This is a genomic window from Erythrobacter sp. QSSC1-22B, assembly GCF_001678665.1.
GTDB lineage: Bacteria > Pseudomonadota > Alphaproteobacteria > Sphingomonadales > Sphingomonadaceae > Qipengyuania.
Genome location: NZ_LZRP01000001.1, coordinates 1 through 57,671, shown reverse-complemented (window position 1 = coordinate 57,671; position 57,671 = coordinate 1). Strand labels below are relative to the sequence as shown.

Annotated in this window: 47 protein-coding genes and 1 tRNA gene (1 of these 48 running past the window's edge); 30 read left to right on the top strand and 18 right to left on the bottom strand. The window is 61.7% G+C overall.

The window, feature by feature from the left end; genetic code table 11:
* The 3 genes from ppdK to A9995_RS00210 form a co-directional block, all read right to left on the bottom strand.
* Positions 1 to 2,602, bottom strand: partial view of a pyruvate, phosphate dikinase gene (gene ppdK / locus A9995_RS00220; RefSeq protein WP_067607516.1) — the 5' portion only. Its footprint begins 62 nt before the window's first position; the window shows 2,602 of its 2,664 coding nt (coding positions 1–2,602); its start codon is at positions 2,600 to 2,602; its stop codon lies beyond the left edge, outside the window.
* A 142-nt stretch (positions 2,603 to 2,744) separates the two neighbouring features.
* Complete coding sequence (glyS, locus tag A9995_RS00215; protein ID WP_067607513.1) at positions 2,745 to 4,934, bottom strand: glycine--tRNA ligase subunit beta; 2,190 nt, start codon at positions 4,932 to 4,934, stop codon at positions 2,745 to 2,747.
* Positions 4,935 to 5,060: 126 nt separating this feature from the next.
* Positions 5,061 to 5,960 (bottom strand): glycine--tRNA ligase subunit alpha, encoded by a 900-nt coding sequence (locus A9995_RS00210; protein ID WP_067607510.1) that lies wholly within the window; start codon positions 5,958 to 5,960, stop codon positions 5,061 to 5,063.
* Between the two features lie 198 nt (positions 5,961 to 6,158).
* Between A9995_RS00210 and A9995_RS00205 the strand changes: the two genes are divergently transcribed.
* The 9 genes from A9995_RS00205 to A9995_RS00165 all read left to right on the top strand — a co-directional run bounded on the left by A9995_RS00205 (position 6,159) and on the right by A9995_RS00165 (position 13,486).
* The gene (locus A9995_RS00205; protein ID WP_067607507.1) at positions 6,159 to 6,356 is read left to right on the top strand and encodes a helix-turn-helix transcriptional regulator; all 198 of its coding nucleotides are present in this window, start codon (positions 6,159 to 6,161) and stop codon (positions 6,354 to 6,356) included.
* A gap of 68 nt (positions 6,357 to 6,424) precedes the next feature.
* Complete coding sequence (locus A9995_RS00200; protein WP_067607504.1) at positions 6,425 to 7,372, top strand: TraB/GumN family protein; 948 nt, start codon at positions 6,425 to 6,427, stop codon at positions 7,370 to 7,372.
* Positions 7,369 to 8,280: a TraB/GumN family protein gene (locus tag A9995_RS00195; protein ID WP_233998025.1), complete on the top strand. Its 912-nt coding sequence runs from the start codon at positions 7,369 to 7,371 to the stop codon at positions 8,278 to 8,280. The genes A9995_RS00200 and A9995_RS00195 overlap by 4 nt, the downstream gene beginning before the upstream one ends.
* A gap of 129 nt (positions 8,281 to 8,409) precedes the next feature.
* On the top strand, positions 8,410 to 9,111 hold the full coding sequence (locus A9995_RS00190) for a 50S ribosomal protein L25/general stress protein Ctc (RefSeq protein ID WP_067607501.1): 702 nt from the start codon (positions 8,410 to 8,412) through the stop codon (positions 9,109 to 9,111).
* A 130-nt stretch (positions 9,112 to 9,241) separates the two neighbouring features.
* On the top strand, positions 9,242 to 9,814 hold the full coding sequence (gene pth / locus A9995_RS00185) for an aminoacyl-tRNA hydrolase (protein WP_067607498.1): 573 nt from the start codon (positions 9,242 to 9,244) through the stop codon (positions 9,812 to 9,814).
* 49 nt (positions 9,815 to 9,863) lie between these two features.
* Positions 9,864 to 10,862: an SDR family oxidoreductase gene (locus A9995_RS00180; protein ID WP_067607496.1), complete on the top strand. Its 999-nt coding sequence runs from the start codon at positions 9,864 to 9,866 to the stop codon at positions 10,860 to 10,862.
* 99 nt (positions 10,863 to 10,961) lie between these two features.
* On the top strand, positions 10,962 to 12,062 hold the full coding sequence (ychF, locus tag A9995_RS00175) for a redox-regulated ATPase YchF (RefSeq protein WP_067607493.1): 1,101 nt from the start codon (positions 10,962 to 10,964) through the stop codon (positions 12,060 to 12,062).
* A 55-nt stretch (positions 12,063 to 12,117) separates the two neighbouring features.
* Positions 12,118 to 12,915: a DUF1206 domain-containing protein gene (locus tag A9995_RS00170; RefSeq protein ID WP_067607490.1), complete on the top strand. Its 798-nt coding sequence runs from the start codon at positions 12,118 to 12,120 to the stop codon at positions 12,913 to 12,915.
* Positions 12,916 to 13,021: 106 nt separating this feature from the next.
* A complete protein-coding gene (locus A9995_RS00165) occupies positions 13,022 to 13,486 on the top strand; it encodes a MaoC family dehydratase (RefSeq protein ID WP_067609368.1) in 465 nt (154 codons plus the stop codon).
* Positions 13,487 to 13,489: 3 nt separating this feature from the next.
* On the opposite strand, the gene A9995_RS00160 is transcribed toward A9995_RS00165, so the two are convergent.
* Positions 13,490 to 14,053 carry a hypothetical protein gene (locus A9995_RS00160; RefSeq protein WP_145916751.1) on the bottom strand — a complete coding sequence of 188 codons (564 nt, stop codon included), beginning with the start codon at positions 14,051 to 14,053 and terminating at the stop codon, positions 13,490 to 13,492.
* A 291-nt stretch (positions 14,054 to 14,344) separates the two neighbouring features.
* On the opposite strand from A9995_RS00160, the gene A9995_RS00155 reads away from it, so the two are divergent.
* Both A9995_RS00155 and A9995_RS00150 read left to right on the top strand, forming a co-directional pair.
* Entirely contained in the window at positions 14,345 to 15,478 is a 1,134-nt protein-coding gene (locus A9995_RS00155; RefSeq protein WP_067607484.1) for a sensor histidine kinase, read from the top strand.
* On the top strand, positions 15,456 to 15,869 hold the full coding sequence (locus tag A9995_RS00150) for a response regulator (protein ID WP_168157299.1): 414 nt from the start codon (positions 15,456 to 15,458) through the stop codon (positions 15,867 to 15,869). Before A9995_RS00155 ends, A9995_RS00150 begins: the two co-directional genes overlap by 23 nt.
* 109 nt (positions 15,870 to 15,978) lie before the next feature.
* Here the strand turns inward: A9995_RS00150 and mutL are convergent, their stop codons facing one another.
* Positions 15,979 to 17,811, bottom strand: a complete 1,833-nt coding sequence (mutL, locus tag A9995_RS00145; protein WP_145916750.1) for a DNA mismatch repair endonuclease MutL — start codon at positions 17,809 to 17,811, stop codon at positions 15,979 to 15,981.
* Between the two features lie 208 nt (positions 17,812 to 18,019).
* Here mutL and A9995_RS00140 point away from each other — a divergent pair, with 208 nt between their 5' ends.
* The 5 genes from A9995_RS00140 to rodA are packed head-to-tail and all read left to right on the top strand — an operon-like array spanning position 18,020 to position 23,808.
* Positions 18,020 to 19,063, top strand: coding sequence for a rod shape-determining protein (locus A9995_RS00140; RefSeq protein WP_067607478.1), 1,044 nt, complete (start codon positions 18,020 to 18,022; stop codon positions 19,061 to 19,063).
* A gap of 46 nt (positions 19,064 to 19,109) precedes the next feature.
* Positions 19,110 to 20,000 carry a rod shape-determining protein MreC gene (gene mreC, locus A9995_RS00135; protein ID WP_067607475.1) on the top strand — a complete coding sequence of 297 codons (891 nt, stop codon included), beginning with the start codon at positions 19,110 to 19,112 and terminating at the stop codon, positions 19,998 to 20,000.
* Between the two features lie 10 nt (positions 20,001 to 20,010).
* Positions 20,011 to 20,547 (top strand): rod shape-determining protein MreD, encoded by a 537-nt coding sequence (gene mreD / locus A9995_RS00130; protein WP_067607472.1) that lies wholly within the window; start codon positions 20,011 to 20,013, stop codon positions 20,545 to 20,547.
* The gene (mrdA, locus tag A9995_RS00125; RefSeq protein ID WP_067607466.1) at positions 20,544 to 22,667 is read left to right on the top strand and encodes a penicillin-binding protein 2; all 2,124 of its coding nucleotides are present in this window, start codon (positions 20,544 to 20,546) and stop codon (positions 22,665 to 22,667) included. The genes mreD and mrdA overlap by 4 nt, the downstream gene beginning before the upstream one ends.
* A gap of 25 nt (positions 22,668 to 22,692) precedes the next feature.
* Positions 22,693 to 23,808 carry a rod shape-determining protein RodA gene (gene rodA, locus A9995_RS00120; RefSeq protein ID WP_067607463.1) on the top strand — a complete coding sequence of 372 codons (1,116 nt, stop codon included), beginning with the start codon at positions 22,693 to 22,695 and terminating at the stop codon, positions 23,806 to 23,808.
* 27 nt (positions 23,809 to 23,835) lie between these two features.
* Here the strand turns inward: rodA and A9995_RS00115 are convergent, their stop codons facing one another.
* Positions 23,836 to 24,570, bottom strand: coding sequence for a LuxR family transcriptional regulator (locus A9995_RS00115; protein WP_067607460.1), 735 nt, complete (start codon positions 24,568 to 24,570; stop codon positions 23,836 to 23,838).
* Between the two features lie 186 nt (positions 24,571 to 24,756).
* Here A9995_RS00115 and A9995_RS00110 point away from each other — a divergent pair, with 186 nt between their 5' ends.
* The 4 genes from A9995_RS00110 to A9995_RS17585 all read left to right on the top strand — a co-directional run bounded on the left by A9995_RS00110 (position 24,757) and on the right by A9995_RS17585 (position 26,834).
* On the top strand, positions 24,757 to 25,089 hold the full coding sequence (locus A9995_RS00110) for a hypothetical protein (protein ID WP_145916749.1): 333 nt from the start codon (positions 24,757 to 24,759) through the stop codon (positions 25,087 to 25,089).
* Between the two features lie 815 nt (positions 25,090 to 25,904).
* A complete protein-coding gene (locus A9995_RS15835; protein ID WP_082992382.1) occupies positions 25,905 to 26,276 on the top strand; it encodes a winged helix-turn-helix domain-containing protein in 372 nt (123 codons plus the stop codon).
* A 118-nt stretch (positions 26,277 to 26,394) separates the two neighbouring features.
* A complete protein-coding gene (locus A9995_RS17590; protein WP_145916748.1) occupies positions 26,395 to 26,589 on the top strand; it encodes a restriction endonuclease in 195 nt (64 codons plus the stop codon).
* Entirely contained in the window at positions 26,568 to 26,834 is a 267-nt protein-coding gene (locus tag A9995_RS17585; RefSeq protein ID WP_145916776.1) for a restriction endonuclease, read from the top strand. Before A9995_RS17590 ends, A9995_RS17585 begins: the two co-directional genes overlap by 22 nt.
* Before the next feature lie 100 nt (positions 26,835 to 26,934).
* Here the strand turns inward: A9995_RS17585 and A9995_RS00100 are convergent.
* The 4 genes from A9995_RS00100 to A9995_RS00085 form a co-directional block, all read right to left on the bottom strand.
* A tRNA-Lys gene (locus tag A9995_RS00100) sits at positions 26,935 to 27,010 on the bottom strand.
* Between the two features lie 293 nt (positions 27,011 to 27,303).
* Positions 27,304 to 27,765 carry a hypothetical protein gene (locus A9995_RS00095; RefSeq protein ID WP_067607446.1) on the bottom strand — a complete coding sequence of 154 codons (462 nt, stop codon included), beginning with the start codon at positions 27,763 to 27,765 and terminating at the stop codon, positions 27,304 to 27,306.
* Positions 27,766 to 27,874: 109 nt separating this feature from the next.
* On the bottom strand, positions 27,875 to 30,472 hold the full coding sequence (locus A9995_RS00090) for a TonB-dependent receptor (RefSeq protein ID WP_233998067.1): 2,598 nt from the start codon (positions 30,470 to 30,472) through the stop codon (positions 27,875 to 27,877).
* Between the two features lie 55 nt (positions 30,473 to 30,527).
* Positions 30,528 to 32,831, bottom strand: a complete 2,304-nt coding sequence (locus A9995_RS00085) for an exo 1,3/1,4-beta-D-glucan glucohydrolase (RefSeq protein ID WP_369815800.1) — start codon at positions 32,829 to 32,831, stop codon at positions 30,528 to 30,530.
* A gap of 366 nt (positions 32,832 to 33,197) precedes the next feature.
* On the opposite strand from A9995_RS00085, the gene A9995_RS00080 reads away from it, so the two are divergent.
* Positions 33,198 to 34,226: a LacI family DNA-binding transcriptional regulator gene (locus tag A9995_RS00080; protein WP_082992381.1), complete on the top strand. Its 1,029-nt coding sequence runs from the start codon at positions 33,198 to 33,200 to the stop codon at positions 34,224 to 34,226.
* A gap of 26 nt (positions 34,227 to 34,252) precedes the next feature.
* On the opposite strand, the gene A9995_RS00075 is transcribed toward A9995_RS00080, so the two are convergent.
* The 5 genes from A9995_RS00075 to A9995_RS00060 form a co-directional block, all read right to left on the bottom strand.
* The gene (locus tag A9995_RS00075) at positions 34,253 to 34,468 is read right to left on the bottom strand and encodes a glycoside hydrolase family 6 protein (protein ID WP_067607440.1); all 216 of its coding nucleotides are present in this window, start codon (positions 34,466 to 34,468) and stop codon (positions 34,253 to 34,255) included.
* A gap of 632 nt (positions 34,469 to 35,100) precedes the next feature.
* Positions 35,101 to 35,439 (bottom strand): glycoside hydrolase family 6 protein, encoded by a 339-nt coding sequence (locus A9995_RS17490; RefSeq protein WP_067607437.1) that lies wholly within the window; start codon positions 35,437 to 35,439, stop codon positions 35,101 to 35,103.
* Between the two features lie 635 nt (positions 35,440 to 36,074).
* Positions 36,075 to 36,500, bottom strand: coding sequence for a serine hydrolase (locus A9995_RS17485; protein WP_199797185.1), 426 nt, complete (start codon positions 36,498 to 36,500; stop codon positions 36,075 to 36,077).
* Positions 36,501 to 36,502: 2 nt separating this feature from the next.
* Complete coding sequence (locus A9995_RS00065) at positions 36,503 to 37,312, bottom strand: serine hydrolase (protein ID WP_199797184.1); 810 nt, start codon at positions 37,310 to 37,312, stop codon at positions 36,503 to 36,505.
* A 149-nt stretch (positions 37,313 to 37,461) separates the two neighbouring features.
* A complete protein-coding gene (locus A9995_RS00060; protein WP_067607434.1) occupies positions 37,462 to 38,970 on the bottom strand; it encodes a tryptophan halogenase family protein in 1,509 nt (502 codons plus the stop codon).
* 154 nt (positions 38,971 to 39,124) lie between these two features.
* On the opposite strand from A9995_RS00060, the gene A9995_RS00055 reads away from it, so the two are divergent.
* The 7 genes from A9995_RS00055 (at position 39,125) to A9995_RS00025 (ending at position 51,339) form a co-directional block, all read left to right on the top strand.
* Positions 39,125 to 42,325, top strand: coding sequence for a TonB-dependent receptor (locus tag A9995_RS00055; RefSeq protein WP_067607431.1), 3,201 nt, complete (start codon positions 39,125 to 39,127; stop codon positions 42,323 to 42,325).
* A 155-nt stretch (positions 42,326 to 42,480) separates the two neighbouring features.
* Positions 42,481 to 43,542 (top strand): LacI family DNA-binding transcriptional regulator, encoded by a 1,062-nt coding sequence (locus A9995_RS00050; RefSeq protein ID WP_067607428.1) that lies wholly within the window; start codon positions 42,481 to 42,483, stop codon positions 43,540 to 43,542.
* Positions 43,529 to 44,734 (top strand): MFS transporter, encoded by a 1,206-nt coding sequence (locus tag A9995_RS00045; protein ID WP_067607425.1) that lies wholly within the window; start codon positions 43,529 to 43,531, stop codon positions 44,732 to 44,734. Before A9995_RS00050 ends, A9995_RS00045 begins: the two co-directional genes overlap by 14 nt.
* A gap of 194 nt (positions 44,735 to 44,928) precedes the next feature.
* Positions 44,929 to 47,184 (top strand): glycoside hydrolase family 3 protein, encoded by a 2,256-nt coding sequence (locus tag A9995_RS00040; RefSeq protein WP_233998021.1) that lies wholly within the window; start codon positions 44,929 to 44,931, stop codon positions 47,182 to 47,184.
* Between the two features lie 84 nt (positions 47,185 to 47,268).
* Positions 47,269 to 48,561, top strand: a complete 1,293-nt coding sequence (locus tag A9995_RS00035; protein ID WP_067607419.1) for a sugar MFS transporter — start codon at positions 47,269 to 47,271, stop codon at positions 48,559 to 48,561.
* A gap of 29 nt (positions 48,562 to 48,590) precedes the next feature.
* The gene (locus A9995_RS00030; RefSeq protein WP_067607416.1) at positions 48,591 to 49,499 is read left to right on the top strand and encodes a family 16 glycosylhydrolase; all 909 of its coding nucleotides are present in this window, start codon (positions 48,591 to 48,593) and stop codon (positions 49,497 to 49,499) included.
* A gap of 859 nt (positions 49,500 to 50,358) precedes the next feature.
* On the top strand, positions 50,359 to 51,339 hold the full coding sequence (locus A9995_RS00025; protein WP_067607413.1) for a GSU2403 family nucleotidyltransferase fold protein: 981 nt from the start codon (positions 50,359 to 50,361) through the stop codon (positions 51,337 to 51,339).
* A 209-nt stretch (positions 51,340 to 51,548) separates the two neighbouring features.
* On the opposite strand, the gene A9995_RS00020 is transcribed toward A9995_RS00025, so the two are convergent.
* Together A9995_RS00020 and A9995_RS00015 are read right to left on the bottom strand one after the other, a co-directional pair.
* Complete coding sequence (locus tag A9995_RS00020) at positions 51,549 to 52,613, bottom strand: class I SAM-dependent methyltransferase (protein WP_067607410.1); 1,065 nt, start codon at positions 52,611 to 52,613, stop codon at positions 51,549 to 51,551.
* A 275-nt stretch (positions 52,614 to 52,888) separates the two neighbouring features.
* Positions 52,889 to 53,296, bottom strand: coding sequence for a response regulator (locus tag A9995_RS00015; protein WP_067607407.1), 408 nt, complete (start codon positions 53,294 to 53,296; stop codon positions 52,889 to 52,891).
* 1,321 nt (positions 53,297 to 54,617) lie between these two features.
* On the opposite strand from A9995_RS00015, the gene A9995_RS00010 reads away from it, so the two are divergent.
* On the top strand, positions 54,618 to 55,382 hold the full coding sequence (locus tag A9995_RS00010; protein WP_145916747.1) for a PEPxxWA-CTERM sorting domain-containing protein: 765 nt from the start codon (positions 54,618 to 54,620) through the stop codon (positions 55,380 to 55,382).
* Positions 55,383 to 55,763: 381 nt separating this feature from the next.
* Entirely contained in the window at positions 55,764 to 56,609 is an 846-nt protein-coding gene (locus A9995_RS15815; RefSeq protein ID WP_082992377.1) for an HWE histidine kinase domain-containing protein, read from the top strand.
* Between the two features lie 375 nt (positions 56,610 to 56,984).
* Here the strand turns inward: A9995_RS15815 and A9995_RS16435 are convergent, their stop codons facing one another.
* The gene (locus A9995_RS16435) at positions 56,985 to 57,269 is read right to left on the bottom strand and encodes a hypothetical protein (RefSeq protein WP_145916746.1); all 285 of its coding nucleotides are present in this window, start codon (positions 57,267 to 57,269) and stop codon (positions 56,985 to 56,987) included.
* Positions 57,270 to 57,671 lie beyond the last annotated feature (402 nt).

The window sequence follows — 57,671 nt, the reverse complement described above, 5'->3', positions numbered from 1 at the left end:
AGACGTAATCGAGCCCGACTTGCTCGCAGAAGCCGATCGAGGCCGGATCGCCGCCGTGCTCGCCGCAGATCCCCAGCTTGATGTCGCCGCGGGTCGCGCGGCCGCGTTCGACCGCCATCGACACCAGCTCTCCCACGCCCTCGATGTCGAGGCTGACGAAGGGATCGCGCGGGAAGATGCCCTGATCGACATAGGGGCCGAGGAAGCGCGCGCTGTCGTCGCGGCTGACCCCCAGTGTGGTCTGGGTGAGATCATTGGTCCCGAAGCTGAAGAAATCGGCATGCTCGGCGATCTGCCCCGCCATCAGCGCGGCGCGCGGCAATTCGATCATCGTGCCGACCAGATATTCGACCCGGTGCCCGACCTGCGCGAACACTTCTTCCGCCACCCGATCGACCAGCGTGCGGAGAATCTCGAGCTCGCGTTTGGTCGCCACCAGCGGGATCATGATCTCGGGCAATGGTGCCTCGCCGCTTTCCTTCGCGACCTCGCAGGCCGCCTCGAAGATGGCGCGCGCCTGCATCTCGTAGATTTCGGGATAGGTGATCCCCAGACGGCAGCCGCGATGGCCCAGCATCGGGTTGAACTCGTGCAGTTCGGCAGCCCGGCGGCGCAGGTGATCGACGCCAAGCCCGGTGGCATCGGCGAGCTCGACGAATTCGGCTTCCTCGTTGGGGAGGAATTCGTGCAGCGGCGGATCGAGCAGCCGGATCGTGCAGGGCAGCCCGACCATCACGGTGAAGATCGCGCGGAAATCGGCGCGCTGTTCCGGCAGCAGCTTCTCCAGCGCCGCGCGGCGGCCCTTCTCGTCCTCGGCGAGGATCATCTGGCGCACCGCACTGATCCGGCCGGCGTCGAAGAACATGTGCTCGGTGCGGCACAGCCCGATGCCCTCGGCGCCGAACTGGCGCGCCATCTTGCAGTCCTGCTCGGTCTCGGCGTTGGTGCGCACGCGCATCCGGCGGTGCTCGTCGGCCCATTCCATCATCACGCCGAAATCGCCCGCGAGTTCGGGTTCGATGGTCGCGACCTCTCCCGCCATGACCTGGCCGTTGCTGCCATCGAGGGTGATGACATCGCCCTCCTTGAGCGCGCGGTCGCCGATCCGCAGCGTGCGGCCTTCGCGCGAAATCGAGACCTGCGAGGCGCCCGAGACGCAGGGGCGCCCCATGCCGCGGGCGACCACCGCGGCGTGGCTGGTCATCCCGCCGCGCGCGGTGAGGATGCCGGTGGCGGCGTGCATGCCGTGGATGTCCTCGGGGCTGGTCTCGACCCGGACCAGGATCACCTTCTCGCCGCGCTGCGACCAGCTCTCGGCGGTCTCGGCGTCGAGCACGATCTTGCCCGAGGCCGCGCCCGGCGAGGCGGGCAGGCCGGTGGTCATCACGTCGCGATGCGCCTTGGGGTCGAGCGTGGGGTGGAGCAATTGGTCGAGCGCCATCGGATCGACCCGCAGGATCGCCTGGCGCTGGTCGATCAGCCCCTCGCCGACCATATCGACCGCCATCTTGAGCGCGGCCTTGGCGGTGCGCTTGCCACTGCGGGTCTGGAGCAGCCACAGCTTGCCCTGCTGCACCGTGAATTCGATATCCTGCATATCGGCGTAATGCTTCTCGAGCAGCTCGAACACGCGGGCGAGCTCGGCGAAGGCGTCGGGCATCGCCTCTTCCATGCTCGGCTTGTCGGCGCCCGCCAGTTCGCGCCGCGCGCGGGTGAGATATTGCGGGGTACGGATCCCCGCGACCACATCCTCGCCCTGCGCGTTGACCAGCCATTCGCCGTAATAGGCCTTCTCGCCGGTCGAGGGGTCGCGGGTGAAGGCGACGCCGGTGGCGCTGGTGTCGCCCATATTGCCGAACACCATCGCCTGGACATTGACCGCGGTGCCCATATCGTGGGGGATGTCGTTGAGGCGGCGATAGATCTTTGCGCGGTCGGTGTCCCAGCTGTCGAACACCGCGGCGATCGCGCCCCACAGCTGCGCATGCGCATCCTGCGGGAAAGGCTCGCCCAGCTCGCGCTCGACGATAGCCATGTATTCGCCCACCAGCGCGCGCCAGTGCTCGGCCTCGAGCTCGGTGTCGGAATAGAAGCCGGCGTTTTCCTTGGTGATCTCGAGCGCTTCCTCGAACAGTCCGTGATCGACCCCGAGCACGACATCGGAATACATCTGGACGAAGCGGCGGTAGCTGTCCCAGGCGAAGCGCGCGTCGCCGCTGGTGCGCGCCAGTCCCTCGACGGTCTGGTCGTTGAGCCCGAGATTGAGCACGGTATCCATCATCCCGGGCATCGACACCGCGGCGCCCGAGCGGACCGAGACCAGCAGCGGATCCTCGACATCGCCCAGCACCTTGCCAACGGTGCGCTCGACATGGCGCAGCGCCTCGGCGACCTGGTCGCGCAGCGCTGGCGGGAAATCGGAGCCGCCCGCGAGATAGGTAAGGCATTCCTCGGTCGCGATGGTGAAGCCCGGCGGGACCGGCAGACCGATGCTGGCCATCACCGCAAGGTTCGCGCCCTTCCCGCCGACCACGGTCTTGTCCTGCTGACGCGGATCGGAATGGTTGGCGTCGCCGCCGAAGGGGTAGACCGATTGCGACATGTGAACTCCTGTCGGGGTAACGCTTGATGGGTGACACTGGGTGACGGCGGTGTCACCCTGATGCAATTCTACAAACCCTTTTTGCTTCAGGGCTTTAGCGCGAACTTTAGGTCTCTAGGGTGACAGATCGGGGGTAAGGGGGTCATCCCTCAATCCGCGAGAAATCGGCGACGGTGTGGACCGCGGCGCGGAAGCGCGCCAGCAGGTCGAGCCGCGCGGCGCGCTTGGGCTTGCTGTCGTCATTGACCGTCACCTCCTCGAAAAACCGGTCGATCGGCGCGCGCAGCGATGCGAGCGCGGCCATGGCGGCGGCGAAATCTTCCGCTGCGACCGCCGTCGCCGCCGCGGGCTCGGCTGTGGCGAGCGCCTGGATCAGCGCATCTTCGGCGGGTTCGGGGGTGTAGGAAAGTGTTTTCGCGTGCCGCTCGGACATCTTGGCGTCGATCACCGCTTTCATGTCGGGATCGTCGACCAGCGCCAGCGGGTCCTCCTCGCCGGTCTGCGCGATCTCGCCTTCGACGCCGTGCCAGTCTTCCTTCTTGAGGATGTTGGAAGCGCGCTTGTAGCCGGCGAGCAGGTTTGTGCCGTCGTCGGTTTCCATGAAGGACTGGAGCGCTTTTACGCGGGCGAGCAGGCGGACAATATCCCGCTCTCCGCCGATATCATCGTCCCCGCCCATGAATGCCACTGCATCAATTAGATCATGACGTGTGCCCTCGTCACGTTGCTGAACCTTGAGACGGTCTACAAAGAAATCGTTCAGGTAATCTGCTGCAGCCACCCGACCAATTTCTCGTCCCTCGCGTTCTGGGAGAGCTGCATAGAAAAGGTCGTACATTGAGGCGCGCAACTCATTTGAGCGCACCAATCCGATTACCCCAAGTGCCGCTCGCCGTAACGCGAATGGATCTTTCGATCCCGTCGGGCGCTCGTCGATGGTAAAAAACCCAGCAAGCGTATCCAGCTTATCCGCCAAACTCACCGCCACGGTAACGGGCGCGGTGGGGACGTCGTCGCCCTGCCCGACCGGCTTGTAGTGGTCGCGGATCGCATCGGCGACTGCGTCGGGCAGGCCCTCGGCGCGGGCGTAATAGCCCCCCAGAAGCCCCTGCAATTCGGGGAATTCCCCGACCATCTCGGTGACGAGATCGGCCTTGGCGAGCCGCGCGGCCTGTTCAGCCATGTCGGGATCGGCATCTTTGACGATGCCCTCCTCGACCAACCAGCGCGCCAGCTTCGCCACGCGCTCGACCTTCTCGGCAACACTGCCAAGCTTCTCGTGGAAGGTGATCCGCTCCAGACCCTCGGCGTGCTGGGCGAGCGTCTTCTTGCGATCGACATCCCAGAAGAACCGCGCATCCGAAAGCCGTGCGGCGAGGACCTTGCGGTTGCCATCGACCACGCGCGCACCGCCGTCGTCCGCCGCGATATTGGCGGTGCAGATGAAGGCGTTGGCGAGCTTGCCGTCGGGGCTCTCGCAGACGAAATACTTCTGGTTCACCCGCGCGGTGAGCTGGATCACCTCGGGCGGGACGCTGAGGAAATCTTCCTCGAACCGGCCGAGCAGCGGCACCGGCCATTCGGTGAGGCCCGCGTTCTCCACCACCAGCCCTTCATCCGCGACGAGCTCGAGGCCCGCTTCGTTGGCGACCTGCGCCGCGCCGGTGCGGATCAGCTCGGCGCGTTCCTCGTGATCGACGATGACATGTCCGGCGCGCAGTTTCAGCGCGTAATCATCGGCATCGCCGATGGTGATGTCGCCCGAATGATGGAACCGGTGGCCCAGCGTAACCGCGCCGCTGGTGACGCCATGTACCTCGCATTCGACCACATCGCCGCCGAGCAGCGCGACCACGCCCGAGAGCGGGCGCACCCAGCGCAAGCTGTCGGTGCCGATCGACGCATCGCCCCAGCGCATCGACTTGGGCCAGCTGAAGTCGCGAATGATCGCGGGGATGGCTTGCGCGAGCAGTTCGCCCGTCGCGCGGCCCGGTTTCTCGATCACCGCGAAATAGGTCGCGCGGCCCTTTACATCGCGCACTTCGAGCTGGTCGCGGGTGACGCCGTGTTTGCGGCAGAAGCCCTCGACCGCCTGATCGGGCGCGCCCTCGGGCGGACCCTTGGCTTCCTCGCTGACCGCCTTCGTGCCGTCGGGCAAACCGCGCGCGATCAGCGCGAGGCGGCGCGGTGTGGACCAGACGGTGACCTCGCCCATGGCGACGCCCGCTGCATCCATCTCGCGGCGGAAAAGCTTCTCCAGTTCGGCACGCGCCCCGGCCTGCATCCGCGCAGGAATCTCCTCGGAGCGCAGTTCGAGCAGGAAGTCAGGCATGGGCTTTCACCTCGTCATTGCGAGGAGCCGCAGGCGGAGTCGAAGACGGCCCGCAGGGCCACCCGGCAATCCATTGACCTGCGCCTTGGATTGCTTCGCTTCGCTCGCAATGACGAATGAGGAAGCTCACAAAGACCACTCCGGGTATTTCTCGGCCCATTGCGGTGCCATCGCCGCGGCGTAGTTCTCGCAAGAGCCGCGCGCGAGGTCGCGGACCCGGCCCATATAGCTGGCGCGCTCCTGGACGCTGATCACACCGCGCGCCTGGAGCAGGTTGAAGATGTGGCTGGCCTCGACCGCCTGTTCATAGGCAGCGATAGGCACCTGATTTTCCAGCGCATTGCGGCACTCGGCCTCGGCCTTGTTGAACAGGTCGAACAGCGCGGCGGTGTCGGCGACCTCGAAATTCCATTTCGACATCTGCTTCTCGTTCTCGAGAAACACCTCGCCATAACTCACACCGCGACCGTTGAAATCGAGATCGTAGACGCTGTCTACGCCCTGGATGTACATCGCGAGGCGTTCGAGCCCATAGGTCAGCTCGCCCGCGACCGGCTTGCAGTCGAACCCGCCCATCTGCTGGAAATAGGTGAACTGGGTCACCTCCATCCCGTCGCACCAGACCTCCCAGCCCAGCCCCCAGGCGCCCAGCGTGGGCGATTCCCAATCGTCCTCGACGAAGCGGATATCGTGCTTGAGCGGATCGATCCCGATCACGCGCAGCGACTCCAGATAGAGGTCCTGGATGTCCTGCGGGCTGGGTTTGAGGATCACCTGATACTGGTAGTAATGCTGCAGCCGGTTGGGGTTCTCGCCATAGCGGCCATCGGTCGGGCGGCGGCAGGGCTGGACGAAGGCGGCATTCCACGGCTCGGGGCCGAGCGCGCGCAGCGTGGTGGCGGTGTGGAAGGTCCCCGCCCCCATCCGCATGTCGTAGGGCTGCAGGATCAGGCACCCCTGCGCCGCCCAGAAATCGTGCAGCGCGAGGATCATGTCCTGGAAAGATCGGCTTGGATTGCGGTCCATGGCGGCGGGCTTTGGCTCATGGCCCCCGGAGCGTCAATGCCATGCGGAACACGAGCACGGCGATGACAGGTTATGGCGACACGATGTAAGGTTGTGTTGACTAAGTCAGCGAATCACGACATATGGTCAGGCATACCTGACATGGAGAGCCACCATTCGCAATATCCACCCATCGCTGGCAGCAGGCAGTACGGACGCATGAAAAATCGCCTCCGCGTCCTGCGCGCCGAGCGCGAGTGGAGCCAGGCCGAGTTGGCCGTCCGGCTCGATGTCTCGCGTCAGGCGGTCAACGCCATCGAGACCGGCAAGCACGATCCCTCGCTCGGTCTCGCTTTCAGGATCGCCCGGCTGTTCGCCATGCCGGTCGAGGAAATATTCGACGATGGTGAGCATTGAACAATGCCCGGCCTCATCAACTTTCATACCCCAACTTAATCACCCTGCCCTATAGAAGGACCCCACTCATGACCAAAACCACACACCGTTTGGCCACCGCGCTCACCGCCGGCACGCTGCTTGTCACGCTGCAGGCATGCACCACCGTCGCCGACGATACCGCCTCGGTGGCCACGACTGCCCCCGCCGTGGCCACCGCGCCCGTCGCCGCACCCGCAGGCCCCGCGCTGTGGACGGTCGCCGATGACGACACCACGATCTACATGTTCGGCACCGTCCACGCGCTGCCCGAAGATATCGACTGGTACAGCGGCCCCGTCGCCACTGCGCTCGGTTCCTCGGGCACGCTGGTAACTGAAATTCCGACCGGTTTCGAGCAGGACCCGGCCACCCAACAGGCGGTCATCGCGATGGCACTGCTGCCCGAGGGCGAGAGCCTGCGCGATCAGCTCGATCCCGAGCAGCGCGCCAGTTACGAAGCGGCGATGACCTCGCTCGAGCTGCCGGTGGGTGCGTTCGATCGCTTCGAGCCGTGGTTCGCCGGGGTCAATCTCGCGATGCTGCCGCTGCTCAAGGCGGGCTATACTCCCGAGAGCGGCGTCGAGAAGGTGGTCGAGGAACGCGCGCCCGAAGGTGCGAGCCGCGATGCGCTCGAGACGGTCGAGTTCCAGCTCGGCATGCTCGACGGGTTGCCGCTCCAGTCGCAGGTCGATTTTCTCATCGCCACCACCGACATGATCGACGAGGTGGTGCCGATGATGACCCAGATGCTGAGCGAATGGGTCGAGGGCGACACCGAGGCGCTTGGCGAGCTGATGAACGCCAATCTCGCCGATCCGGTGCTCGCCGAAGCGCTGCTCTACAGCCGCAACCGCAATTGGGCGGACTGGATCCAGCAGCGGCTCGACACGCCGGGCACCGTGTTCATGGCGGTCGGCGCCGGGCACCTCGCTGGCGACAACAGCGTGCAGGATTACCTCGCAGAGCGCGGCATGACCGTGACGCGGGTCCAGTGACCCCGCAGCGGTTCCTCCCGGCGCTGCGCGGGTCTCTGCTGGGGTCTCTGCTGGGGCTCCTGCTGCTGGCGGGCTGTTCCGACGAGGCTTCGGAGCCCGCGGCGCAGCCCGAGGGCTACCCGCTGCTGTGGGAGCTCGCCAACGCCGAAGGGGAGGTCGAGGGATGGCTGTTCGGCACCATCCACGCCCTCCCCGACGGGGTCGAATGGCGCTCGCCGGTGCTCGATGCGGCGGTCGCCGAGGCCGATGTGCTGGCGGTCGAGGTCGCCTCGCTCGACGACGGGGTGGCGCTGGGCGAATTGTTCACCCGGCTGGCTTTCAATGACCCGCCCGGCCCGCTCGCCGCGCGGGTCGATCCCGCTCTGGGCGAGCAATATCAGGCGCTGCTGACCCAGGCCAAGGTCCGGCGCAGCCATTTCGACGCGATGGAGACCTGGGCCGCGGCGCTCACGCTGGCGCAGGTTGCGCAAGCGGCTAAATCCGAGAACGGGGTCGACCGCGCGCTGATCCGCGATTTCGCCGGGCGCGAGATCGTCGAGTTCGAAGGCGCGGAGACGCAATTGCGGATCTTCGACGATCTCCCCGAGACCGAGCAGCGCGACCTGCTCAACGCGGTGATCGCCGAGACCGAGGATTACGAGCAGGATATCGGCCGGATGGCGCGGATGTGGCAGGCTGGCGATGAAGAGCAATTGAGCGAACTGACCGGCAAGGGCATTCTCGCCGATCCCGAACTCTATGAAGCGCTGCTCGCGGGGCGCAACCGCGCCTGGGCGGCGCAGCTGGAGAACCTGCTGTCGGCCAGCGCGAGGCCCTTCGTGGCGGTGGGCGCAGCGCATATGTTCGGCGACGACGGCCTGCCCGCGCTGATGGAAGCGCGCGGCTATACGGTGCGCCGCATCCAGTAGGGGCGCCCGCGCGCGCCACTTGCCTTTTCGTCGCCACCTGCTAATGGCCCGCGGTCCGGCGTCATGGTCATCCCTGGAGGCGTGGCGGACCGGACGACAACCACAAAGCAATTCGAAAGGTACGAACTCATGAGCGATGCTCTGACCCTGCCGGCCGAGACGCGCGAACGGGCTGGCAAGGGAGCCTCCCGTGCACTGCGTCGCGAAGGCCGTGTCCCCGCCGTGATCTATGGCGGCAAGGAAGACCCCGTGATGGTCCACATCGAGGAGAAGGAACTGGTCCGTCAGCTGATGACCGGTCACTTCATGAACTCGATCGTCGAGATCGAACTCGATGGCAAGAAGATGCGCACCCTGCCCAAGGATGTCGCGCTCGACCCCGTCAAGGACCGTCCGATCCACGCCGATTTCCTGCGCATGGTCAAGGGTGGCAAGATCGAAGTCGAAGTCCCCGTGGTCTTCATCAACGAGGAAGCTTCTCCGGGTCTCAAGAAGGGCGGCGTTCTGAACGTGGTCCGTCACGAGCTCGAGCTGATCTGCGACAATGATCGCATTCCCAGCGAGATCGTGATCGACGTCACCGGCAAGGAAGTCGGCGATGCGATCCACATCAGCGAAGTCACGCTTCCCGAGGGCAGCGCAAGCGCCATCACCGATCGCGACTTCACCATCGCCACGCTGGTCGCCCCGTCCGCGCTCAAGCGCTCCGAGGGTGAAGGCAGCGACGACGAGCAGACCGGCGAAGGTATGGAGCCGGGCGAAACCGCCGCGACCGAACAGGGTCCCGACGACGACGCCGCTCAGGAGCAGGAAGACAAGAGCGGCGAATAAGCCCTCTTTTCCGATCCCACACCAAGGCACCGGGCTTCGCGAGAGGTCCGGTGTTTTGCTGTGTGCGCTGCAGCTGGCGCCACGTCCGTACGGGGGTGACGCCGGGGCACGCGTCGATTAAGCGCTCGCCATGCAAATCTGGACAGGCCTCGGAAATCCCGGACCCCAATACACCATGCAGCGGCACAATGTCGGCTTCATGGCCTGCGACGTCATCGCCGACATGCATGATTTCGGCCCGGTCCAGAAGAAGTTCAGCGGCTGGGTCCAGGAGGGCCGGATCGGCGGCGACAAGGTGATGCTGCTGAAGCCCGCCACCTTCATGAACGAGAGCGGCCGCGCGGTGGGCGAGGCGTTGCGCTTCTACAAGCTGGGCACCGAGGCGCTGACCGTGTTCCATGACGAGCTGGATCTGGCGCCCTTCAAGGTCAAGGTGAAGCAGGGCGGCGGACACGCGGGTCACAATGGCTTGCGCAGCATCGACCAGCATTGCGGGCCCGAGTTTCGCCGGGTGCGGATCGGAATCGGCCACCCCGGCCACAAGGACCGCGTCACCGGCTATGTGCTGGGCGATTACGCCAAGGCGGAGCGCGACGATCTCATCGACATGCTCGGCGCGATGGGGGCGGAGGCGGAATGGCTCGCCAAGGGCGACGATGCGCGCTTCATGAACGACATCGCGCTCAGGATGCAGGAAATCTGAGACTCGCGATATCCTGTGCTAGGTTCCTCCCGACACAGAGGAGATTCGCATGCCCGATCTGACCCGCCGCTCGCTGCTCGCTGGCGCCGCCGCCACCACCGTCCTCGCCGCCACCGCTTCCCGCGCGCAGGGCGATATGGTCGCCGCCACGCCCGACCTCGCGGGCCAATCGATCCTCATCACCGGCTGCTCATCCGGTTTCGGCCGGCTCGGTGCGGAGCATTATGCGCGCGCCGGAGCGCGAGTCTTCGCCACCATGCGGGGCCTCCCCCGGCCCGAGGCCGAGGAATTGCGCAGCCTCGCCGCGAGCGAAGGTCTCGACCTCCATGTCATCGAGATCGACGTGCTTTCGGACGAACAGGTCGAGCGCGGCGTCTCCGAGGCGATGCGGATCAACGGTGGCCCGATCGACGTGCTGATCAACAATGCCGGGATCGGGATATCCGGTCCGGTCGAGGTGCAGGACATGGCGGCCACCATGCTGGCCTTCGACACCAATGTCTTCGGCTGCCATCGCATGGCGCGCGCGGTGCTTCCGGGCATGCGCGCCAAGGGCGGTGGCCAGATCTTCCAGATCTCGAGCCAGCTGGGACGCGTCATCATCCCCTATGGCGGGCATTATTCGGCAACCAAATTCGCGCTCGAGGCGATGGGCGAGCAGCTCGCCTACGAACTCGTGCCGCACAATATCGAGGTCACGATCATCGAGCCCGGCGGCTATCCGACCGAGGTCTGGGTCAATCGCAACATCTACACCGGGGCGCTCAAAGAGCGGATCGCGGACGTGCACGCGCAAGGTTATCCCGAGGTGGTCGCGCGGATGGGCACCGAGGACGGCTCGGGCCGTTCGGCCGATCCGATGGATGTGCCGCGCGCCATCGCCCGCACCATCGCCCTGCCCGCCGGAACCCGCCCGCTACGCGTACCCGTCAGCGGCGGATCGATCCCGCAGACCGCGATCAACGAGGTGACGGCGCGCACCCAGCTCGAATGGCTCGGCCGGTCGCCGCAGCTCGGCCCGGTCATGCGCGCGGTTCACAATCGGTGAGCGCGCAACCCGTTTGGCGGATAGCGGCGAGGCGCGCGCTTCCCACCGGGGCGCCAACCGGCTAGAGCGCGCTCCAAATCACAACATCCGGAGTTTTCGATGGGTTTCCGTTGCGGGATCGTCGGCCTGCCCAATGTCGGCAAGTCCACCCTTTTCAATGCACTGACCGAGACGCAGGCCGCGCAGGCTGCGAACTATCCGTTCTGCACGATCGAGCCCAATGTCGGCCAGGTCGCGGTCCCCGATGCGCGTCTCGACGAGATCGCCGCGATCGCAGGGTCGGCCAAGGTGATCCCGACCCAGCTCGGCTTCGTCGATATCGCCGGACTGGTGAAGGGCGCGAGCAAGGGCGAAGGTCTGGGCAACCAGTTCCTCGGCAATATCCGCGAGGTCGATGCGGTCGTCCACGTGCTGCGCTGTTTCGAGGATGACGACATCCAGCATGTCGCCAACAAAGTCGATCCGATCTCGGATGCCGAGGTGGTCGAGACCGAGCTGCTGCTGTCGGATCTCGAAAGCCTCGAGAAGCGCGTACCCAATGCGCAGAAGCGCGCCACCGGGGGCGACAAGGAAGCCAAGATCATGGCCAGCGTGCTCGGCCAGGCGCTCGAGCTGCTGCGCGAAGGCAAGCCCGCGCGGCTGACCCAGCCCAAGGACGAGGAAGAAGAGCGGGTGTTCGCGCAGGCGCAATTGCTGAGCGCCAAACCGGTGCTCTACGTCTGCAATGTCGCCGAGGAAGACGCGGCAACAGGCAACGCGCTGTCCGAGCTGGTCGCTGCCAAGGCCGCGCGCGAGGGCGCACAGTCGGTGGTGGTCTCCGCCGCGATCGAATCCGAACTGGTCGGAATGGAGCAGGACGAGCGCAGCGAATATCTCGCTGAGCTGGGTCTTGAGGAAAGCGGACTGAGCAAGGTCATCCGCGCCGGCTACGAACTGCTCGCGCTCAACACTTTCTTCACCGCCGGCCCCAAGGAAACCCGCGCCTGGACCTTCCCGCGCGGCGCCAAGGCCCCGCAGGCGGCAGGCGAAATCCACACCGATTTCGAGAAGGGCTTTATCCGCGCCGAGACCATCGCCTTCGACGACTACATCGCGCTCAACGGCGAAAGCGGCGCGCGCGAGGCGGGCAAGCTGCGCCAGGAGGGCAAGGAATATCTCGTCCAGGATGGCGACGTCTTGATGTTCAAGTTCAACGTCTAGGCACCATTTGCGGCCAGGATCGTTGGGCGGACACAATTCAACGGGGAGAAAACGCGTGGTCGACAAATCCGAGAAGTTCAACTGGCTGGTGCGGGTGGGCTATTTCAGCCGCGCCATCCTTTATTCCGTACTGGGCCTGATCGCGCTGACCCGCGCCGACCAGATCAGCGAAGGCACCAACGGTGTCTTCCGCGCGGTCGAAGACTATCCGGGCGGGATCGTGATCCTGTGGATCATGGTGATCGGCCTCACCGCCTATGCGCTGTTCCGCTTCTGCTCGCCGCTGTTCGATATCGAGAACAACGGCTCGGATAAGAAAGGCTGGGCCAAGCGGATCGGCCATGCAGGTAGCGGCGTGGGGCACCTTGCCCTCGCCTATTCGGCGTATCAGTTCGCCAACAGCACCGGAGGCAGCGGCGGTGGTGCGCAGGAAGCCGCCTCGGGCGTCCTGTCGATGGATTTCGGCGGAACCGTCCTCGGTCTGCTGGGCGTGATCTTCTTCGTCGTTGCGATCTTCCAGGCCAAGAAGGGCATTTCGGGCGACTTCATGAACCGCATCAGTGCGCAGGCGCCCGATGCAACCCGTTGGCTGGGCGGCGCCGGTTATCTTGCGCGCAGCGTGGTGTATGCGGTGATCGGCTGGTCGCTGTTCAAGGCCGGCTTCCTCGCGGGCGGCGCCGATCAGGTAAAATCGCTCGGCGATGCAGTGGCCAGCCTCGCGGGCGAAGGCTTCATCTTCACCCTGACCGCGATCGGACTGCTGCTGTTCGGGCTCTTCAGTCTGGTGCTGGCGCGCTACCGGATCATTCCGGACCTCGACAGCAGCGCCGGGGTTCCCAAGTTCCGGGTCTGATCTGGTAACGTCTGTGCAGTAGCATCTGTACAGTAGCATCTGGGCAAACGGGCGGGCGGAGCGGTTGGATATTGCTTCGCCCGCCGCTTTGCGCAATGCGGGGATCATGCTCTACTTCGAAGATATCGAGATCGGCACGAAGGATTCCTTCGGCAGCTATGAAGTGACCCGCGAGGAAGTGCTGGAGTTCGCGACCAAATACGATCCCCAGCCGTTCCACCTCAGCGACGAGGCGGCAGCGCAGACCCATTTCGGCAGGATATCGGCCAGCGGCTGGCACACCTGCGCGATGACGATGCGGATGCTGGTCGAGAACATGTCGGTGATCCAGCGCGCCGGACTCGGTTCGCCCGGGGTCGACCAGCTGATGTGGCGCAAGCCCGTCTATCCCGGCGACACGCTGCGCTGCGAGACCGAGGTGCTGGAAAAGCGCCGCAGTCGCTCGCGCCCCGAGATGGGGCTCTTCAAGACCCGCTCGCGGACCTACAACCAGAACGACGAGGTTGTGCTCGAGATGGTCTCGAACGGGCTGATGCAGGTGCGCGATCCGGAAGCACCGATCGAGGACTGAGCCTTACGATCCGCAGCGCAGTGTCCCGTCGGCACGATAGACCACCCGGTCGCGCCCATCGGTCAGTGTCATCCGCCCATCATAGGCCATGGTTTCCATACCGACCTGCACGCCCTCGGCGGGCTCGGCGGCCGCATCGGCTGTCGCCTGTTCTTCCACCGACGGCGCGAGATCGAGCTGCATCGTGAATTCGCGGCCATCGTATTTGGTCTGCGTGCCGAAAGGATTGGCGGCGCTGCCGCGATCGGGCGCCAGCCGCATGACTTCGCCACCGCTCTTGGCATAGGCCGCATCGCCCATCGCGATCGCCAGCGCCTCGTCGCCGTCGTCCCCCGAACGCTCGCCTGCGCCCTCGTCCGGAAGGAAGCTGCACCCGACCCCGATCATCTCATGTGCTTCGACATCGGCCAGGGTCAGCGGGTCGAGCGTGACCGGCATGACCGGCGGTATCTGCGCCGCAGTGACCTCGGCGACCGCCTGCGCATCCTGCCGCGCCTTTTCCTCGGGCGACAGCTCCGCACCGCACCCCGCCAGCGCCACAACCGACAGACCAAGCCAATACCGCATTATGTACTCCCAAAAGCTTAGAGCCCTCCATCGCCCGCCAGCTTTGGCTCAAGCCTGAACGATGCGGGCAAGTGCTGTTCGAGCGTTTGCGGCGCGGGGTCAACGGGCGATGACCGGCAGTGCGGGACGGTGGCTTTTTGTCGGCGGCGATCGAGCTGGATGTCCGGGGGGCTGTCTCAAGCGAACTGCTGAAACAACGTTCGGGAAAGCCAGAACTCTTTAGGCTCCTGGTTTTGAGCGATTGCTAATTTCAGACTGGAAATCAACTGCATCCCCCGCCATAGCAATTGCATGAACCCAGCAGACGATGAAGCCACCACCCGGCTGCGCCGACAGCAAGATGCGTTGGCCAAGTTCGGGTCTGACTGCCTGATTGCGCACGACCTCGATGAAGTCCTGCACCGCGCCGCCGAGCTTGTGGCCGAAGGACTCGACATTCGGCGCGCGAAAGTTCTCGAGCTGCTCCCGGGCGGCGACGCGCTGCTCATGCGGGCCGGCGTGAACTGGCAGCCCGGCGTGGTGGGACATGTTCAGTTCGGCGCGGACAAGGATTCGCCAGCAGGCTTCGCACTGGCGCAGAGCGAACCGGTGGTATCCCCCGATCTGGATGAGGAAAAGCGTTTCAAGATTCCCGATGTCCTGATCGACCACGGCATCAAGAGCATGGTGAACGTGATTATCGAAGGGGAGGACGGGCCCTTCGGCGTGCTCGAGGTCGATGCGACGGACAAGCGCGACTTCGACGAGCACGACACGTCATTCCTGAAAAACTACGCCAATCTGCTTGCCGCTGCCGTGGATCGCCACCGTGCTCACAAGGAACTGGAAGAAGCGCTGAGCGGCCAGACCGTTCTGGTCCAGGAGCTCGAGCATCGGGTCAAGAACATGCTGGCGCTGGTGCAATCTCTCGCCAATCAAACCACTGCCGACGATGCTTCGGCACGCGCCTACCGCGACATTTTTCTTGGCCGACTTCGGGCGCTCACGCAGGCCGAAGATCTGGTGTTCGACGATCATGCGCAGGTCTTGGACCTGAGGGAACTCGCGCGGCGGTCTGTCGTGCCGTTCGAGGCTGCCGATGCCCCGGTTCCGAAAATCGACGGCCCGAAGGTGATGCTTCAGGCTCGTCAGGGACGCATGATGGCTCTGGTCCTGCACGAACTTGGCACCAACGCGACCAAACACGGCGCGCTCTCCGTTCCGGACGGTGAGGTCGAGCTTTCGTGGAATATCGACGAGAAACCCGACGGTCGCCAGGTTCATCTGCGCTGGCGCGAAGAGGGCGGACCGAAGGTGGACTTACCCGAACGCCGCGGTTTTGGAACACGGCTGCTTGCGGATCTGGCCGGCTATGAACTGGACGGCGAGGCACAACTCAAATATCTTCCCGAGGGTTGCCAGTATGAAATCAGCTTCCCGATCTGAGGCCAGCACGGTCACCGAATCCGACCATGAATTTCTTTCGAACCGGCGCATCCTCGTCGTCGAGGACGATCCCTTTATTTCGATGGATCTGGAGGAAATCCTCACGGCTGCCGGAGTGCGAGAGGTAGAGCGCGCACCGAGCGTCGATATTGCGCTTGCAGCACTCGGCAAGACTCGCCCGGATGCCGTCTTGCTGGACCTCAATCTCAGAGGCGTGAGATCTATCCCGGTCGCGAGGGTTCTCAAATCATCCGGGATTCCGTTCCTGCTGACATCCGGCTACAGCCGCAGTCAAATCGACGAACCCCTGCTGAACGACGTACCCCTCGTCCCCAAGCCGGTGCTGCCATCGAAACTCCTGGCTGCCCTTCAGGAGCTTTTGGCAGATTGAGGCTGGATACTTGTCGGCAGCCCTTACGACGAAATCGCCGCAAGCAGCCTGCAACCGGCGAGCATCGTCGAGGTGGGAGCACCCGAAAGCGAAGCGGAAGCATCGTCCCTCAATGGCGCCCGAACAGCTTCTCGACATCGTCCATCGACAGCTTCACCCAGGTCGGGCGGCCGTGGTTGCACTGGCCCGAGCGCGGGGTGACTTCCATTTCGCGTAAGAGCGCGTTCATCTCGGCGACGCTGAGCACCCGGCCGGCGCGGACCGAGCCGTGGCAGGCCATGGTGGCGAGGACGAGTTCGAGCTTCTCGCTCAACAGCAGCGCGCCCTTGTCCGCGTCGAACCCGTGCTTGACGAGATCGTCGTCGATATCGCGGAGCAGCTTTTCCGGGTCGCCGTTGCGCAACGAATGCGGCAGCGCCCGGACCAGCATCGCGGTAGGGCCGAAGCGTTCGATAGCGAGTCCCAGTTGCGCCAGCCGTTCGGCGGCCTCTTCCAGCCGGTCGCAGGCGGGTTCTTCCAATTCGACCACATCGGGCATCAGCAGCGCCTGGCTGCGCGCGGCGGCCTCGCCAGCGCCGGCGGCGCGCAGGCGTTCGAGCACCAGTCGCTCGTGCGCGGCGTGCTGGTCGACCAGCACCAGCCCGTCCGCCGCCTCGGCGACGATATAGGTGTTGGCCACCTGCCCGCGCGCGATGCCCAGAGGATAGGTACGTTCCTCGGCGTGGAGCGGTTCGGCCTGTTCCGCCCTGCCCTGCGGTTCGGCCATCGCGCCCGTCTCCGCTCCACGCCATGGGTTCGCACCGCTCTCGGCGACACCGGCGGACGGCCGCGACCAGTCGCGACCCTCGAAAATCGAGCGCAGCGCGGGCGAAGGCTCGTCGCGCTCGCGCTGCCAGCGCTCCATCGCCGCGGCATCGGGCGATTGCGCGCTGCGGCGGTCGCCGGTCGACAGCGCCTGACGCAGGCCGGAGACGATGAAGCCGCGCACGCCTTGGGCATCGCGGAACCGCACTTCCGTCTTGGCCGGGTGGACGTTGACATCGACATCCTCGGGCGCGAGCTCGAGGAACAAGGCTAGCACCGCGTGGCGGTCGCGCGCGAGCATGTCGGAATAGGCGCCGCGCACCGCGCCCGCGAGCAGGCGATCCTTGACCGGGCGGCCATTGACGAAGAGATATTGGTGATCCGCGATCCCGCGGTTGTAGGTCGGCAGCCCGGCGATCCCGGTCAGCCGCATGCCGTGGCGCTCCAGGTCGATGGCGACGCCATTGTCCTTCAATTCGCGCCCGACGATCTGCGCCACCCGGTCGATCAGCGCCTCGTCCTGCTGCAGCCCGAGCACGCGGCGCTCGCCATGATCGAGCGTGAAGGCGATATCGGGGCGCGCCATCGCGAGGCGGCGGACCACGTCGAGACTGGCGGCGTATTCGCTGCGCGGGGTGCGCAGGAATTTGCGCCGTGCGGGGATGCGCGCGAACACCTGTTCGACCCGCACCCTGGTGCCGGGCGGCAGCGCAGCGGGGCCTTCGGACACCAGCGCACCGTGATCGACCACTCGCTTCCAGCCCTGCTCCGCGCCATGCGGGCGGCTCTCCAGTGTGAAGCGCGCGACGCTGGCGATCGAGGGCAGCGCCTCGCCGCGAAAGCCAAGCGTCGCAACCCGCTCGATCGCGCCCTCGGCGCCGACCAGGCTTTCGGGTAGCTTCGAGGTGGCGTGCCGTTCGAGCGCGAGCGTCATTTCGTCGGGGGTCATCGCGCAACCGTCGTCGGTGACCTCGAGCGAGCCCAGCCCGCCCTCGACCAGCTTGATCGCGATCCGCGTCGCGCCCGCATCCACCGCGTTCTCGACCAACTCTTTGAGCGCGGCCGCCGGACGCTCGACCACCTCGCCCGCGGCGATGCGATTGACGAGCTGTTCGGGGAGGCGGCGGATCACTGGCATGGCTGGTCTCATGGCTGGGCTGAAGGCCTAGCCGCGAAGCGCCCGGAATTCGAGCCGGAACGCATAAGTTTCCCCGCCAATCCCTCGCGATTGTTTTGGCATTTGCACAGGGGCTTCGCTAAGGGGGTTGCTCCGCTGTCACAATCGGGTCGGAACGGTCGCAAGCACGGCGCGTAAGACCCTTATCGAAAATCGGAATCGGGTAGTAATGGGTTTCTGGAACAACCTCTTCAAGTTCGGCTCGCAGAACATGGCGATCGATCTCGGCACGGCCAACACTTTGGTCTATGTCGAAGGTCAGGGCATCGTCCTCAACGAGCCATCGGTGGTCGCGATCGAGACGATCAACGGCACCAAGCGCGTCAAGGCCGTGGGCGAGGACGCCAAGATGATGATGGGCAAGACCCCCGATTCCATCGAAGCGATCCGCCCGTTGCGTGACGGCGTCATCGCCGACATCGAGATCGCCGAGGAAATGATCAAGCATTTCATCCGCAAGGTGCACGGTCGCAAGAGCTTGATGCGCTATCCCGAGATCACGATCTGCGTTCCCTCGGGCTCGACCAGCGTCGAACGCCGCGCGATCCGCGATGCCGCGAGCAACGCCGGCGCCAGCCAAGTGTATCTCATTCTCGAACCCATGGCCGCCGCGATCGGCGCCGATATGCCGGTCACCGAACCGGTCGGTTCGATGGTGGTCGATATCGGCGGCGGTACGACCGAGGTCGCGGTGCTGTCCTTGCGCGGCCTGGCCTACACCACTTCGGTGCGCACCGGTGGCGACAAGATGGACGAGGCGATCGTCTCCTATGTCCGCCGCCATCACAATCTGCTGATCGGCGAAGCCACGGCCGAGCGGATCAAGAAGGATTACGGCATCGCCGTCGCGCCTGCCGATGGCATCGGCGAGTCGATCACGCTCAAGGGCCGCGATCTGGTCAATGGCGTCCCCAAGGAAATCACCATCAATCAGGGCCATATCGCCGAGGCGCTGAGCGAGCCGATCGGTGCGATCGTCGAGGGCGTGCGCATCGCGCTGGAAAACACCGCTCCCGAACTCGCTGCCGATATCGTCGACCAGGGCATCGTCCTGACCGGCGGCGGCGCGCTGATCCAGGGCCTCGACCAGTATCTGCGCGAGGAAACCGGCCTCCCGGTAACCATCGCCGAGGACCCGCTCACCTGCGTCGCGATCGGCACCGGTCGGGCGATGGAAGACGAGCGGTACCGCGGCGTGTTGATGACCGCGTAAGACGACCGGTAACGCACCGGATAACTTTTGGGGAAAGACGGCCGCTATGGCGCCGACAGGACAACGGCGCTCGAGCTATTCGCGAAAGGCGCAATACAGCCTATTCACCGGCTACATCGCCGCCGGAGTGGGTGCGCTCGTCGGTGCGGTGCTGCTCGGCCTGTCGCTGTGGCAACCCGGGTTCCTCTCGGGCCTGACCGGCACCGCGCAAGACGCGGCGACCCCGGTGACGCAGCCGGTCGCCGTCGCTCGGACCGAAAGCAAGGGCTTTGTCGATGCCGTGCGTGGCTATTACCGCGCCGGTTCGCAGAACGCTGCGCTCAAGCGCGAAATGGAGCTGGCGCGCATCCGGCTTGGCGAAGCCGCCGCGGTCGAACAGGAAAACCGGCGTCTCAAGGCCTTGATCGGATTGCAGGACGAAGAGGCAAAGCCGATCACCGTAGCCCGCCTGGTTGGTGCCAGCGCGGCCAGCTCGCGCCGCTTCGCCTATTTGGGCGCGGGGCGCGCCGATGGCGTCGCGGTCGGTATGCCGGTGCGCAGCCCGCGGGGCGTCGTCGGCCGCATTCTAGAAGTCGGTAATTACAGCGCGCGAGTGTTGCTGCTGACCGATCCGGAAAGCGTGTTGCCCGTGCGTCGCGCCAAGGACGAAGTGGTCGCCTTTGCCGAGGGGCGCGGCGACGGGCTCATCCGTATCCGGCTGATCAACCTCGGGATCAACCCGCTCGAGCCGGGCGATCTGTTCGTCACCAGCGGCGCAGGCGGCTATTACCAGCCCGGAGTGGCGGTCGCGATCGCCACCGAGATTACCGACGATGGCGCGCTTGCCCGCATCGTCAGCGATCCCGCTGCTACCGACTACGTCGCCGTGCTACCGATTTTCGAGCCGACGGCAGTGACGGGCGCCGACACTCCGGTCGAAACCGAGCTGGGCGAATAGATTGGAGCGCATGAACCCCAAATCGCGCAGCGACACCTATGGCCGACGGATCAATCGGTCGCATTCGACCGTGGTTGCCACCATTGTCCCATACCTCTCGGTGCTGATCGCTTCGTTGACACCTATGTTTTTCATAGCGACCGCGCTGCCGATCATTCCCCCGCTGGGCTTTATGATGCTGCTGGCATGGCGGCTTGTTCGCCCGGGACTGCTGCCCGTCTGGGCGGGGTTTCCGTTGGGATTGTTCGACGATCTATTCAGCGGGCAGCCTCTGGGCAGCGCGATCCTGCTGTGGTCGGTAGCAATGATCGCCATCGAGCTGATCGAGACCCGGTTTCCCTGGCGCAGTTTCGCGCAGGACTGGTTCACCGCGGGTTTAATCCTGCTGGTCTATGTCCCCGCCGCAATGCTCGTATCGGGCGGTGAGCTGACGCTTGTCGCTCTGGGGCCCCAGCTCATGTTATCGATCCTCGTCTTCCCGCTTTTTGCGCGGCTGGTCGCCCGGCTCGACCAGATGCGGCTGACCCGCTGGCGGACCGTCGGATGAAGCTGGGCAAAAGCAAACGCGACCATGTCAGCAGCACCACGCTCGACCAGGCCTTTTCGCGGCGCAGCTTCGTCATCGGCGGGGCGATGGGCGGTATCGGAGTGCTGCTGGCCGGGCGGATGGCGTTCATCGCCATCGCCGAGAACGAGAAATACGAGCTGGAATCCGAGAGCAACCGCGTCAACCTCTCGCTGATCGCGCCCCGTCGCGGCTGGATCCTCGATCGCAACGGCGCACCGCTTGCCTCGAACAAGGCCGATTTCCGGGTCGATGTCATCCCCGACCAGCTGATCGATACCCGAGCGACACTGGCGGCGCTGGGCAAGATTCTCGACCTCGATGCCACTGCCATGGCCGATATCACCAAGCGGGTGGACGAGGCCGCATCGTTCCAGCCGGTCGAGATCGCGACGGGTCTGGACTACGAGGATTTCGCGGCGGTCAGCGTGCGCCTGCCCGATCTTCCCGGGGTGATTCCCCAGCGCAGCTTCTCGCGCTACTATCCCACCGGGCCGAGCGTGGGGCATCTGCTCGGCTATGTCGGCCCGGCCAATGCCGAGGAGTACGAGGAAGAGGGCAACCCGCTGCTGATCACGCCGGGCTTCAAGATCGGCAAGGACGCGCTCGAGCAACAATTCGAGATGGATCTGCGCGGTGTCCCTGGCGCCCGCCGTGTCGAGGTCACCGCCTCAGGCCGCATCGTCAAGGAGCTCGAGACCCGTGAGGATGTCCAGGGCGAACCGGTTCATCTGACTATCGACGGGCCGCTGCAGGATTACGCCGCGCGCCGGATCGGGCTGGAGTCCGGTTCCGCGGCGGTGATGGATTGCCGCACCGGCGATATCCTGTGCATGTCGTCCATGCCCAGCTTCGATCCCAACAGTTTTTCTGCCGGGATCGGCAGCGTGGAATACGCGATGCTGCGCGAGGACGAGCGCGTTCCCTTGCGCAACAAGGTGCTCAAGGGGCTCTACCCGCCTGCCTCGACGGTCAAGCCGATGGTCTCGATGGCGCTGCTGCGAGCGGGTGTCGACCCCGAAGAGCGGGTGCAATGCTCCGGCGGCCTGCGGGTGGGCAACCGCGTGTTTCGCTGCTGGAAACGGGGCGGACACGGCGCAGTCGATATGGCGATGGGCGTCTATCAATCCTGCGATGTCTATTTCTATGCCATGGCCCAGCGGATCGGGATGGATCCGATCGCCTTGATGGCCCGACGCTGTGGCATGGGTCAGGAATTCGACCTTCCTGTCATCAGCCAGTTCTATGGCACCGTCCCCGATCCGGCGTGGAAGCTGAAAAAATACGAGCGCGAGTGGCAGCCCTACGATACGGTCAACGCGACCATCGGACAGGGCTATATGCTCGCCAACCCGCTCCAGCTGGCGGTGATGTCGGCGCGGCTCGCTACGGGTCGCCATGTCGAACCGCGGCTCAACCGCAAGACCCCGGTCAAGGGTTTCGACATGGTCGATTTTTCCGACGAACACGTGCGCTATGTGCGCCAGTCCATGAGCGATGTGGTCAACGGTCCCGGCACGGCGGGGCGCGCGCGTCTGCCGATCGAAGACGTGTTGATGGCCGGCAAGACCGGCACCGCGCAGGTTGTCGGACTGAGCAATTCCGATGGCCGAACCGGACCATGGAAGTACCGCGACCATGGGTTGTTCATCTTCTTCGCCCCGTTCGACAATCCTCGCTACGCGGGGGCTGTGGTGATCGAGCATGGCGGCGGATCGGGCTCGGCCTATCCGATCGCGCGCGACATCATGACCTTCATGTTCGACCCGGAGAAGGGCATGGAAGCGTTGTCCGCGCTGGAAGCCCAGTGGGGCGGCACCGCCCAGCAGCGCTTGATCGGAAAATACACCGCCTACGCAGCCGCGGCCGGCGAGACCGTGACCCCTGCCCCCACCCGCAGCGAAGAAATCTTCGACCAGGTCGAAGCCGAAGCGCGTATCGCCAGCCGCCAATCCGAACAGATTGCCGAAAGCGTGGTCGTGCCTCGGCCCGAAGCCGATCCGCGCTCCGCACCCCGGGTTCCGCAGGCGAGCCCTGCGACAGCCATACCCACTCCAGAATCCACGCCGGTTGCGGCGCCAACACAGACACCTTCGACGTGAGCCCCCAAGCGCTGAGCCCAACGCGATGAGCATCGTCCCGGCCCCGGTCGCACGCCAGCCATGGGGCATGCTGTTTCCGCTGCTCATCCTGATCGGCTTCGGGGCGCTGGTGCTCTATTCGGCGGCCGGCGGCAGTTGGGAGCCCTACGCGGCGTCGCATCTGGTTCGGTTTGGCGTCTTCCTGGTGATGGCGATCGTCATGACGCTGTTCTCGGCCAATCTGGTCAAGTTCGCGACCTATCCGGTCTATGTCCTGACCCTGCTGTTGCTGGTGCTGGTCGAGGCGATGGGGCAGATCAACGGGGGCAGCCAGCGCTGGCTCAATCTGGGTTTCATGCAATTGCAGCCTTCGGAACTGATGAAGCCCGCCATTGTCCTGGTGCTCGCGCGGTTCTACAGCGACCTGCCGGTTGGCATGATCTCAAGCTGGCGCGCGCTGGTGCCTGCAGGCGTGCTGATCGGCATTCCGGTCGCGCTCGTGCTGGTCCAGCCAGATCTGGGCACTTCGCTCGCCATCCTGTTCGGTGGCGGTGTGGTGATGTTTCTTGCCGGATTGCCGATGCGCTGGTTCGCCATCCTCGGGGCGGCGGGTGCCGTTCTCACCCCGCTGGCCTTCTTCTTCGCGCTGCAGCCCTATCAGCAGCGCCGGGTGACGACGCTGCTCGACCCCGCGAGCGACCCGCTGGGCGCTGGCTATCACATTACCCAGTCGAAGATCGCGATCGGCTCGGGCGGGCTCACCGGCAAGGGGTTCAACGAGGGCTCGCAAAGCCATCTGCAATATCTGCCCGAACCGCATACCGATTTCGTCTTCGCCACCATGGCAGAGGAATGGGGCTTTATCGGCGGGCTGGTGGTGATCGTCTGCTTCGCGCTGATCCTGCGCTGGGGCCTGCTGGTCGCGCGGCGTTCGAAGGACCGCTTTGGCAAGCTGGTCGCCGCGGGCATGGTCGCGACGATCTTCTTCTACGTCGCGGTCAATCTGCTGATGGTGATGGGGTTCGCGCCGGTGGTGGGCATCCCCCTCCCCTTCATGAGCCATGGCGGATCATCGATGCTGACCAATATGATCTGCATCGGCTCGCTGATGATGGTCAATCGCTGGAACAGCCGCCAGGGCAGTTCCGGCCTGACCCACTAGCATCCGGCGCGCTGAAACAATGGCGCGCTAGAGGTAGATCAGCCGCAGCCGCAAACCCTTGACCACCGCCGCGATCCGGTCGCGCGCCTCGAGCTTGTCGTAGATGCGGGTGATGTAGGTCTTCACCGTGTCCGGCGACAGATCGAGAATGGTGGCGATATCGGTGCGCGACTTGCCATGCGCGAGCCATTGCAGCACCTCCGCCTCGCGCTCCGAGAGCCTGGCCTCGCCATTGTCCTGGTCGAGCAGATTGCAGACCCGCATCTGCGCAGCACGCGCCAGCGCCTTGATCATGGACACATGCTCGGGCGGGACCTCCTCGATGGGACGGCCCCAGTCGAAGCTGGCATAGGCATCGCGGTTGTTCGGCCCGAACAGTGGCAGGCCGACCCCATAGATCAGCCCGAATTTGCTCGAGGCCTCGAAATAGTCCTCGTGCTCTTTCGTGTTGGTGCCCATCTGCCGCGCTTCGCCCCAGGTCAGCATGGCTCCATGACGCAGCGTGCGTTCCGGGATCGGGTCGTGCCGGCGGAATTCCTTGCGCTCATACAGCTCGACCCACTCGGGATCGAAACCCTCGGCGTGGATCTGAGTGCGGGCGGACGTGGGCTCTTCGTAGATCGGGGAAAAATGATAGCTGCGCCGGGTCGCGCCGAGATCGCCAGCCACGTCGCAAACATAGCGAATCGTTTCGCCAATGCAGAACAGGTTCTCAACCTTGGTCAGGGGATCGACGACCGTGGCTCCTCTGTATCGTTCCACCGGACCGACGGGGTTTTGTCCCCCAACGGTCCGACAGCAAACTTGCGCTAGATTATATACCTCAGCAGCAGACCGATCAAGGCATACCCCCCGATTCGCACGTTGCCTTTCGATCGTCCCATACCGTCGCGACACTTCGGCACCGCTCCGGCGGTGCTTGTCGCGTTTCACGATCGAGGATCAATGATGCTACAACAGCAAGAGCGCTTCGCGCTTCCGACCTATGCGCTCGAACGCCTGTCGCGTTCGGGAAAGCCCGAAACATTCGGCAGCGTCGACGATAAATGGCGCCTGCTGGTGATCCTGCTCGGGCGACAGGCCCAGGCTCGCAAGACGGCGCTGCGCGATGTTCACACGCTGCTCGACCTGCCGCAGCATGTCGCTTTTCGTCTGGTGCGCGGGCTTGAGCTCGGCCGTCTGATCACCGTCGGCGCCTGCCTCCACGACGCCTTTGCCGCGGAACTCGAGTTGACCGAGGAATGCTCGACGCTGGTGAGGCGCGTGCTGGCCCGAGGCTGAGGGCAAATTTACCCTTCCCATTGCGGCAATGCTCGCTATATGAGCGCCTTCCCGGATCGGGGTGCCGAATAGACACCGGCATATGGACGCATAGCTCAGTTGTTAGAGCAGCTGACTCTTAACACTGACTTCGAGAGCAAAATGCTCTTTGTAAGTCAGGGTCTTAGTGAAAATTTTCAGTTAGCGTAGGGCACAACGTAGGGATTGCGTTAGCCGATCTTCCTCTTTTTTCTCATTGCTTCTGCCATTTCTGAGACGCAGCGACTTGGATGTTTTCCGGTACTTCTCGCTATTCGAGTTGGCCGGCCCTCGATTTCTAGTGAGTCCCTTACCGACGGCGGAAGATCGCTTGTAGAGGACACCGTCCGACGCATCACCCAAGCATCGAAGTCTAAGCGCCGGACCCGCCTATGGCGTTCACCCACATAGATGTGGGGCACTCTACTCATGAGCCTGCCCGCCTGTTTGAGACTTATTCTCAGAATGAGCGCGATATCAGACCGCGTCAGATATTCTGGTTCCGATGACATCTCACTCGCGTTCATCGATCCAGAATACCCTTTTTTGGGGTACCCGCAACAAGCGCCCTAAGTGGCGGTGTGCCAGACCGATCAGCGCACATTCGTCCGGCGAAAATGTCCCCTCGACCAGCCAAAACGGCCCCCTCGGAGAGTATTCCATTGTCCGTATAGATCCCAACCCAGCGCACATCATAGGTCTGGACCAGCTTAAGGCCTGCGCAATTCAATTTGTCGAGGAAAGCTTTTCGATCGCGCATAAGGCAGGTGTTCTAATGGTTTTTAGGGGGGGGGCGAATGCCGATACCGGATTACAAGACGCTGATGCTGCCTGTGTTAAAGCTGTTTGCGGACGGCAAGACGACCGTCAAGGATTTCCTGCCTTTTATCGAAGCCAGTTTCAACATCTCGGAAGAGGAATCGCAGGAACTGATGCCCAGCGGCAGTGTGACTCTGCTCTCCAACCGCGCTCATTGGGCGAGAACCTATCTTTCCAACGCTGGCTTATTGGAATCGCCTAAGCGAAATTATAATAAGATTACACCGCTCGGCGAACAGGTGCTGGCGACGAAGCCGGACAAGATCAATGGTTCGTTTCTGGATCAATTCGATGAGCTTGTAGCTTTGGAAAGCTGCCAGCCAGACAGGGACTTCCACGACAAAGTCTGAGAAAAGCACTGCTCAATCTGCAGAGTCTGACCCGCAAACACCTGAAGATAGGATTGCGGCTTCCCACAAGCTTCTCGTTTCATCGCTCAAGGACGACCTGCTCGCACTGCTGCTTGAGATGTCCCCGACCCGCTTTGATCGAGCAATCATCGATTTGCTCAACGCTATGGGATATGGGAGTGGTCAACTACATCAAAACAGTCTCACAAAGATGACGGGAGACGGCGGGATCGATGGCGTCATCAACGAAGATCCGCCTGGTCTGGATGCCGTTTATATTCAGGCCAAGCGATACGCCCTGCAAACACGGTAGGCCAGCCTCATATTCAACAGTTCATCGGTTCACTGACGGGAGAATCCGCTACGAAGGGTGTTTTCGTCACCACCTCTGACTTTTCGAAGGAAGCCAGAGAGTTCGTACATGAGGTGCAGCATCGTCTGGTGCTGATTAACGGATCAAAATTGTCGGAATTGATGATCCAGCACGGTGTGGGAACAAGGATACGAGCGACGTATCTTATTCAGGATGTTAATGAGGAATATTTTTCGGACAGTTGACGGTCGGGGGATGATTGCAGCGAATGCTGTAAATTCCACCAATCGGTCCCCGCATTGGGGTATGGACGAAGTTGCCCGATCAACCTCTTCTGAGAAGTTGTGGTGGACCCTGTTGGGTTCGAACCAACGACATTCTGATTAAGAGTCAGACGCTCTACCAACTGAGCTAAGGGTCCACGGCGCCCCCATTAGAGGTTCACGCGCGATCGTCAAGTGGGTGTGGACGCGCCGATGGCCACAGTGGGCAGATATGGACGTTTTCCCAGTCCATAGTGGCGACTCCAGTCCATTCAGTCCGATTGAAAATCTCCCGAAAGCCGCAGAAACCTTAGCTTTCCGGGCTTTTCCTACAATGGCACAGGAAACTCTTAATTAGCGGGTCCTTGGTTCGAACCCAAGTGCGTCCACAATTTTTACCCTTTATACCACATACTTCCGGCCGTAAGGGCCAGTGCAGGCACGAGGGCCGCTAGCCAATATAAGCACCGCGGAAACACCGGAAAGCGTCCCGCATCGGACGCAAATAGCTAAGTAAAAAAGCTGTACAGCTGTACGCAAGTGCCAGTTGCCAGGCCACAACCAGCCATAACAGGGCCACGATATTTTCGGATCGCGTCATCGCCAACTGGAGTAGTATCGTTGCCAGCATTCCGACGGCGATCCAAAGACGGCGGCTGTTCGTGCGGTCGCTCACCCATCCGGACACGACACCCGAGACACTGACCGCCGCCGCACCCGCGGATACGATATAGCCCAGCCAGACAATATCGTCGGCGCCCGCAAGTTCGGTAATCCGCGCCGGGAGGACGAGCATGAGAAAGGGGATATAGGCCGTGACACCGCCCGCGTAGGCGAGCGTATAGAGAAGCAGAAAGCCGAGAGGCTGCCGCGCCGCTCTTCCGGCCCCGTTTTCCCTTGCCAATGCCTTCAAGCCTTTTCTCGGGCCCTCCGCCCATCACCGTTCGAAAGCCTGCATAGCGTTACCAGTTGGCATAATACAGCCGCCCGGGACGCGTCGCGAACCGGGCGGCTCCACCTAGCTAGAAGGTTACCCGCGCGCGCAGACCATAGCTGCGCGCGTCGTTCAGGAACCGAATGTTCAGTGAAGAACCGACAAGCGCTTTTTGCGAGACTTCCTCGTCGAGGAAATTGCTTGCCCAGGCTTCGAGCCGGAGATTGTCGACCGTATAACCTATCCCCAGATTCAACGTCACATAGCCCTTCTGCCGGTCCGGGAAGCCTGCTGCCAGTGCAGTCTGGCGCTCGCCACCCAGGAACACGATATCGTCCTCGTTGAACTGGCTCAGGAAATAGGACGAGCGGTAATTGAGCAATGCCTGCCAGTCCAGACGACCGGGTCCGGCATCGAACCACTGCGACAGCCGTGCGCTTACATTCATCTTCGACGCCAGCGGCAGGCGGTTGCCGACCAGGCTGATCAGCGGCGAGTTGCCGCCGGCGCCGAAATCCTGCGCGCGCGCATCAGCCACGATGCCGCGCGTGATCTTCGTGTCCAGATAGGCCGCGTTGATGTCGAGCGCGTAATTCCCCGGTAGACTGAAACGGGCTTCAGCCTCCACGCCATAGATACGCGAAGCGCCGATATTTCGGTTCACCAACGAATAACCGTTGCAGACGGGCGTTGCTTGTGTGCTGTCGAGGTTAATACAGGTGAGATCCTGAAACACCTGGTTTGAATAGTCGTAATAGAAGCCGGTGAGGTTGAAGACTGCTCTTCGTCCGAACGCGTCGAAGCTGTTGCGGCTGCCGATCTCGTAAACGAGGAGCTCTTCGGGGCTGAAGGTTTCGGGGATCGTCGATCCGTCAAAGCTGTCGTTAAAGCCGCCCGATTTGTGACCGGTCGAGATCTTCGCATATAACATGCTGTCGTCGCTGAGGTCGAATTCCATGCCGGCCCGCCAGTCGACGAAATTGAACTCTGAACTGCCGACCTGCTGACCTGGGATGGTCAGGTTTGCATAACTGAATCCGCCGTTCGTGTTGGAAGGATTGAGCACCGGGCAGTCGACGAAGCCATTGTCGATGTCAGGCCGGTCAATACAGGTGCCGTTCGGATTGGTACCGTCGGCGATCGAACCGATCTGGGCGATCAGCGTGTCGCGTAGCCCCGGTGTCTTGATGCCTTCTATCAGGAATTGTGCCAGACCTTGCGGCGTGTTGATGCCGGTGACATCGAAATTGGGCCGGTCGAGCAGATTGGGCTCGAAGCCCTCTGTCCCGAGGCGGGTCGCAAAGCAGCAAGCAAAATCCTCGCCTCCCAGTGTCAACGCCCAATTGCCGCCAATGCCGTAGCGCGATTTTCTCTCGTCGGTGTAACGAATGCCGCCGAGTATCCGTAGCCGGTCGGTGATGTCAAAGGTGCCATCGAAGTACAGGGCATAGCTTTCGCCCTGGACGTCGGGCATCGTAAATTCTGTACCTGAATAACAGCAATAACCTCGATCCGCGAGCGCGAGATAGCCGACAGCTTGATCTTCATTGAAGTAGAAACCCCCGAGATTCCACCTGAAGCGCTGATCCTCATTGGCAAACACCCGCGCCTCATAGACCTGGCTTTTCGATTTGGTCTGCCAGAAATTTCCCGAATAATTGTCGTACAGAACCGTCGAAAGGTCGCGGCCCGGATAGTCGATCCCTTCGCTCGATGCGTTCACCTGATTAAAATTGACCGAGCGATAGCTGCCGGTCAGTTCGGCGCCAAAGCTGCCGAAGTCATAAGCGATCTTGCCTTGAACACCCCAGAGCTCATTCTCCATGTCGCCCTGCAGGCCGCGATAGACGACATCCTTGAGATCGAGAGCGTCGGGCCGAAGACCGGTTGCTACCACGGCGCTGAAAATGTTCGCGCCGGGATAGCCGGTTCCGGTCTCCATTCCATAGTCGCCGACGAGCGAGACGGTGAGCCGGTCGCTCGGTTCCCAAAGGAGCGACAGACGACCGGCGTAGTTCTCTTCGAGTCCTGCGGGCTTCAGACCGCTTGCGGGCTCGCCGGTTGAGACATTGTTAAAACCAAAGTCGCGATTGATGTAATAGGCCGCAGCGCGCAACGCGACCGTGTCGCCGAGCGGAATGTTGATTGCCCCTTCGGCGCCATAGGACGAGCGGTTGCCGAACTCGGCCTGGGCATAGCCGCCGAATTCGCCCAGCCGCGGTTTGGCGGTGATGATGTTGAGAGTTCCAGCGACCGCATTACGGCCATAAAGCGTCCCCTGCGGTCCCTTGTTCACCTCGACCCGTTCGAGATCGTAGAACATCAGGCCGAGCCCGCGCGGGCGCGGAATATATGTACCATTGAGGTGTGGAGCCGCGCCAGGATCGCCCAATTCGGTGCTGTTTGCCGAACCGACACCGCGGATGAAGATTTCGATATTGCCTTCCTGATTGGAGATGCTGAGCCCGGGGATCGCGACCTGCAGCTGGCGCAAATCGCTGATGCCGTCTCGGCGCAACTGGTCGGCGTCGAGCGTCTGGACGACGCCCGAAACATCCTGCAGATTTTCCTCGCGGCGGTTTGCGGTGACAATAATGAGGTCATCGCGTTCCTCAGCGGTAGTTTCAGCAGCCACCGGCTCCTGAGCATACACTGGTACGGCTGCACCCGTGGAAAGCAGCACCATCAACGCGGAACGTCCCAAAATACCCTTTTTCATAACATCCTCCCTAATTTTTTTGTTATTTGCACGTAAGTTGTGGCCCCGACGGCGAGGCTATACGCGCCGACGATAAGGTGATGTCGAGGCTGCCTGAAGTCGCAAAAGTTAACGGTGTCTCCACGCGCGCCATGTCGACACCTGCTTTTTCGAAGCAGCGCAGCGGCACCGCGATGCGCGTCCAATTTTGCGACTTCGCTGCTTCGACGAGCAGGCTCCCCACAGATATGCCGCCGACGCAATTTGCACCGCACCCCATCAAGAGGCTCACCTCCGCAGAAGGTGCGGCATTAACCTTGAGGTCAATCTCGAGTGCGAGGTCACCGTTGGTCTGGCGCGTGAGGTCGGCGGGCGTTTCCTGGGCTATTGTCGCGACGGCATGCCCTAACCCTGTCCACCGGATACGCACCGAATCCTCCTGCGCTATGCGATCCGCCGGACGGGCCTCGATCAGGTGCGGACCAGGATTGGTCGAAAGCGCGTCCGGTGCCCCCAGCAACAGGCTGCGCCCGGTCCCCAGCTGTCCGGCCGCGAACAATGTTCCAGGATCGACTCCCGTGGCGCTCGCGCGCTGCTCAGGCAGCGGTGCGAGATCGCCCTGGTCGGCAGAAGTCAGGCCGAACCCATAGGCAAAGAGCGGATCATAGTTTGCGTCGCCGACGTTGACCGCAGTCTGATCGCTCGATCGGGGCCAGCTGTAAGGCAGCTTTCCGCGGAACTCTGCCATGCCGAACAGTAAATCTGCCACACCGCCGCCTTCCGACCCAGGAAGCCATGCCGCGACGAATGCATCCGACGTATTGAGGAAGGGATTTACCCACATCGCGCGCCCCGACAGGAAAACCGAAACCGTTGGCACGCCCGCCGCCTTGAGCGAACGGAGCAAGGCCAGATTTTCTGCATCGTCATAGCCGACATCGGGACGGTCGCCCTGGAACTCGGCATAGGGATCTTCGCCAAACACGACGATTGCGACGTCGGGTGTGACAGAATAGCGGCCTTCGGCCGAAAGTGTCGCGGTGCCGCCAGCAGCCTTGACCGCCTCGTCTATCCCTTCCCAGATCGACTGGGCGTTGGGAAAGTCGCTGCGCTTGGTGCCGGTGCCCTGCCAACTGAGCGTCCAGCCGCCGGTCTGCTTCGTGAGATTGTCGGCGCCGTCCCCCGCAACCAATATTCGACCGCCCGCCTTGAGCGGCAGCAACCCGCCAGCGTTCTTGAGGAGCACGAGGGATTCGCGCACCGCTTCGCGTGCCAGCGCTCGATGTTCCTTGCCTCCGAGCAATTCGAACTGGCCAGCATAGGGCCGCGAAGACGGTTTCCCCGCCTCAAACATGCCGGCCCGGATCTTTACACGCAGGATGCGGCGTACGGCGTCGTCAAGCCGCGCCATCGGAAGCGTTCCGTTCCGTGCTTGAGAGAGCGTAGTGCTGTACAACCCCTTCCAACTATCGGGCGCCATATACATGTCGAGCCCGGCAGTCACAGAATGAGGGCAATCGGTCGCGGTGCAGCCCGCTACCTGGCTATGGCCGTTCCAGTCACCAACGAGGAAGCCGTCGAAATTCCAGCGTTCCTTCATCACGCCGGTCATGAGCGAAGAATTGCCGTGCATCTTGACGTCGTTCCAGCTTGAGAAGCTGATCATCACGGACTGCACGCCCGCGTCGAGCGCGGGTAGATAGGGGGGACTGAACAAGTCGCGCAATTGCGCTTCCGGCATCGCGGCGTCGCCCTGATCCTTGCCGCCGGTGGTTCCGCCGTCACCGAGGAAATGTTTCGCGGTAGCGACGATGTGCGGCCCGCGCAGCCAGTCCTTGTCGCCGATCTTGCCCTGCAAGCCTTCGATCAGCGGGGCGGCGTAGCTGGTCGCGATTTCGGGCGTCTCGCCAAAGCCCTCATAGGTTCGGCCCCAGCGGTCGTCACGCACCACCGCCAACGTCGGGGCGAAGGTCCAGTCGAGCCCTGTGACGCGCATCTCGATTGCCGTCGCTGCGCCGATCCGGCGAATAAGATCGGGATTTCGCGCCGCGCCCAGCCCGATATTGTGGGGGAACAGCGTCGCACCGACGACATTGTTGTGGCCGTGTACCGCGTCGCTTCCCCAAATCACGGGGATCCGGGGCAGCTCGCCATCACGCCTCATCGACGCTGCGTAAAAGGCGTCCGCGGCGGCCAGCCAGTCCTCCGCCGGAGCATTATAGCGCCCGCCCGGATCGGAATTGCCGCCATTGAGGACCGAGCCGAGATGATAGCGATGAACGTCGTCGGGCGTTACGCTCGCGATGTCGGCCTGGATGATTTGTCCGACCTTCTGTTCGATCGACATCGCAGCCAACAACGCGTCCACCCGGCGCTCCACGGCCGGATCCCGGGCAACCGTTGCCGCACGAGCGGGCCAGTTTTCCGGCGTCGCCTCGGCATTCGTTGCCGCGGTCGTTGCTGTTCCGACCGCCTGGGCGGCGGCGACTTCGACAAAGTTGGGCGAAAGGAGCGCGCCCAACGACGTCACTCCCAGCGTCAGAATGCCTGCGCGCGACAAATTCAGTTCCTCTCTCGCATATGTCAACGATTACCGTTGTACCGGTCAACGATTACCGTCGTTTCTCGACAGATGTCAATAGAGGCGCTAAAGGGCCGTTGCGGATTGGCGGTAACCGCCTCATTCGCATGATCTAGCCGATCGGAGAGAGAAATTTCGAAACGCTCTACGATCGTCGACATCGCGCGGATAGTGGGGGTCACACCCAAAACCGTATCACGCGCTCTCAACGATGCTCCTCATGTCAGCCAGGCTGTACGAGTAAAGGTCAAGGAAGTAGCGGCCGCGCTCGACTACTATCCTAACCTGGCTGCTCAGAGCCTGATCGCACGTCGTTCGTATCTGATTGGTCTGACTTACGAACGTCCGAGTCCGAGCTATGTCGTGGAATTGCAGAACGGCGCGCTCGACCGCCTCGAAAACGAGCGCTATCGCCTCGTCGTACTTCCTTTCAACCATGTAGCCAGTCGTCCCGACGAACTTGGCAAACTTCTTCTGCGCGCCGGGCTCGACGGGGTGCTGCTGGCGCCACCCGCCTGCGACCAGCCGGTGCTGCTCGACATGATCGAACGGCAAAGGCTTCCCTACGCCCGCATCACGCCGCACAGCGACCTGGACCGCGGCTTGGTCGTTGCGATGGACGAGGTCGCTGCCGGTCATACCGTCGCCGCACATATCCTGGCACTCGGACACCGTCGTGTCGGAATCATTCTCGGCGACCCATCCCACGCCGCAAGCAGAGCGCGCATGGAGGGTTACCATCAGGCATTCAACGAAGCCGGAGTGGCGATCGATGGTTCGCTCGTTGGTACAGGCGATTTCACCTACGACGTCGGTTACCGGGTTGCGCTAGATCTCCTCGACCGACCGGTGCGGCCCACCGCGATCCTCGCCCAGAACGACGATATGGCCGTCGCTGCCATCGCTGCGGGTCGCGACCTTGGCCTTTCGGTGCCGGAGCAACTGTCGGTCGCCGGTTTCGACAATTCAGAAGTCTCACGCACTGCCTGGCCGCAACTCACGACGGTAGATCAGCCCGTGCGCGAAATGGCATGGGATGCGGCAAACCGGCTCATTGCCGCTCTCGAAGGCGAAATAGATCCGGCCGTGTCATTTAAGCACGAGCACGAGCATAAATTGCTGGTTCGCGCTTCGACGGCGCCGCTCTGCCCGCCAGGCTAAAAACGCCGTCGCAGCAGAGCTACTGATCAGTCTTCCAAGATCGGCGGGTCGGCAAATTCGATCAGTTCGCGCGCCTGTTCCGGAAACCAGGATCCTGCCGCTGGTCCCACGACGCCGCGTTCGGGATCTGTCGGACCGCCGCGCCCGCGATGGCATTCGCCATCCGACTCCCCGGGAATCTTGATCCACAGAAACGCATCAATGTAGGGATTGTCGGCCTCCAGCGTGGGTCGGCGCCCCAATCCGCGGTCCAGCGGGTTGCACTAGATTTCGGCATCCGAATATTTGCCGAGGGGCGGTAGCCATGTCCCTCGACCGTGCGACTAGTGTCGATCACGGCATGTTTTTGCAATGTCGGGTCGCGTCGCAGTCCCGTCTCTTCGAACAAGGCGTCAAATGCCGCGTCAGTTGCGCTCCATGTCCCATGATCCTTGAAATTCGCCGGCCCGTATTGGCTGGGACAGTCGCGCGGGTCGAGTCCACCCTGCATTATCAGCCCGATGCAGTCGCTGACCCAGCGCACATAGGGAACGATGCTCGCGTCGCTCTCAAAATTCGACACATTTAGAAAAAAAGCCCATTGCGTGCGCAACGTCAGCATTGATCAACCGACTTGCTGCAGCGCCAGGAGCCAGCCAACTGCTGCCCGCTCCGTCGAGATATAGGTGCACGTTCGGCAAAGAGGCAAGGACCGCGACCGTACCTCGCATGTGACCCGCGGTCCTCCTCCCCGGCGGGCTGGCAATGTTCGATCGTTCCATCGAGCGTCCTGTGCCAGGGTATGACACCAAGGCCGTCGGGTTCGAGAATGACGATTGCTTCGCGCTTGCCGATACCGGCCGCAAAGCCATGGATCCATGAACGATAGGCTGCGCTATCGAACGCCCCTCCCCGCCGAATAGAGCGCGCACTCGCGGAACGGAATGCTGTATGCCACAAGGATAGCAACCTGCCCGGCATCCGCTGCGCGATCGACGATGTCGCGGACCTTGGCTTCAACCGTTTCCGGCGTACCACCGGCGAACCATGAAGCTGATGCGATGCGCGACAATAGAAGGGCGTCGTGTCGAGACCGACCCTCTAGCCGCGCGGCTGCCTGAGCTGTCGTGCTATCAGCGTCCAAGAAAATGCCCATGCTGCGTAGCGGCTCACCCAACGCCGGCGCGTCTATGACTGCAAGGGCCAGAGCGATCCCGAATGCAAAACCTGTCATAAATCCTCAGAGCAATGCCTGCAACTCAAATGGCACTGGCGACCATATCATCGCGCCGAACCACACCCTCCAACAAGCACCTATTTCCCTTTCCAAGCGAAGAGGCGATGCGCGTGTTGCGTTCGAGGCGAGCCGATCTGCTGGTTCTTGAAATCAGAATGTCCAAAATGAGAGAATGGGAATTCCTGGAGACGTTTCGCAGCAGACCCCCGCTATATAACCTTCCTATGCTCATACTGCTGTGCGGAAGCCAATGTCGTTCTCAAGACGCGTTGGAAATCGGGAAACAAGGAGCCGCCGTGGTTTGGCGCGGTCCAACATAGAAAACCAAATGTTTCGCATCTCACATGCCACTCTACGCCTTGGCTTCGGTGCGTAACTTCCTAACCTTCAGATCGATGCGGGAAAATGCTGTTCCAACTCCAACAAGCTTGAGCCGGGATTGTTTAGCGCGCTCCAGTGGCTGACTGCGAAATGCGCAGTGTTATTTGCAAACCCGCTGGTCGCGAAGCCCCATTGAGGCGAGGGATTTCAGCAACTGGGTGGGCACCATGCGGTTTTCATCGATATAGATGCATTCGCCGAATCGGGCCGGATCAGAATGAATGGTGGCACCACAAGCACCTTCATTCGGCTCATTCCGACGGTATACCAGAATAATCTACCCCCAAGACGGGGGCGCGAAAATCGTGATGAAGTGCGTTGCCGAACGGGATTTTCTGGGTAGCGAAGATAACCGTCATGTTCTGTCCCGGGTCGACCCAGAAGAGCATAGAGAGCAGGCCGGCCCAGAAGAATTCGCCGACCGTCCCCCTGTTTTCATCTGGCGACGCAGGCGGCGCAGTGCGCACGAAGAAGTTAAAACCAAAGCCTCCGATCCCCTTGCCCGGCAGCCACATCCGATTTTCCATTGATATGCGCGGATCGAGCATATCGGTGGACATGAGGCCGATCGTGGCCGGGTGGAGGATGCGCTGACCCTCCAGTTCTCCTTCGTTCAGCAGCATGCGGGCGAACCGCATGTAATCGTCCACCGTGGTGACGATGCCCGAGCCACCCATCGTCATCGGCTTGCTGGAGAAATTCGCCTAGAGGCATTCGTCGCGGGGCATAGGGTCGAGAGTGCCGTTCTCCCCGGCGACGTATATCCGTGCCAGCCGCTGTCGTTCATTTCCAGCGGCGCGAATATCCTGGTGGCCACGTATTCGTCGAATGCCATCCCCGACAGGGTTTCGACGAGCCGTGCCTGGATATCGACGCTCGCGGAATAGATCCAGCGGGTCCCCGGGTCGGCTCGCAGCGGCACCTTTGCCATCCTGGCGGAAAATTCAGCGAGGGTGTTCTGCGTCGACAGCGGTTGCAACTGCGCCCAGACCCTGTCCGCGGGTTCGTCCGATCGGCCGTAAGTGAAGCCCGCCGTATGGCGCAAGACGTCGCGGACGGTCGGTGGGCGCGAAGGATCGCGCAACACAAGGTTGCCATCGCTGCCAATTTCGGTTGCAACTTTCAAATCCCGGTGCCAATAGAGCAAATCGTCGAGCCCGAACTTGCCCTGCTCCCACAGCTGCATCAGCGCCACGCCTGTCACGGGCTTGGTCATGGAAAAGACCTGTACGAGGGTATCGCGCGCGAACGTTCGAATAGCTTCGCGCGAAGCCGATCCCGCGTTTGCGAAGCAGACTTCGCGCCCGTCCTTCCAGATTAGAGTGGATGCTCCGACCGTTCGGCCCTCTGCAACCGCATTGTCGAGGAAACTGCCAATCGCCCGGCAATCCGGGTTGTAGGAGGAAACCGCAATTGCGTTCGAAGCCGGGGCTGTTACGCAGGCAGCCAGCCCGAATGCACTCGCCAGTGCCAAACCTTGTCTTGCCATTCGCTCCCCCTTCTCCGACCGTCGGGGGATACATTCTACCTTATCTGCGCTGCCTGGTACGATAGCCCTCTGGCTGGTGCATTCTCAGCGCCCGCCCTCGTATTGCCAATTCACTTTGTTGCAGCTGCGAGCCCGAGTGGCGCCTGCGTTTACATCGGCTTGCCGGGGCAATATTTGGCGAGATAGTCCGCATGCGTGGGCATTTGCTTGACCAGGAACGCGATGGATTTCTCGATCTCGTCGACTTCCTTCAAGAGCTTGGTTTCGCCTATAGTATCGGCCATCGGGTTGTGCCCTCCCATGGCGATGCCTTGGCCCATCATTACTGCAGCCCAGCTGGTCTCCGTGAACAACTCGTCCTCTTCGCGGAAAATCTGCCCGTTGGTGCGGAACAACTCGATCTTCTCGGTGAGCGTATCGGGGACATCCATTGTCCGGCAGTAGTTCCAGAAATCGGAGTCGGTGCGGCTCGTCGCAGTGTAATGGAGCACCAGAAAATCGCGAATGCGCGCATATTCCTTGGCGGTGAGCCGATTGTACGCGTCTTCCTGGGTCTGGGTGATCCCGTCGAGCGACAGCAAAGCGATCAGCTTGCTGATGCCGGTATTGATCAGGTGGATTGAGGTGGATTCCAGCGGCTCCATGAAACCCGCCGCCAGCCCGAGCGCGACCACGTTCTTGTTCCAGAACTTCTTGCGGCGACCCGTTACGAACCGCAGGAAATTGGGGTCCGCCTGCGGCTTGCCGGCCAGGTTGCGGACGAGGATGTCGTGCGCCTCCTCGTCGCTCATGTATTCGCTGCAGTAGACATGCCCGTTGCCGTTGCGATGCTGGAGCGGAACCTGCCACTGCCATCCGGCACTGTGCGCGGTGGCGCGCGTGACGGGCGGGGGAGCGCTGCCATCCACGCGCTTGCACGGCAGCGCAACGGCGCGATCGCAGGGCAGGTAATGCCGCCAGTCCTCGTTTCCGGTTTCAAGCGCCTGTTCGATCAGCAGGCCGCGGAAGCCCGAGCAATCGATGAACAGATCGCCGCGGATTGTCTCGCCGTTCTCCATCGTGAGCGAGGCTACGTAGCCAGATTCGCTATCGAGCGTGACATCCATCACCTTGCCCTCGCGGCGTATTACGCCGCGCCTTTCCGCATAACCGCGTAGAAAAGCCGCGTAGCGCGTCGCGTCGATATGGTAAGCGTAGTTTGTTGGTGGAAGGTCGTCGCTACGGTAGTCTTCAGTACGGGCGAACTTGCCGAAATAGGCTGCCATCGTCTCCAGGCTGAAGACCTGGATAGGCCGCTTGTCTCCGCTCTGGTACAGGCGATGCCAGATGTGTTGAAACGACACGCCCCCAATCTCGTATCCATAGGACCCGAAAGGGTGGATATAGCTCTCGCCGATACTGCCCCAGTTCACGAACTGGATGCCGAGTTTGAAGGAACCCTGCGTCGCCGCGAGCATCTCCTGCTCGTCGATCTCGAGCAGGCTGTTGAATTCGACGAAGGGCGGGATCGTCGCCTCGCCAACGCCGACGGTTCCGATCTGCTCGGACTCGACGAGTTCGATGTCGAGTGCATTGCCGGTCTTCAAGCGGGACAGGGCGGCGGCGGCCATCCAGCCTGCGGTCCCGCCCCCCACGATCACGATTTTCTCAATAGCCATCCTTCCTCACTGCCACTTTTCCCAAGCTGTTGCGAGTCCGCCACGCTAAATTTGTGAACGTTCATACCGGCGCTTGTGAACGCTCACAATTACCGGTAGGTGAAAAGAAAAAGGCGGAGTCGTTCGCCATAAAGATTGTGCCAGGGGAGGATATATGTCTCGGAAACCTACCGGAATTGCGCTTGCGGCAAGCCGCATCGCAGTGCTGACCACTGCATCGGGACTTGCGCTGATGGCGTGGCATCCCGCCCTGGCGCAGGAAGCGCCGGAAGGGGATGAAGAAGAAACCCCCGTTTCCGAAGAGCCGGTCGCCGAGGACCTGATCGTCGTCACGGGCTTTCGCGCCTCGCTCGAATCCGCGCAGAACATCAAGCGCAGTGCAGACACCGTCGTCGACGTGATTACCGCCGAAGACATCGGCGCGCTGGCCGACCGCTCGGTCGCAGAGGCGCTGCAGCGTGTTCCGGGCGTCAACATCGGCCGCTTCGAGAAAACCTCGGACCCCGATCGCTTCTCGGTCGAGGGTACCGGCGTCGTCATTCGCGGGCTTCCCTATGTCCGCTCCGAACTCAACGGCCGCGATATCTTCTCCGCTACCGGCGGTCGCGAGCTTTCGTTCAACGATGTGTCGCCCGAACTCCTGGGCCGCGTCGAAGTTTTCAAGAACACCACCGCGGACATGGTTGACGGGGGAATTGCCGGCACGGTCAATTTGGTGACACGCAAGCCGCTCGATAATCCCGGCCTGAACTTCGCGGGCTCGATCGAAGCGAATTACGGCGATCTTGCGAAGGAATGGTCGCCGGGCTTTTCGGGGATCATCTCGAACACCTGGACCACCGGCGGTGGCAGCATGTTCGGCCTCCAGCTCGGCTATGCGAAATCCGAGCTCGTCAGCCGGACCGATGCCTCGCAATTGCAGGATCCCTGTTACCGGGATCCCAGCCTCGATGACCCCTGTATACGCGTACAGGCGGTCGGTTCAGGCGGTTTCGGGGACGTGAATTTCGACGAAAACACCTTTCCGCCTCCGGGTACGGTCGTCGTTCCCAAGGGCGGCGGTGTGCGGACCACCGACCTCGAGCGGGATCGCGAGGCCTTTTCCGCGGTTGGCCAGTTCGAGAGCGGCGATGGCCGCCTCCTTGCGACGGTCGAATATCTCCGGGCCGAAACCCAGTTCTTCACCGACGAGTATTTCATCCAGGCGCTGGTCAACAACGATGCGGGCTTTCCGATCGAGCGGGCCGGGACGGATTGGACCTTTGACGAGAGCGGGGTCTTCCAGACCGGAACCTTGACCCAGCTGCTCGGTGATTCCGGCTTGTCGCCATGGGGCGGCCTGCCCACCGAACTGGCTCGCTTCCAGCGGAACACCGAGGCGAAAACCCAGGATATTTCGTTCGACGCGCAGTTCGAGGCAACCGATCGCTTGCGGTTCAATTTCGAACTTCAGCACATCAGTTCCGACCTGCGGCAGGATTCGATCATCGGGGCGATGAACACCTTCTCAGATCTGGTGATCGACAACCGGGGCGACACGCCGCAGGTCCAGTTCATCACGCCGATCGGCGCTCCCGAGGGCATCTACGACGACCCCGCCTACACCTATTACTGGTTCCTCCTCGACAGCAAGGCACGCAACGAGGGCTCGCTCGACAGCGTCCGCTTCGATGTCGATTACGATGTCAGCGACTCCGGCTTCATCAAGCGAGCCCGCTTCGGGACGCGGTGGGCGGAACGCGACCGGACAACCCGCGATACCAATTTCCAGAACTGGGGTTCGCTCGGGGCGCCGTGGACCGGGCGCAACGGCAATTGGAACTGCGCGGATCCGCAGGTCTATGGCTGCGGGGGCGCCTATCCGAACGATTTCCCCGATGCGAGCGGCTACCGCACCCCGTTCGCCGACAATTTCCAGCGTGGCAACGCGCCGACCCCGATCCAGAACGGCGGCGGCTATTTCTTCGGCGGCGACGACTTCATCGGCGAGTACCTCGATGGAACTACGGTCGCACAAGGCGAGGCGATCGCGGCATTCGCTTTCCCCGAGTTCCTGCCTGAACGGTGGACCCCGATGGCCGACGGCTTCACGGCCGACCAGATTTCCGACGTGGAAGAACTTACGGCGGCGGCTTACGCTCGTCTCGACTACGGTCTGGACTTCGACAATGGCTGGGCGCTCGAGGGCAATTTCGGGGTGCGCTATGTGCAGACCACGGTGAAGAGCGGCGGTGTGATCGCATTGCCCAATCCGGCCGACTTCGATAATCCCGCCAACAATGCGGGCGGGAACGGTGACGGGATCGTCCAGGTCTCCGAGATACAGTTCTCGTGCGCCAACAATCCCAATCCCACCGCACAGATCGGATACTGCCAACTCTCCGATGCGCGCCTCGCTCAATTTGCTTCGGCCTATACCGGCGATGTGATCATCGACGGCCGCGACATCACTTTCGATCACTGGCTACCCAGCTTCAACGCGAAGCTGGATTTCGGTAATGGCCTGCTGCTGCGCGGCGCAGTGTCGAAAGGCATCTCGCGTCCCGACCTGTCGTTTTTCCGCGCCGGGGGGACCATTGCAGACAACACCGGCGATCTGCTGTCCGGAGGCGCGCTCGAAACCGGACCGTTGTTCCAGCTGTTCACCGGAAATCGCAACGTCCAGGCGACCCAATCCTGGAATTACGACCTCTCGCTCGAATGGTATTTCGACGATGTAGGTTCGTTTACCGTGGCAGGCTTCGTGAAGGATCTGTCCGGCATCGTGAGCAGCGGGGTCAATGTGGTCGAGTACCCGACCGCCGACGGCGCTTTCGAAGTCGAAGTGAACGGACCAAGCAACGAACTCGGCGGAACGCTCAAGGGTGTCGAAGTCGCCTATCAGCAGTCCTACGACTTCCTGCCCGGTCTCCTGAGCGGGTTCGGGTCGCAACTGACTTACACCTATGTCGATGCGGGCGATTTCTCCAATCCCGATATCTTCGGAAACCGCAGCAATTTCGCTTCGCGGCAACCGCTTCAGGGGGTCTCTAAGCACACGGTGAATGCCACTCTCTTTTACGAAAAGGGGCCGATTTCCACGCGGGTTGCCTATAACTGGCGTTCGGATTTCCTGATCACCCCGCGCGACGACATCTTCCCGTTTTCGCCGATCTGGCAGGAATCGACCGGTCAGCTGGATGCGTCGTTCTTCTTCGCCCTGACCGACAAGATAAAGCTGGGCGTTCAGGGCGTGAATCTGCTCGACGAGGTGACCCGCACCACGCAGGTCATCGACTTCGATGGAACCCGCCTCACCCGATCAGCCTTCCGGAACGATCGCCGCTACACGTTTCTCGCGCGGTTCGCTTTCTGATCGCTTCCTCGCTCCCATCGAGCATAAGCGGGTCCGTGCCCAGCCGCGGGCTCGCTTTTGGTTCGTAACCCACTGCCATCGTCGGGCCTGAGCTCTGGAGTTACCTGTCCGGGCGCGCTAGCGAGCCGGGCTGCATAAACAACAAGAGTTGAACGATGGCGAGACGGCGTCAGGCAGTCACGATTAAGCATGTTGCGGCGGATGCGGGCGTGTCCCTGCAGACCGTCAGCCGCGTCATCAACAACGAGCCCAACGTCCGTCCGGCGATGAAGGAGAAGGTACGGGCCAGCATCGACAGGCTCAGCTACGTCCCCTCGATCGCGGCACAGCGGATGAGTGGTTCGCGTTCCTATCTGATCCTCGCCATCAACGACCGCGACCGCACGATCGCCGATTGGACCGCACGCGAAGGACGCGACTGGGTCGATCAGATGCTGCTAGGCGGTATGTTGACCTGTGCGGAGCGCGGATACCGCATGCTGATCGAACTGGTCGACACGCACAGCGACCATGTCGAGCGCGAGCTCAGCGGCGCAATCGCGGCGCTCCAGCCCGATGGGGTCATTCTGACGCCGCCGCACTCGGAAAACCCGCTAATCACGAGTTTCCTCGCCAAAACAGGCATTCCCTTCGCGCGCATCGGATCGCGCCAGGGGGGACCGGGCATTGCCATCACCATGGGCGACACTCCTAACGCGCGGTTGGCAACCCAGCACCTCCTCGATCATGGGCACGAGCGGATCGGTTTCGTAGCCGGTCCTGAAGAGTTCAGCCTGTCGAACCGGCGTATCGACGGCTGGAAGTGGGCCATGGACCAAGCCGGCCATTCGCATGACGATCTCTGCACGCGCGGCGATTTCGGGTTCGAGAGCGGCAAGCTGGCAGCACGCAAGCTGCTGACCCTGCGCGATCGCCCGACCGCGATCATCTGCAGCAGCGACCAGATGACGCTGGCCGCGCTGGAGCTGGCGCGCGAGATGGGGCTCGAAGTGCCGCGCGATCTTTCCCTGGTGAGCTTCGACAATTCGCCGATCGTCCGGTTTACCGACCCGGCGTTGACCGCGGTCGATCAGCCCATCGCCGCCACCGCTTCGCGCGCGGTCGAGCTGCTCATCGACAGCCGTAACTGCCCGCCACCCGGCGAACCGGTGACCGTCGTCGGCGAACTCGTCGTGCGCGGATCCACAGGCCCCGCGCCGCCACATGGACGGCGCTGAGACCCCGCCCATGGCGGAGCGTCAGTCGCTTCGCTTCCTGCTGCTCTACGCACTTGCCGCGGCGGGTGGCGCGGTCGCCTATGTCCCGTTCCTGACTATCCTCCTTCCCGTGCGCGTCCAGGGAATGGGTGGGGGCGAGGATGAGGTTTCCATCCTCGCCTATGCCGCATTTGCAGGCGCCATCGCAGCGAGCCTGGCGAATGTCGGGTTCGGCTGGCTCAGTGATCGAACTGGGGCACGGCGTCCGTGGATCATCGCCGGCATGATCCTTTCCGGCGTCATGTTGGTCTCTATGCGCGAGGCTCAAAACGGTCGCAGTCTGATCGCGTTGATCGTGCTGTGGCAGATCGCTCTCAACATGATGCTGGCGCCACTGGCGGCATGGGCGGGGGACTGCGTGCCCGATCAACAGAAGGGCATGCTCGGCGGACTGCTGTCCTTTTCGCCGGCGCTGGGCGCTCTGTCGGGCGCGCTGGTGACTTGGCCGGATCTCGCAGGCGCCGATACGCGGCTGATTCTCGTCGCGTTGTCGGTGTTCGCCATGGTAATACCCATTCTGGCATTCGGCCGACCGCGCAGCATGACGCATCTCATGGTTTCCAATCCCGTGTCCCAGGCGAGACCTCGGGTTCAGCGCAAGCAAGTCGCCAGCATGTGGCTCGCGCGTCTGCTGGTGCAAATCGCCGAGGCAACTCTGTTCGCCTATCTGCTGTATTGGCTGCAATCGATCGAAGACGGTTTCGGAGACAATGAAGCGGCGACGATCTTCGCCGCGGTCCTCTCTATCTCCGTGCCGCTCGCGATGATTGCCGGGCGCTGGTCGGACCGCATCGATCGTCCGCTCCGTCCGCTGGTGATCTGCGCCGGTCTGGGGTCGGTGGGCCTGTTGATCATGGCGATTGCCGTCGATCTCGTGAGCGCCGTTGCCGGCTACGTCGTTTTCGGTCTGGCCATAGGGGTCTTTCTGTCGCTCCATACGAGCCAGACCCTGCGTATCCTGCCTCGTCCCGGAACACGCGGTCGCGACCTGGGTATCTTCAATCTCACAAACACAATGCCGTCGCTGGTAATGCCATGGCTCACCATAGCGCTCGTACCGACCTTCGGGTTTGGCGCGCTGTTTCTGCTCCTGGCGGCACTCGCGATGACGGCTTGCGCCCTGCTGCTCGCTATCGAGGGGCTCGCCGCTTGATTTCGATTCCCCGCCATGCCATTCCCTCAAAATGATAACGTTCCCAATCTGACGGGAGCGCGGGGAGGATCGGTATGAGAGCGTGGTTGATGGCGGCGGCGGCCGGAGCGGCTCTGTCGGGCTGTGCATCCGTCGGTTCGTTGGAGGAAAGACCCGCACTCGCCCAATCCGCAGAGAGGGACGAAGACCTTAGGGTGGAGCAGCTGCTCGGGCGGATGAGCATGGAGCGCAAGGTCGCCCAACTGATACAGCCACAGATCAATTCCTTCACGGCCGAGGACATGCGCCGGTACCGCTTCGGCAGCTATCTGAACGGCGGAAACGGCGGCCCCTTTGGCGACGAATATGCGCCCGCGGCGCAATGGCTCAAACTCGCCGACGAGATGTGGGACGCCTCGACCGCTCCCCTCCCGAGCGACGAGCCGGCCATTCCCACCATCTGGGGGACCGACGCCGTCCACGGACACACCAATGTGGTGGGCGCGACGATATTCCCCCACAATATCGGCCTCGGCGCGACGGGGGACGCCGACCTGGTGCGGCGCATCGGCGAAGCGACTGCCGTCGAAATCGAAGCAACCGGCATCGACTGGAACTTCTCCCCCACCGTGGCGGTCGCGCGCGACCATCGCTGGGGACGGACCTACGAAAGCTATTCGGAAGATCCCCGGCTCACTGCGTCGCTGGGCGCGGCCCTGGTGGAAGGCCTGCAGGGCCGCCGTGCCTCCCAAGACTTTCTGGGTCGCGGTCATGTGATCGCGACCGCCAAGCACTTCTTCGGCGACGGGGGAACCGAACAGGGCGTCGATCAGGGCGACGTCAACGGCTACATCGATGAGCTCAAGGCGATTCATGCGACGCCCTATCCGGCCGCGATCGCCGCCGGGGTGCAGTCGGTCATGGCCAGCTTCAATTCGGTCAACGGGAGCAAGATGCATGGCAATCAGGCCATGCTGACCGGCGTCTTGCGCGATGAGATGGGCTTCGACGGGGTAACCGTCGGCGACTGGAACGGACATGGCCAGGTCGCCGGCTGCACCGTCACCGATTGCCCGCAGGCGCTGTTGGCGGGTCTCGACATATACATGGTCCCGGACGACTGGACGGCACTGATGGACAGCCTCGTCGCGCAGGTCCGCGACGGGACCATTCCGATGGCCCGACTGGACGAGGCGGTGGGCCGGGTGCTGCGGATGAAGCTGCGCGCCGGCCTGCTTGATGGCGACGCGCGCCGCCCTTCGCAGCGCGCCAATGGCGGCGCTTTCGACCGGCTGGGCTCGCCCGAGCATCGCTCCATTGCGCGCGAGGCCGTCGCCAAGTCGCAAGTGTTGCTCAAGAACGCCGGTGTTCTTCCTCTGCGGAGCGGACAGGACATCCTGGTCGCCGGGATTGCGGCGGACAGTATCGGCCAGGCCTCCGGCGGCTGGACGCTGACCTGGCAGGGCGGACGCGAGCTGACCAACGACTATTTCCCCGGAGCCACCTCGATCTGGTCGGGATTGCAGCAGGCAACCGAGGGCGCCGGAGGCGCCGCGACGCTGTCGGTCGACGGCAGCTATGGGGACAGACCGGACGTGGCCGTGGTCGTGTTCGGCGAGGAGCCATACGCCGAATTCGCGGGCGACCGAAAGAACCTCGTCCTGGCAGACGAGGAAGGGCTCGAGCTTCTGCGCAAATTTCGCTCCGACGGCATCCCGACGGTCGCGGTGCTGCTCTCGGGCAGACCCTTGTGGATGAACCGCGAACTCAACGCCGCGGATGCATTCGTGGCCTCATGGCTCCCCGGCGGCGAGGGCGCGGGAGTGGCCGACATTCTCTTCGGCAGACGCGAAGCGACCGGACGCCTGTCGTTCAGCTGGCCCGAAAGCTGCGCCGGAACGCCGGTCAACGATGCGCGAGGGGCGCTGTTCGCCTTCGGCTACGGTCGCTCGCTATCCGAAACCTCTCCCCTGCCTCAGCTCGACGAGACCTGCGGTTTTCTTGCCGGGAGCGATGCGACCGATTGGTTCGTCAATGGGCGGCTGGACCGCGGCATCGTGGCCCGCGCCGGCGAAACGGATCTGCCGAACCTGCGCGGCGAGGCGGAGGGTATCGTCGCGCGCGGGATCGACAATCTGCGCCAGGAAGACGCGCGGGAAATCACCTTCGCAGCAGGGGCGACCCTGTCGCTGGCCCAGTCGGACCAGGGCGGCGGTGATTATCGCATCAGCTACGCCATCGACCGCCGCCCCACCGCGCCCGTCGTGCTGCGGGTCGGCGATACCGAAATCGACATCACCAGCCAGCTCGCCCATGCCGAGGGCAAGGACTGGCGCGAGATGATCGTGACCGAACAATGCACCGACGGGCCGCGCGACAGCCTTGCGATTTCGTCGCAAGCACCGCTGGCGATCCGCATCGCAAGCATTGCGCGGCAGGATTTGCCCGACGATACGCAGTGTTCGTTCTAGGTCGGGAACCCGGCGGAGCGCAGCGACGAGCGACATTTCTGAATTCGCGGCCCGGAGAGGCCGATATGGGGAGGACAATGAACCATGGCACTGGCACCTGACGCCGCATCGAGCACCGATCCGAACCCGGTGGAGGCGGAGGGCAGCCACATCGATGCCCCCGGGCTGCAATACTTCGTTTTCGGGCTGTTCTTTATCTTCGGCGGCATCACCTCGCTCAATGATGTCCTCATTCCCAAGCTCAAGGAGCTGTTCACGCTCAACTACACGCAGGCGATGCTGGTGCAGTTCTGCTTCTTCGCCGCCTATCTGATCGTCGGCATCCCCGGCGCGAAGCTGGTCAAGAAGATCGGTTACATGCGCGGCGCGGTGGCCGGTCTTCTGACGATGATGGTCGGCTGCCTTCTGTTCATTCCCGCCAGCCAGAACGCGACTTATGCGCTGTTCCTCCTGGCCCTGTTCGTGCTCGCAAGCGGCGTGGTGATCGTCCAGGTCGTCGCCAACCCGTTGATCTCGCTCCTCGGGCCCCAGAAGACCGCGCACAGCCGGCTGACCTTTGCACAGGCCTTCAACTCGCTCGGCACGACAGTCTTTCCGATCGTCGGGGCGGCGGTAATCCTCGGCAGCCTCGCCGCTGTCAGCGCCGACCAGCTCTCGGGCGCGCAGTTGCAGGCCTATCGGCAGGCGGAAAGCGAAGCGATCTGGCAGGGCTATCTCGGCGTCGCCATCCTGATCGCTCTCGTCGCTCTGGCGGTCTGGACCTTCCGCAACCGGCTGCAGGGAGAGAAGCACGAGGCATCGTCCGGTCTCGCCGGTCTCGACCTCCTGAAACGCAGCCGCTTCGGCTACGGCGCGCTGTGCATCTTCCTCTATGTCGGGGCCGAGGTCTCGATCGGCTCGATCATCATCAACTATCTGGCGCAGGACCGCGTTCTGGGGCAGCCGGAGAGCGTCGTGGGCTGGATGATCGGTCTCTATTGGGGCGGCGCGATGGTCGGGCGGTTCATCGGCTCGGCCGTGCTTCGCATGTTCTCGCCCGGCAGGATTCTCGCCTTCAATTCCGCAGGCGCAATCCTGCTCATAATCGTCAGCACCATGACATCGGGCGAAGCGGCCGCCTACACCCTGCTGGCAGTGGGCCTCATGAACTCTATCATGTTCCCGACGATCTTCTCGCTTGCCTGCGAGAAACTCGGTCCGCGGGCAGCCGATGGATCCGGCATCATCAACGTCGCAATCTTCGGCGGCGCGGTCGTCCCGCTGCTCTACGGCATGCTCGCGGATGTGAGCGGGAGTCTGGCGGTGGCGATGATCCTGCCGATCGCCTGCTACGCTATCATCGCCGGCTTCGGCATTTTCGCGCGCGACCCGGCCTGACACACCATTGCATCTGAAGGGGCGAATCTATGATCAGGACCAAATCACTCATGCTCGCTGCCGCGATGTCGGCGATGGCCGCAGGCTGCGTCTTCACGCCCGGACCGGTCTCGGCCCAGGTCGATGAGACCGAGCGGCTGGTTTTCGCCGACGAGTTCGACCTCCCCACACTCGACAGGACGAAATGGAACGCCATCGGCCCCGATTTCTGGGTCAATGAAGAAGAGCAGGCCTATATCGATTCGCCCGAAACGATCCGCTTCGCGCCCGCGGGAAGCGTCGATGGGGCCACCGACGGTGTCTTGGTCCTGCAACCGCGGTTTCGCGAAGGTTTCGAGACGCCCACGGGGCGCAAGGCCGATTTCGTGTCGGGACGGATTACCAGCGAGGACCGCTTCGACTTCACCCATGGCCGTGCGGTCGCACGGATCCGCATGCCCGATGCCGTCGGGGTGTGGCCCGCTTTCTGGCTGCTCGGCAACGGCACCTGGCCCGAGACCGGCGAGATCGACATCATGGAATATGTCGGCGAGGCGGACTGGACCGGGGTCGCGCTCCACGGCCCCGGCTATTCGGGCGAAACCCCGCTCGTGAACAAGTATTTCTTCGATCCGGGCACCGACGTCACCGACTGGCACGAATACGAGGTCGACTGGAATGCCGAACGCATCCTGTTCAAGATCGATGGCCGGCTGACCTATCGCGTGACCCGTCCCATGGTCGAGAATTACGGTGAGTGGCAGTTCGATACCCCGAAGCACATCATCCTGAACTTCGCGGTTGGCGGCGTCTATCCGTTCAAGACCAATGGCATTTCCGAGCCCTACAAGGGACTCCCGGCCCATACCGCAGAGCGCATCCAGAACGACGAAATCGCCATGGAGATCGATTGGGTGCGGATCTACCAGCGGAATGGCATCAAAATGCAATCCGACTAGGTTTAGCGGACGAAGCGTTTCAGATTGAATTGTCAGGTCCCTGCGATCCAACTTCGGCCTATAGCAATGCTGACGAACGAGAGAAGCAATGAGCTCAAAGGGACTGGAGGGCAAAATAGGCCGACTGATTCGAATGCATCAGCCATCTTGACTGCGCGCATTGTCACCGGCGATCTTCACTTGCGAACAAAAAGCGACCGAATCCCGGGTGTAGGTCGCCAAAAAATCGAAGGCAATCCGCTAACATCCGATGAAATTCGCCTCTTCGAAATGTCTGAGCGCGAGGGCTGGTCTCCTGAACGGCGTCGAGCTCACATCTTTGCTCTTGCGGAACAAAGATAGTCGCAACGCCTCAATGAAGCGACGATTTAAACATGGTTCCCGGCATCCAAATCATTCGCAACGACCTCGGGATTACTGATCGGATCGCGGAAATCCACAAAGATCGGGAAAGCCACACTTTTAGCCTCACTGATAACGGTCTTCCGAAAAAGCACGATCCGTGATGTCCGATACGACTACCGCCCTTGCGGCAATGTCAAGCGCTGCGAACAGCGAGGTCATGCCGTTGCGAACATAGTAAGCTAGACCTCGCAAGGACCGGTGTCGCAGGCGCCTGTTCGTTCCGCAAAGGAGCCGACGAAACGCTCGGTGAGTCCAGGAAGACCAGGCGCACTTGCAGGAGGCCTTTGGAAAGGTGCTATCCGCGACTTATCCGACGGCCTGAGATGCCGCCGAAGTGCCGGCCGTTGTTGTAAAAGTCATAGATGAGGCTTGATGACGCGAGGATTGATCGCGCTGGACGGCAAGTTTATCCCACATTCTTGCACTGGCGCAAATCGTGGGATAAACGTCGTAAATGCCGACAATCAAGCCCTTCAGCTCCGAACAAGAGCGCGCGCTCATCAATCTCCACCAGCGATACGAGGTATGGATCGCAGCAGAGCGCGCGCTGGGCGCCCTGCCCTATGATTTACGGCGCAAGAAGGTGGGTGAATACGAGTATCTTTACGAGATCAATGATCGAGGGGGAAATGGAACGAGCTTGGGCGCGTGGGACAATAAGAAGGCGCGCATGCTTGCGCTCTACCGTAAGGAAAAGGCTGCTGCCAAAGAACGGAGGGACGGCTCCAAGGAATCTTTGACGGAGAGCAGCAGGATCGCTCGCGCCCTGCGGCTTCCCATGCTGTCCGCCGACGCCGGACCGATCCTGCGCGAAGCCGACCGCCGCAACCTACTAGGTAGCCACCTGTTAGTCGTCGGCACCAATGCGATGGCAGCATACTCGTTGGAAATGGCTGGTGCATTCATCGGCGTACCGGACGAGACGGAGGATTTCGATCTCGCTTGGGCGGCCGAGGAAGCGGAGGGCGGCGCACAGGTTTGGGATCTTCTTAAAGCCGTGGACCCCACCTTTACAATCAATTCCGAGCGCGATTTTCAGGCCCGCAATGCCAAGGCCTATGAAGTGGAATTGCTAGTGGCGCCGTCCCGGGCAGATACACTTAGCGCATCGGACAGGCCGCGGCCTGTCCCCTTGCCAGAGCAAGAATGGCTCCTTCCCGGTCGATATGTCAATCAGGTTGTGCCATGTCGCGATGGCACCCCGGCGCGCATCGTAGCGCCCGATCCGCGTTGGTTTGCGCTGCATAAGCTGTGGTTAGGGGAGCAGGCGAAACGCAACCCGCTTAAGCGCAGGAAAGACCGTCTCCAGGGTGCTGCCCTCCTGTCCGCTGTGGCTAAAGCTATGCCACACTATCCCCTGGACAAGACATTTGTCGCCGCCCTGCCCGCTGAACTGATTCCAGAGTGGCAGGACTGGGCAAAGGGATCCATGTGAATAGGTTTAGCGCAAGCTGGGAAAAGGCCGCCGTTCCCAATACGAGCCGACCAGCATGAAGAGCATCATGTCTGCGATTGGGCCGATCCGCGAAATTCCACGCCTGGCAAAAATCAGGCCACAGCCGCCTGCCAAGTTTCAGGGTCTTGGCGAGTCACTGGGAATAGCGTGAACTGGGTGGCTTCGGGACCCTCAGAAAGGAATTTTCGCTACGGTCGCGCTTCCAGGACCATGTTGAAAGGTCCTTCGGTCGCCCTTCGGACGCTGCCAAAACCCGCATTTTTGATCAATTGCGTGAGCCTCTCCTCTCCAGCTTGGGCGCCAAGCGCTTCGCCGACCTCCTGGGCGAGCGATGTCGGCACACAAACCATTGTGGACGCATTGTAATAGAGGCGACTTACGGGATTGCCGACGTTCTCAGCGGGACTATTCCCCGCTATCGGCTCGACAATCATCCAAGCGCCGTCTTTCTTGAGAATCTTGAGCAAGTGTTCAGCACAGCCACTCGGATCGCTCATGTCGTGTAAGCAGTCAAACATGGTGATCAGATCGAAATCGGCTTCGTTAATCTCTTTAGCAGGAGCCGTTTCGAACTTGACGCGATCACTCAACCCATGCGCCGCGGCATGGGCTCTCGCTTGTTCGATTGACGGGCTATGAAAGTCGTAACCGATGAAGCGACTCTGCGGGAAAGCCTCGGCCATTAGGAGAGTTGAGAACCCGACGCCGCAGCCCACGTCCGCGACCTTGGCCCCAGCTTCTAGCCGCGGCACCATATCTTCGAGCGCTGGAAGCCAAGCCTGAACAAGGCCGTTAACGTAACCGGGTCGGAAGAAGGCTCCTACCGCACAAAACAGGCATCCTGCGCTTTCGCCCCAGGCCACGCCCTCTCCTGTGCGGAACCCGTGCTCGACCTTTGGCTCACCCTCGATCATTGCGGCTGCCGTTTCGAAAGCGCCTTCCAGATAGAAAGGGCTGTCCTTGATCACCAAGACCATCGCCTGCTCGGGAGAGACGCTGAAGCGCTGCGTTTCCGGATCAAACTGAACGTAACCGTTAGCAGCCTGCGCTAGCGCCCACTCCCGGACATATCGTTCTGCGAGCCCGAGCCGGATCGCGAGTTGGTCGGAATTTGCTGGCCCCTGCTTATGCGAAGAATCAAACAGGCCGAGACGGATGCCAATGCGGACCGTCGGCACGCTGAAGGCACCGCCGAGATCACCCAGCATCTTGCCTACCAAGAGGTTCAGGGTGCCTGGATCAGGCTCAGTCATATCAATCTCCGGCGAGCTTCTATAGAGAAGCCGTTGCGCATGCTGGGATCAGCAAGCGAATGGAGCGACCGCATTCTTGTTGGTTTCTATTGTTAGGGCTCGATCACCGAGTCGTTAGGCTCGGCCTGTGCAACCTTATTGTCAAGCAACCCGAGCGGACCATTGAGGTACCTGACCGGTCTTGTGGTCTCGGGCGGAGGGGGGGGGATGGCTTGACCTGGGTGGCTAGCCTTCAGTCTCCTTTTGGCAAATCGCTTCGGTCGCAACCGGCCCTTTCAGTTTCGCGTTTCCGCTCGGCCACCAAGCACGCGCAAGACCGACTTCACATCTTCGATCCTGAATGGTTTAGGCAGATGGGCGGCTTCACCATGTCCGGTCGCGTCAGTCCCGCCACCGCTCGCGATTGCGAATGGATGGCCGAGCTCTGCTAGCCTCCGGGTCAGCGGGGTGGCCTGCTCTCCCTCGAGGTTGAAATCGACTACGGCGACGTCATAGCCTCCACCCTCGGCTGCAACGAGCGCAGCGCTAAGCGTATCGCACGGGCCGATCAGCTCGCAGCCGAGCTCGTCGAGCGCATCCGCCAGCAGCATCGATATTAGAACCTCGTCCTCGACCACCAACACCCGTAACTTATCGAGTGGGCCTAGCGCATTGCTCGGAGAGCTGACCTGCGGCTTTTCCATGGCGAATCACCTATTGCGCTTCCGCCGATCTGTCCGAGATAGAACTTGATCGCGGGGTATGCCACTGCTTTGCCCGCATACTTATTCCACGGTAGCAGTTCGGTGCGAATGATTCCGGAAACTCTTGAGCGGGCACTAGACATAAATTTTGGCCTATTGGAATGGCGGAAACGCTTCGTAAAAAGATGGCCCGCGACTCCAGAGCAATCGCTGCCAAGCGAATGTACCGTTTATAGACCAAGTGCAGCTGTTACGGAAGTGGCCGGTCTGCAACGCGCCAAGCACACGTCATTCCACGTAATATTTGGCGACCCCGAAAGCTGCGGTTCAATCGTGGAATCTAAGACACGGCGTCGGAAATGCCGGGTCCGTTTGCGGGGTAACCGTAAGGTGACAGTAAATATCACTCGCCATCTGGTTGTTTAAGCCTCGTTCGCTAGATAATCCCGGCTACCACTCCGCTTTCCCGCGGCAACGCGATATGCGCAATAACCTAGTGCTCATCGATGCAAATATACCTTAGAGCCTGACGGAAAATGAAGTTGTGTGATATCAGCATGATGTGATTCAATCGGTGTTGCGAGACATCGATGGAGGATCACATGTGGACTGACATTCTGAAACCGACTCTAAGACGTCGTCCAAATTTAGCCGTTTCTCTAAATCCACAGCCGAACTCGGGCTTATGAAAACAAGTCCTCCGAAGGCAAAGACGGCTAAGGCAGCATACACACCTTCACGAATGAGACGTGGCAATAAGGATGGACTGACTGCGGTCATTGCGGCGAGCGCGTCATGACGCCTTCGCAAATGAAAGTCTGCTTGCCTCTTGGTCGACTTGGTCTCGATAGAGAGGAACGAGCCCGAGCCCGGTCCGTCGGTTTCGGTGGGGCTTATCCTGAATGCCGGACTTCCCGTCGCTACCTAGTTCCGGATATTTCCTGCGATGTACGATAACTAACCGCTGGAGTCCTCGGTACGTGAAATAGCATCGTAATACACGCGGCGGTCCATCAACACAGTAGTCGGGGATATTAGCATCTTGCTGATATACGGCGCTTCTTCGAACATCAGCGAGCTGACTCGACAAGATCGGTTTCCTCTGCATACCGGCCTATTTGCGGGCTACGACGATTGACGTCGTATTAATCATGTTTTCAATCGCCCGTATTTGAGCTACGTCATGCTCAGTCGAGTCGAACATCGACTACTGGTCGCACGAAGTCTGACATCAGCTTACTTGATGCGCTGATGTGCAGCGCTGCAGTGAGCAGGTCCGCCACTTGTTGGCGCACCTATTCGTTTTATGGAAAGGACCGCCATGGCTAAATACCATTTGTTCGCCGCGTCTGCTCTGTCCATTGCTTTTTCAGGCTCGTCGCCTGCACTGGCGCAGGCAATCCAGAACGGGCCCATACCCACTCAAACCGTTATCTTCGACAATACAATTACGAGCAACGGCGGTACGGTTCAGCTTGATACGCTCTCTAATCTTGCAAACGGAAATACCTGGGCGCGTACTGGTTTTACCATCACGTCCACGGATGGGAGCAATCGCTTTTTAGATACAGGCTACCTTCCGGTTACCACGAATGCGGCCGGCGCGGCGATCGGCGGAGAGTCGATCGGCATAAACCCCAATTCGCCATTCCCCTCGTCGGGTTTGACTTTTACATTCGCCAACCCAATCAACGCATTTGGTCTTGAGATTGGTGACTGGGCGACTTGCTGCTTCCCATCGTCACTCTTCATCGCCTTTGACGGTGGGGCGACCCGCCTCGTAGCGACTGCTAACTCGGGCACTGACAATCCTGGTTTCGCAGCTGGGAATGGATACCGGAACTTTGTCGGCGCGTTTGATAGCTCAAATACGTTTTCAACTGTCACGTTCTTTGGTGATGGCGCTGGCGAGTACCTCGTGGCTGGCGGCACAATACGATATGGGGCCGTAGATATCGGCTCAGTTCCAGACACCGCCGTCCCCGAACCCTCCACTTGGGCCATGATGCTGTTAGGCTTTGGCTTCGTTGGCGGGGCAATGCGTACCGCCAAGCGCAAACGGAATTTTTCGCCCTCTTACGCCTGATTGCAAACCAGCATGGTTAGGAGCGCCGCTGGTTGAAAAACTAGCGGCGTCTTGCTTTCCGTTAATGGGGAAAAACCCCTCAGCCCGAACGCTCCATGACAGTTTCGTATGGACTCCTACCGGTCAGGCGGCTTCTTTGCGCGTGCAGGAAGCCTAACTTCTCGTATCGAGCCATTTAGGAAAACCAAGGCCAACCAGGATTGCTATTCATTATTCATGGTGGATTACAGTCAGAATAAAGACTATAGTCTCCGAAGCATCGATCCTCTGATCGACGCTCCCTTATTTTCGATCGCAGACACGATACCGCAACTCGTGTTCCGCACCGACCGTCACGGCGATGTAAACTATTTCAACCAGGCTTGCTAAGACTTTATTGGAATGGAGCCCGGATCGGGTATTTCATCGGGCTGGCAAAATGCGATTCACCCTGACGATTTTGAACGTGTCGCAGATACTTGGCTTGCTGGCCTTACGACAGGCAAGCCCTGCGAAAATGAGCATCGCCTCAAACACTATTCCGGTGAATATCGGTGGGTCTTAACTCGCGCTCAGCCAGCTCAGTCGTCGGATGGCACCATTTTTCAATGGACGGGAACCAGTACCGATATCCATTCTTTGAAGACAAATGAGCGGCAAAAGCATTTGCTTCTCGACGAAATGGAACATCGGTTAAAAAATCTCTTTACCCTAATCCAATCATTAGTCGGACAGGCTTTATTACATGCAGACGATTTGGTTGCTGTCAAAGCCTCGATACATGCTAGAATAGTGGTCATTGGAGAAGCAAATGCCGAACTTCTAAATGATGAATGGAGGAGCTCGAGTATAACTTCGTTGACCGAAAGGGCTTTATCGCCTCACCGCAAAGGAACTGGCCAGTTCGAAATCTCAGGACCCGATTTTCGCCTCAAGCCACAACAAACTCTCGCGCTCTCTCTAGCAATTAACCTATTGGCGACCAACGCGATAAAATATGGATCGCTGTCTCAAGCAAGAGGCAAAGTAATGATTGTCTGGCATCGCAATGAAAATAAAGGTTTGTTCGAATTCATCTGGCGAGAACGCGGAGGGCCGCAGGTGCATTATCCAACAAAGAGCGGTTTTGGTTCCCAAATGATCGAACGTGTGCTCGCCTCTTATTTTGGCGGTAGTTCAGTCCTCAATTTTGAGCCAGAAGGGTTCGAGTTCAAAATGTCAGCGCCACTGAACCGCATTCAAATCTGAACTCATAAGGCTCCCGAGGTCTAGCGCTTAGCGGGCCTGGCGAACGTCTTTTCTCAGCACTGCTAGTCTCAATGACCTACGGTTAGATTTAGAAAAGGCCATAGGTCGGAGTGTTGGTTTCTGGCCACTTACCTCCCAATTGTACCCGGTAATGCTAATCGTCGAAATTTGTAGGGCGACCAGTGCATCGGCCCTCGTCTCGCAGCGCCGGATTCTCTTGTGCCGCCCTAATGGCTGACTCACGATTTTTTGGCGTTCGGCAGTTGGGCACACCGAAGCAATATGCATAAGGGGGCTTCCGGTCGGCGGGGAGCGGAGGCTAGATCTCACGGACAAAAACCACCCTTGATAGGCGATTGCTCTACCGAAATGTTGCTATGCGGCGCGGCTACTTACACAATTGAGAGAATCGAGAACTTCGCTTAAGTGAGGGCCATGATCCAAGCGAAATGCTTTCTTAAGTGAGCTACCAAGCATCGCCATGCGCTCTTCTTCTGGAGCTGTACGCCGCGCAGATGGAGAGGTGGTCACCTCGCAGGCGGCAAGCGCTTCCAGTTCTTGGACATACTGCTGTGCAATGGCTACGTCGTCGGGATTGTTCAATGTGTTGCCAACGATCCGAAGACGTTCGGCTGCATCGAGGATACGCGAATTGGACACTAGTCTGCCTTTATGTACGTCGCCCCCGTCAATGATGGTTAATGGCGGCTAAATCCTAAGAAATGGTTAACGAACGCTCCGCGATCAAAGCTTCGGCAAGCTAGCTGAGAAATGGTGATAAACCCGCGCCTTAAGCCAGTCGCTCCTGAAATGAAGCCAAGCCCTCCAAGGGCTTCTGCTCGGTCCGGCAGCGGGATCTTGGTTTTCGGGCATGGATCTTATCTACCGGGTGTTGGCCAAGCGGAAAGTCCGCCGATTGCACAGTCTTTGTCCAAAGCGGCGCCTCTGCTATCAACCTAATCGTTATAAAAGAACTTTCGGTGCCCCCCTTTGTGGATCGGCGTGCAAGAAGGATCCCCTTAGAGGCCGTTTCGAAAGGGGTTGAGCGGTCGAGGTTGATGT

Bases quoted from the DNA above. Each gene is read 5' to 3' on its own strand.
- A9995_RS17490 (WP_067607437.1), bottom strand. From the start codon at position 35,439: ATGACAGGTTTTGCATTCGGGATCGCTCTGGCCCTTGCAGTCATAGAC.
- mreC (WP_067607475.1), top strand. From the start codon at position 19,110: ATGGCGCCGACAGGACAACGGCGCTCGAGCTATTCGCGAAAGGCGCAA.
- A9995_RS00065 (WP_199797184.1), bottom strand. From the start codon at position 37,312: ATGGCAAGACAAGGTTTGGCACTGGCGAGTGCATTCGGGCTGGCTGCC.
- A9995_RS00060 (WP_067607434.1), bottom strand. From the start codon at position 38,970: ATGGCTATTGAGAAAATCGTGATCGTGGGGGGCGGGACCGCAGGCTGG.
- A9995_RS00050 (WP_067607428.1), top strand. From the start codon at position 42,481: ATGGCGAGACGGCGTCAGGCAGTCACGATTAAGCATGTTGCGGCGGAT.
- A9995_RS00155 (WP_067607484.1), top strand. From the start codon at position 14,345: ATGAACCCAGCAGACGATGAAGCCACCACCCGGCTGCGCCGACAGCAA.
- A9995_RS00190 (WP_067607501.1), top strand. From the start codon at position 8,410: ATGAGCGATGCTCTGACCCTGCCGGCCGAGACGCGCGAACGGGCTGGC.
- glyS (WP_067607513.1), bottom strand. From the start codon at position 4,934: ATGCCTGACTTCCTGCTCGAACTGCGCTCCGAGGAGATTCCTGCGCGG.
- A9995_RS00110 (WP_145916749.1), top strand. From the start codon at position 24,757: ATGCTACAACAGCAAGAGCGCTTCGCGCTTCCGACCTATGCGCTCGAA.
- A9995_RS00045 (WP_067607425.1), top strand. From the start codon at position 43,529: ATGGACGGCGCTGAGACCCCGCCCATGGCGGAGCGTCAGTCGCTTCGC.
- A9995_RS00085 (WP_369815800.1), bottom strand. From the start codon at position 32,831: ATGTCGATCGAACAGAAGGTCGGACAAATCATCCAGGCCGACATCGCG.
- A9995_RS00200 (WP_067607504.1), top strand. From the start codon at position 6,425: ATGACCAAAACCACACACCGTTTGGCCACCGCGCTCACCGCCGGCACG.
- A9995_RS00090 (WP_233998067.1), bottom strand. From the start codon at position 30,472: ATGGTGCTGCTTTCCACGGGTGCAGCCGTACCAGTGTATGCTCAGGAG.
- mutL (WP_145916750.1), bottom strand. From the start codon at position 17,811: ATGCCAGTGATCCGCCGCCTCCCCGAACAGCTCGTCAATCGCATCGCC.
- ychF (WP_067607493.1), top strand. From the start codon at position 10,962: ATGGGTTTCCGTTGCGGGATCGTCGGCCTGCCCAATGTCGGCAAGTCC.
- A9995_RS00140 (WP_067607478.1), top strand. From the start codon at position 18,020: ATGGGTTTCTGGAACAACCTCTTCAAGTTCGGCTCGCAGAACATGGCG.
- A9995_RS00150 (WP_168157299.1), top strand. From the start codon at position 15,456: ATGAAATCAGCTTCCCGATCTGAGGCCAGCACGGTCACCGAATCCGAC.
- A9995_RS00165 (WP_067609368.1), top strand. From the start codon at position 13,022: ATGCTCTACTTCGAAGATATCGAGATCGGCACGAAGGATTCCTTCGGC.
- mrdA (WP_067607466.1), top strand. From the start codon at position 20,544: ATGAAGCTGGGCAAAAGCAAACGCGACCATGTCAGCAGCACCACGCTC.
- mreD (WP_067607472.1), top strand. From the start codon at position 20,011: ATGAACCCCAAATCGCGCAGCGACACCTATGGCCGACGGATCAATCGG.
- A9995_RS15815 (WP_082992377.1), top strand. From the start codon at position 55,764: ATGGAGCCCGGATCGGGTATTTCATCGGGCTGGCAAAATGCGATTCAC.
- A9995_RS17590 (WP_145916748.1), top strand. From the start codon at position 26,395: ATGTCCCCGACCCGCTTTGATCGAGCAATCATCGATTTGCTCAACGCT.
- A9995_RS00035 (WP_067607419.1), top strand. From the start codon at position 47,269: ATGGCACTGGCACCTGACGCCGCATCGAGCACCGATCCGAACCCGGTG.
- pth (WP_067607498.1), top strand. From the start codon at position 9,242: ATGCAAATCTGGACAGGCCTCGGAAATCCCGGACCCCAATACACCATG.
- A9995_RS00180 (WP_067607496.1), top strand. From the start codon at position 9,864: ATGCCCGATCTGACCCGCCGCTCGCTGCTCGCTGGCGCCGCCGCCACC.
- rodA (WP_067607463.1), top strand. From the start codon at position 22,693: ATGAGCATCGTCCCGGCCCCGGTCGCACGCCAGCCATGGGGCATGCTG.
- A9995_RS00010 (WP_145916747.1), top strand. From the start codon at position 54,618: ATGGCTAAATACCATTTGTTCGCCGCGTCTGCTCTGTCCATTGCTTTT.
- A9995_RS00025 (WP_067607413.1), top strand. From the start codon at position 50,359: ATGCCGACAATCAAGCCCTTCAGCTCCGAACAAGAGCGCGCGCTCATC.
- A9995_RS00160 (WP_145916751.1), bottom strand. From the start codon at position 14,053: ATGCGGTATTGGCTTGGTCTGTCGGTTGTGGCGCTGGCGGGGTGCGGT.
- A9995_RS00015 (WP_067607407.1), bottom strand. From the start codon at position 53,296: ATGGAAAAGCCGCAGGTCAGCTCTCCGAGCAATGCGCTAGGCCCACTC.
- A9995_RS15835 (WP_082992382.1), top strand. From the start codon at position 25,905: ATGCCGATACCGGATTACAAGACGCTGATGCTGCCTGTGTTAAAGCTG.
- A9995_RS00210 (WP_067607510.1), bottom strand. From the start codon at position 5,960: ATGGACCGCAATCCAAGCCGATCTTTCCAGGACATGATCCTCGCGCTG.
- A9995_RS00020 (WP_067607410.1), bottom strand. From the start codon at position 52,613: ATGACTGAGCCTGATCCAGGCACCCTGAACCTCTTGGTAGGCAAGATG.
- A9995_RS00055 (WP_067607431.1), top strand. From the start codon at position 39,125: ATGTCTCGGAAACCTACCGGAATTGCGCTTGCGGCAAGCCGCATCGCA.
- A9995_RS00205 (WP_067607507.1), top strand. From the start codon at position 6,159: ATGAAAAATCGCCTCCGCGTCCTGCGCGCCGAGCGCGAGTGGAGCCAG.
- A9995_RS00030 (WP_067607416.1), top strand. From the start codon at position 48,591: ATGATCAGGACCAAATCACTCATGCTCGCTGCCGCGATGTCGGCGATG.
- A9995_RS17485 (WP_199797185.1), bottom strand. From the start codon at position 36,500: ATGGGTGGCTCGGGCATCGTCACCACGGTGGACGATTACATGCGGTTC.